Consider the following 57435-nt stretch of genomic DNA (forward strand, 5'->3'; position numbering starts at 1 on the left):
CTTCTTCAACCGCGATTTCGTCGAACGGGTTCATCGACATCTTCACGTTCGCGATGTCGACGCCCGTGTTGTCCGACTTCACGCGGACCTTCACGTTGTAATCGACCACTCTTTTCACTGGCACCAGGATTTTCATGCACACGCTCCAAAGTTACGAATACGACCAGAGGCCATTCTATAGCGAGGCCTCATGACTGCGCGGCCAAGCGGACCCAACCTTCGTGGTTGTCGAGGATACCGCTTCTTGGCGACGCGCCAATGATAGCGAACGGTCGTTCTATTTTAAAAGAGAAAAAACCCGGACGCAAAGCCCGGGTTTTCGATCATCGACTCTAATCTCGCCGGGCGTCCCGTGCTTCGCCTGTTACCAGGCGGCAATGACCGCGCCGCCGAACTTGCCTTCGATGAACTGCTTCACCTCGGCCGAATGGTAGGCCGCGACCAGTTTCGCGACCCACGGCTTGTTCCGGTCCGCCTCGCGGATCGCGAGGATGTTCGCGTACGGCCCGTTCGGGCCCTCGATCGCGATCGCGTCCTGTTTCGGTTTCAACCCCGCTTCCATCGCGTAGTTGGTATTGATCGCAGCCGCGTCGACGTCACCGAGCGAGCGCGGAATCTGCGCCGCATCGAGTTCGACGATCTTCAGCTTGCGCGGATTGTCGACGATATCGAGCGGCGTCGCCTTCAGCCCCGCGTCCGCGCGCAGCTTCAGCAGGCCCTGCTTCTGCAGCAACAGCAGCGCACGGCCGCCATTGGTCGGATCGTTCGGGACCGCGATGCGTGCGCCCGGCTTCAGTTCTGCCAGCGACTTCACGCGCTTCGAATAGATGCCCATCGGAAACGTGACGGTATCCGCAACCTTGACCAGCTTATAGCCGCGATCCTTCACCTGCGCCTGCAGATACGGATCGTGCTGGTAGCTGTTCGCATCGAGGTCGCCCGACGCAAGCGCGGCGTTCGGCTGCACGTAATCGGAGAATTCGACGATGCGGATGTCGAGGCCGCTCTTCGCCGCGACCTTCTTCACCGCTTCCATGATCTGCGCGTGCGGCCCGCCCGTCACGCCCACCTTGATGGTTTCGGCCTGCGCTTGCGCGCCCGCGAACAGCGCGGCCGCGCCCAGTGCTGCCGCGAATTTCAGCATGAAGCGTCGTTGCATCGAGAGTCCCCTGACGGATCAATCTTGTTTTACTTGTGGCTCAGCCGGCGGACGAGCCAGTCGCCGAACGACTGCACGATCTGCACGAACACGATCAGGATCGCGACCACCGTCCACATCACTTCGGGCAGATAGCGCTGGTAACCATAGCGGATCCCGAGATCGCCGAGGCCGCCACCGCCAATCGCGCCCGCCATCGCCGAATAGCCGACCAGCGACACGAACGTGATCGTCAGGCCCGCGACGACGCCCGGCAGCGACTCGGGCAGCAGCACCTTGAAGACGATCTGCGACGTGGTCGCGCCCATCGATTGCGCAGCCTCGATCAGCCCGCGGTCGACTTCGCGCAACGCCGTCTCGACGAGACGCGCGATGAACGGCGCGGCCGCGAGCGTCAGCGGCACGACCGCCGCGGCCGTGCCGATCGACGACCCCGTAACGAGCCGCGTAAACGGAATCACCGCGACCAGCAGGATGATGAACGGCGTCGAGCGGACGGCATTCACGATGCCGCCGAGCACGCGATTCACCGCGAGATTCTGCAGCACGCCCTGGCGGTCGGTCAGGTAGAGCAGCACGCCGAGCGGCAGGCCGACGAGCGCGCCGACCACTCCGGAGATGCCGACCATGATCAGCGTCTCCCAGAACGACTGCACGAACATATCGAACATCTCACTCAACATACGAAAGCTCCTCTACCACCACACCTTGCTCGCGCAGGAACGCGAGCGCCTGCCCGACCTTGCCCGGCTCGCCGCCAGCGAGGACCGCGAGCGAACCGAATGCCTGCCCCTGGATCTCGTCGATCTGGCCATGCAGGATGTTGAAATCGAGTTCGTACCGGCGAATCGTCTCCGACAGGATCGGCTGGTCGACACCCGAGCCCGTGAACGCGAGCCGCAGCAAATGCCCGCTGCCCGTCTTCAGCCGCTCGGCCACGCGCACCTTCAGCGCGGGCGGCAATTCCTGCGCGATCACGTCGCCGATCAGCGCGCGCGTCACTTCGTGATGCGGCTGCAGGAACACGTCGATCACGCGGCCCTCCTCGACCACGCGCCCCGCATCGAGCACCGCGACGCGATCGCACACCTGCTTGATCACTTCCATCTGGTGCGTGATCAGCACGATCGTCAGGCCGAGCTCACGGTTGATGCGCTTCAGCAGGTCGAGGATCGAGCGCGTGGTCTCGGGATCGAGCGCGGACGTCGCTTCGTCCGACAGCAGCACCTTCGGCCGGCTCGCGAGCGCGCGGGCGATGCCGACGCGCTGCTTCTGCCCGCCGCTGATCTGCGACGGATAGCGATCCTTCTGCGCGGACAGCCCGACGAGGTCGAGCAGCGGCAGCACGGCGGCCTCGATCTCGGCACGGCTTGCACCGGCCAGTTCGAGCGGCAGCGCGACGTTGTCGAACACCGTGCGCGACGACAGCAGGTTGAAGTGCTGGAAGATCATGCCGATCTCGCGGCGCGCCTCGCGCAGCGCGCCGGCCGGCAGCAGCGTGAGATCGCGCCCGCCGACGACGACATTGCCTTCGGTCGGCCGCGTGAGCAGGTTGATGGTGCGCACGAGCGTGCTCTTGCCGGCGCCGCTTCGGCCGATGATGCCGAACACCTCACCCTGCGGAATCGTCAGGTTGATGTTGCGCAGCGCCTCGACCCAGCCACCCGGCCCGGGAAATCGCTGCGAAAGATTGCGTAATTCGATCATGTAAACAAAACGGCGGCCCGGCTGGCGAGTTGGCCCGCCAGTCGGCCGCCGATGCATCTGGAATAACCGTCGATTTTACCGCAAACCCCTCATTCCCCTTAATAATCGATTTCGATCTTTTCATAACCGCACGAAATTAGAGGAGCACCGCTGGCGCGCCGCGACGGTGCCGCGACTATGATCCGGAACACACATGCCAACTAACAGGGGACACGCCAGATGACCGCCACCACTACGCCGGCCGCCGCACCCGCCACCGCCGGACCGGCGCCTTCGTCGCCGCCCGCGCCGACCATGGGCCGGCTGCGTACCGCGGACGGGCTCGAACTGGCATCGTACCGGTGGGCCGCCGGCGACGGCTCCACGCCGCCGCGCGCGACGATCGCGCTCGTTCACGGTCTTGCCGAACACGCGGGGCGCTATGCCGCACTCGCCGGCCGGCTGAATGCGGCCGGCATCGACGTGCTCGCGATCGACCTGCGCGGGCACGGCCAGTCACCCGGCAAGCGCGCGTGGGTCGAGCGCTTCGACGGCTACCTGAACGATGCGGATGCGCTGGTCGCCGAAGCGGCGCGCGGCAATTCGCCGCTGTTCCTGATGGGGCACAGCATGGGTGGCGCGGTCGCGGCGCTGTACGCGATCGAACGCGCGCCGACGCGCGGCCACGCGTTGACAGGCCTCGTGCTGTCGAGCCCGGCGCTCGCGCCGGGGCGCGACGTGCCACGCTGGATGCTCGCGGTGAGCCGCGTCATCAGCCGCGTCTGGCCGACCTTCCCCGCCATCAGGATCGATGCAGCACTGCTGTCGCGCGATCCGGCCATCGTCGCGGCCAATCGTGCTGATCCGCTCGTGCATCACGGCGCGGTGCCCGCGCGCACTGGCGCGGAGATTCTCGACGCGATGGCGCGCATCGAAAGCGGCCGCGGCGGGCTGCGCGTTCCGGTGCTCGTCTATCACGGGACCGAGGACAAGCTGACCGAGCCCGACGGCAGCCGGGCGTTCGGCACGCGCGTCGGCTCGCCCGATCGCACGCTGACGCTATACGAAGGCGGCTTTCACGAAACGATGAACGATCTCGAACGCGATCGCGTGATCGACGCGTTGATCGCGTGGATTCACGCACGCGTGCCGGCGCGCTGAGCGCGCCCGGCCCGGCCGGTCAATCGGCAATCAGATCCCGGCCAGTACGCGCAGGTGTGCGACGACGCTGCGCCCGAGCGCGGACAGGTTGTAGCCGCCTTCGAGGCAGCTCACGATGCGGCCCTGCGCATGCCGGCGCGCCACGTCGACGATCTGCGCGGTCAGCCATTCGAAGTCGGCTTCGACGAGGCCGAGGTTGCCGATATCGTCCTCGCGATGCGCATCGAAACCCGCCGACACGAACAGCATCTGCGGCTTGAACGCATCGAGGCGCGGCAGCCAGAACATGTCGACGGCTTCGCGGATCGCCATCCCGTTGCTGCGCGCGGGCATCGGCAGGTTGACCATGTTCGGCGCCTGGTGATCGGCGCCCGTGAACGGGTACAGCGGATGCTGGAAGAAGCTGCACATCAGCACGCGCTCGTCATTCGCGAATGCGGCCTCGGTGCCGTTGCCGTGATGCACGTCGAAATCGATGATCGCCACGCGCTCCAGACCGTGTACGTCGAGCGCGTGCCGCGCGGCGATCGCGACGTTGTTGAAGAAGCAGAAACCCATCGCACGCGCGGGCTCCGCATGGTGGCCAGGCGGGCGCACGCCGCAGAACGCATTCGCATAGCGGCCTTCGATCACCGCGTCGGTCGCCGCGATCGCGGCACCGGCCGCGCGCAGGGCTGCACGCCACGTATCGCGGTTCATCAGCGTATCGGGATCGATCTCGACGTAACCGTCGACCGGCGTCATGCTCCGGATGTAGTCGATGTGCGCCTGCGTATGCACCCGGCCCAACGCGACCTCGCTCGCGAACGGCGCGGTTTCGTGCACGATCAGGTCGTCGATGCGGCTCGCGATCAGTTGGTCCTGGATCGCCGACAGGCGGGCCGGGCATTCCGGATGCCATTCCCCCATCTCGTGCAGCATGCAGTCGGGGTGCGTGTAGAAAGCGGTTGCCATAAGCTGTCATCCGCGGCGCACGGTGCGCCGCAGGTCTCCATCAATGATGTCCATCGTCTGCCGCGAATTCGCCGCTAACTTACCACAACGGGGGCCCGCCACGCCCCGGCGCGCCGGATCCGTCGGGTATACTGCGCCGAACCCAATCGCCTTGTCCGCCCGCTTCGACATGAATTCCAGCAAGCCTGCCGCCCTTCTCTCCGCGCTGTTCCGTACTCGCGTGCCGCTCGTCGCGGCCGCTGTGGTCGCGGCCCTCGGCACCGCGCCTGCCGGCGCGCAGACGCAACCCGCGAAGTCCACGGGCAAGCTCGTCGCGCAGGCCCAGCCGCAGCAGCCGACGCCGCAAGGCCAGACCTTCGAAGAGGAAATTGTTCCGCAGCGTTACGCGAACAACGCGAAGGTCGATGCGTTCATCGACGAGATGGTCAGCCGCAACGGCTTCGACTCCGCCAGCTTGCATGCGCTGTTCTCGCGCATCAGCTATTCGGCGACAGCGGTCAAGCTCGTGAAGCCGGCCCCGTCGCCGACGGTCAAGAACTGGCGCGTCTACCGCTCGCGCTTCATCGAGCCGATCCGCATCAACGCGGGCGTGAAATTCTGGAAGGCGAACCAGGCAACGCTGCAGCGCGCGTCCGAGCAATTCGGCGTGCCGCCCGAGGTGATCGTCGGCATCATCGGCGTCGAGACGATCTACGGCCGCTACATGGGCAATTTCCGCGTGCTCGACGCGCTGACGACGCTCACGTTCGACTATCCGGATACGCCGAATCGCGACAGCCGCCAGGCGACGTTCCGCAAGAACCTCGAGGATTTCCTGGTCTGGACGCGCGACAACCAGCTCGACCCGACCACCGTGCTCGGCTCGTATACAGGCGCGATCGGGATTCCACAGTTCCTGCCGAGCAGCATCCGCGAATACGCGGTGGACTTCGACGGCACGGGCCATGTCGACCTGCGCAGCAGTCCCGTCGATGCGATCGGCAGCGTCGCGAACTACCTGAAGCAGCACGGCTGGGAAACCGACCGCCCGGTGGTCTGGCAGATCACGCCCGACACGGGCAGCCTGGGGATCGCCCAGGCCGCCGCCGACGGCCAGCCCGAACCGCACTGGGCGCTGTCGCAACTGCTGCGCGCGGGCATGACGCTGAACGAGCCGACGGTCAACATCACGACCGAAGGCGGTACCCCCGTGACGGTGGTCGACCTGCCGTCGCCGGGGCGTGCGACCGAGTACATGCTCGGCCTCAAGAATTTCTATGTGCTGACGCGCTACAACCGCAGCTTCTTCTACGCGCTCACCGTGTACCAGCTTGGCGAGGCGGTGAAGGCGCAGATGGAAGCGAGCGGCGCACTTCAGCCGGCCACCGCCGACACCGAATCGCAATAAGCACCAACCGCTCAAAGAAAAAGCGCCGCACTAGCGGCGCTTTTTTTATCGCACGCGCGTTGCGCGCACCTGCCTGCGTTCAGGCAGGAAACACGCCCGTGGACAGGTAGCGGTCGCCGCGATCGCAGATGATGAACACGATCGTCGCATTCTCGACCTGACGCGCGATGCGCATCGCGACTTCACATGCGCCGCCCGACGAAATGCCCGCGAAGATGCCTTCGACCGACGCGAGCCGGCGCGCCATCGTTTCCGCCGCGGCCTGGCTCACGCTCTCGACGCGGTCGACGCGGCTGCGATCGAAGATGGTCGGCATGTACGCTTCCGGCCACTTGCGGATGCCGGGAATGCGCGAACCGTCTTCCGGCTGCGCACCGACGATCTCGATTGCCGGATTCTGTTCCTTCAGATAGTGCGACGTGCCCATGATCGTGCCCGTCGTGCCCATGGCCGACACGAAGTGCGTGATGCGCCCTTCGGTATCGCGCCAGATTTCCGGGCCGGTCGCTTCGTAGTGCGCAATCGGATTGTCGGGGTTCGCGAACTGGTCGAGGATCACGCCCTTGCCTTCGCGCTGCATCTGGTCCGCGAGATCGCGTGCCAGCTCCATCCCGCCCTTCACCGGCGTCAGGATGATTTCGGCGCCGTAGGCAGCCATGCTCTGGCGGCGCTCGACCGACAGGTCCTCCGGCATGATCAGCACCATCTTGTAGCCGCGGATCGCCGCTGCCATCGCAAGTGCGATACCCGTATTGCCGCTCGTCGCCTCGATCAGCGTATCGCCGGGCTTGATGCGCCCGCGCGCCTCGGCCTTGCTGATCATCGACAGTGCCGGACGATCCTTCACGGAACCCGCCGGATTGTTGCCTTCGAGCTTCGCGAGCACCACGTTGTTGCGCGCGCGAATTTCATCGTCCGGCAAGCGGACCAGTTGGACGAGCGGCGTATTGCCGATCGTGTCTTCGATAGTTTTGTAAGCCATGGAGATACCGTGAGTACGAGGCCGATCAATCGATCAATTGTAAACCAGCACCGCTGCTCACGCCGGCAACCCCATTGCGACGATGGAATACGCGTGCCGTGCAACACGCCGCCGCCTACACCGCGCCCACGCAAAAAACCCGCGGCATGCCGCGGGAAGCCGTCGCAATGACGGCGACTGAAGGAGCTCGTTGTCGGTCGCGCGCGTCGCGTTACTTCTGTGCCGTGCGGGCAGGTGGGGCCGCGGGCTTGCCGGGCGGCTTGCCCGGTGCGGGCGGCGTGGCACCCGTGCCGGCCGCACCGACCGTCAGGCCTTCCCGCTGAAGCCGCTCGACGGTATGGCCGCCCATGCCTTTCACGCGCGACGCGAGATCTTCCGCATTCTTGAACGGACCGCGTGCGCCGCGTTCGTCGAGAATCGCCTTCGCCCGTGCCAGGCCGATGCCCTTGATGCCGACGAGCGCATCCTCGTTCGCGGTGTTGACGTCAACGGCCGCCCAGGCCGACGCGATCGTGCCGAGCATTGCCGCTGCGGCCAACCATTTCCTGATCATGTGCTGGATCTCCGATGAAAAACGGCCGGCGGCTGCCGACCGTGAGACCCAGTCTATCGATGCAACGCTTCCGTTTAAACCTGGCCAGATAGCCAACGCACATAGCGGTCGACGCCTTCCTGCACGGTCAGGAACGGCGCGTCGTAACCGGCCGCGCGCAGCTTCGTCTGATCGGCCTGCGTGAAGCACTGGTACTTGCCGCGCAGTGCGTCGGGGAACGACACGTATTCGATCAGCCCTTGCTCGACCTGCTGCGCGAGTGTCAGCGGCGGCTGGTTGTCGAGCGCACGCAGCGTGTTCACGACCGTCGAAGCGATATCGTTGAACGGCTGCGCACGGCCGGTGCCGAGGTTGAAGATGCCCGACTTCTCCGGATGATCGAAGAAGAACAGGTTCACCTTCGTCACGTCCTCGACCGACACGAAGTCGCGCGTCTGCTCGCCCGGTGCATAGCCGTTGTACTCGCCGAACAGCTTCACCTTGCCTTCCGCACGGAACTGGTTGAAGTTGTGGAACGCGACCGACGCCATGCGCCCCTTGTGCGTCTCGCGCGGGCCGTACACGTTGAAATAGCGGAAGCCGGCGATCTGGCTCTTCGCGGTCGGCAGCACGCGACGGATCACCTGGTCGAACAGGAACTTCGAATAGCCGTAGATGTTCAGCGGCGCCTCGACCTCGCGCTCCTCGACGAAGCGCGTCGATCCGCCGTAGGTCGCGGCCGACGACGCGTACAGGAACTGCGTGCCCTGCGCGAGGCAGGCGTCGAGCACCGCGCGGCTGTAGCGGAAGTTGTTGTCCATCATGTAGCGGCCGTCGGTTTCCATCGTGTCCGAACAGGCGCCTTCGTGGAAAATCGCGCGTACCTTGCCGAAATCGCCGCGCGCGAAACGTTCGACGAATTCCGTCTTGTCCAGATAGTCGTCGATTTCGCAATCGACGAGATTCCGGAACTTGTCCGCACGCGTCAGGTTGTCGACTGCGATGATGCGCGTTTCGCCGCGCTCGTTGAGCGCCTTGACGATGTTCGCGCCGATAAAACCGGCTGCGCCGGTGACGATGAGGGTCATGATCGTCCTGCCTGAAAAGTGCGAGCCATGCGTGCGGCGCGCTCGTCGCGCCACCGCATGCGCTCAGTGAAACAGTTCGTCGTAGTCCACCGTGGCCGTGCCGAGCTTGCCGACCACGATGCCTGCCGCGCGATTCGCGAGCACGACGGCGTCGACGAGCGGCACGCCCGCGCCGAGCATCGTCGCGACCGTTGCAATCACGGTATCGCCCGCGCCCGACACGTCGAACACCTCGCGCGCGAGCGCCGGCGCGTGCAGTTCGCCGGTGGCGGAAAACAGCGTCATCCCTTCCTCCGAACGCGTGAGCAGCAGCGCGTCGATGTCGAGTTCCGCGCGCAGCTTCGCGACGCGCGCGCGCAGATCGTCTTCCGACTTCCACTGCCCGACCACTTCGCGCAGTTCAGCGCGATTCGGCGTGATCAGCGACGCGCCGCGATAGCGTGCCCAGTCGTCGCCTTTCGGGTCGACGAGGACGGACTTGCCGGCCGCACGCGCCTTCTCGATCATCGTCGTGACGTGCGTCAGGCCGCCTTTCGCGTAATCCGACATCAGCACGACGTCGTGCTGCGGCAGCAGCGCATCGAAGCGCGCGAGCCCCGCGAGCAGCACCTCGTGCGTCGGCATCGCCTCGAAGTCGACGCGCAGCAGTTGCTGCTGGCGCGCGAGCACGCGCAGCTTGATCGTGGTCGGCAGCGCCGGGTCGCGCTCGAGATGCGGCGTCACGCCGCTGCTGCCGAGCAGCTCGACGATCCGCTCGCCGGGTTCGTCACAACCGACGACGCACAGCAATCCGGCTTGGCCGCCGAGCGTCACGGCGTTGCGTGCGACGTTGGCCGCACCGCCGAGGCGCTCTTCCTGACGCTGCACGTGCACGACCGGCACCGGTGCCTCAGGCGAAATGCGATCGACGTTGCCGAACCAGTAACGGTCGAGCATCACGTCGCCGACGACAAGCACGCGCGAGCGCGCGATCTGCTCGCGCGGCACCGGAACGACTTCGCGGAGAGTATTCATCGTGTGGTCAGCCACGGGTGGACGACTGGGGATCGACATACGGCCGGCCGATCGCGTAGTAGTCGATGCCCAGTTCGGCCATCGCATCCGGCTCATAGAGGTTGCGACCGTCGAAGATCACCGGCGCCTTCAGTTCGGCCTTCAGGCGCGTGAAGTCGGGGCTCCGGAATTCCTTCCACTCGGTCACGATCACGAGCGCGTCCGCGCCCGTCACGGCGATGTCCTGCGTCTCGACGAGATGCAGCCGCGCCAGCGCGTCCGGATCGGTGCCGAAATCGAGCGCAAACACGCGCCGCGCCTCGTCGACCGCGACCGGATCGTACGCACGCACGGTCGCGCCGCGTTCGAGCAGCGCGGCGATCAGGCGACGGCTCGGCGCCTCGCGCATGTCGTCGGTGTTCGGCTTGAACGCCAGGCCCCAGACCGCGAACTCGCGGCCGGTCAGGTCGGCGCCGAAGCGCTGCTCGATCTTGCTGATCAGCACGTCCTTCTGCGCATAGTTGGCCGCCTCGACGGCCTCCAGGATGCGCAGCGGCTGGCCGTTCTCGCCGGCCGTGCGAATCAGCGCCTGGACGTCCTTCGGGAAGCACGAGCCGCCGTAGCCGACGCCGGCGTACAGGAAGTGATAGCCGATGCGCGGATCGGAGCCGATCCCGCGGCGCACGGCCTCGATGTCGGCGCCGACCTTGTCGGCCAGATTCGACATCTCGTTCATGAACGAGATGCGCGTGGCGAGCATCGCGTTCGCCGCATATTTCGCGAATTCGGCCGAACGCACGTCCATGTAGATCGTGCGCTCGTGGTTGCGATTGAACGGCGCGTAAAGCTTCTTCATCTTCTCGCGCGCGATCGTGCCCGTCTCGTCGTCGTCGACGCCGATGATGATCCGGTCCGGACGCATGAAGTCTTCGACCGCGGCGCCTTCCTTCAGGAACTCCGGGTTCGACACGACCGAGAAGCGATGCGCGACGCTGCCTGCCAGACCGCGGGCGGCAAGCGCCTCGTCGACCACGCCGCGCACGCGCTGCGCGGTGCCGACCGGCACTGTCGACTTGTCGACGATCACCTTGAAGCCCGTCATGTGGCGGCCGATGTTGCGTGCGGCTTCGAGCACGTACTGCAGGTCGGCCGAGCCGTCCTCGTCGGGCGGCGTGCCGACGGCGATGAACTGGATCTCGCCGTGCGCGACGCTCGCCTCGATATCGGTCGAGAAGCGCAGGCGCCCCGCCGCGCGGTTGCGCGCGATGATGTCCAGCAGCCCCGGTTCGTGAATCGGCATCCCGCCGTTGTTCAGGATGTCGATCTTGCGCTGATCGACGTCGAGACAGAAGACGTCGTGACCGATCTCCGCGAGACAGGCGCCCGTGACGAGACCGACATAGCCGGTGCCGATGATGGTGATTTTCATAGATGTTCCGGTACTTCCCGGTAATTGACTAACTTGGCCGCCGGGACGAGCCCGGCGACAACCGCAGCGCGTTTCCGCTCGCCGGGATCAGCCCGGCATCGCAGGTTCGACGCGGCGCGGCGCATAGGTTTCCCAGCCGCTGCATCCGGGGCACTGCCAATAGAAGAGCCGTGCCCGGAAACCGCAATTCTGGCACGTATACCGTGGCAGATTCTTCGTGCGCTGCTTGATCAGCGCACGCATCATTTCAAGTTCCTTACGACGCGGTTCGTCGGCCGCGGCGATTTGCGCATCGAGCAGATGCAACATCCCCGACAGGTTCGGAGACTTCTCCATCTGCGTGCGCGCGAGCGTGTGCGCGGCATCCTGGCCGCGCAACCCAGCGATGTGCTGGTACGCGATGTCGAGCAGGTCGTTCGACGGATAGCGGTCGATATACCCCATCAGCAGCTCGGCGCCTTCGGCATGCTTGCCGAGCGCGACGTACGCCTTCATCAGCTTGTCGGCGACGAGCGGCAGATACGCCGGATTCTGCGCCTCGACGCGCTTCCAGTGCTCGATCGCAGCCGCGTGGTTGCCCTCGGCTTCCGCCGCGTCGCCGGACAGCACCGTCGCGCGCACGTTCTGCGGGTTCACGGCCAGCGCCAGGCGCAGCTGTTCGGCGGCCGCTGCCGCGTTCTTTCGCTGCAGCGCGTCCTGCGCGAGTTCGCAGTGGAACTGGGCAATTTCGACGCCAAGCGGCTTGTCGCTCATCGACTCGATGCGCTTCGCCGTATCGATCGACTTGTTCCAGTCCTTCTCGATCTCGTAGATCGTCAGCAGCGCCCGCTGCGCGCCGAGCGCGTAATCGCCGTCGGCGAGCTTGTGAAACGCCTCTTCGGCACGATCGAGCAGCCCGGCCTTCAGGAAATCCTGGCCGAGCTCGTACAGCGCGTGGTCGCGCTCGTTGACCGGCAGGTCCGTGCGGCTCAGCAGGTTCTGGTGCACGCGGATCGCGCGATCGGTCTCGCCGCGGCGGCGAAACAGGTTGCCGAGCGCGAAGTGCAGCTCGACCGTCTCGGGATCGAGCTTGGCGACCTCGATGAACGCATCGATCGCCTTGTCGGGTTGTTCGTTCAACAGAAAATTCAGGCCGCGAAAATACGAGCGCGGCAGGTTGGCACTCTCCGACAGGAGATTCTTCAGGTCATAGCGTGACGCCGCCCAACCGAGCGCGAACGCAACCGGAATCGCGAGCAACCACCAGAAATCCAGATCCATGCGAAATATCGAAGCAGAGACGAAAACCGCGCGATGATCGCGCGGCGTCCGTGTTAAATGACGGGCGGCATCGGCGGCTGGTCGATGACGGCCGGCGTTTCGCGCGCCGCACGCAAATCGCGCTTCAGGCGCCCGTTCTCGAGACGCAGGCGGAAGATCGAAGGCAGCGCGGACAGCAAGCCGGCCAGCAGCCCCACGGCGAAGAACGCCAGGCCGATCAGGATCAGCGGCGCTTGCCATGAATAGCCGGCAACGAAATTCAGCGTCGCGGTTTGCGTATTGGCCAGCGCAAGCACCAGCAGCAGTACGAACACCAATACCCGGATCAGCCAGACGATAAACTTCATGAAGCCCTCTCTTTGTTGAGGTTTGCCGCGGCGCGCGACTCCCCTTCGTCGCACCGAATCGACCCGTATTGTAAAGGATGCGTTTCCGCGGCTGCGCAGATCCTGCGTGCCGCCGTTGCGCGATGATCGCCGGAAATGAAAAAAGCGCCCGCAAGGGGCGCTTTTCTTTTCAGCCTTCGCCGGATAGGTTCCGGGCAAACCGGATGACGCTTAACGCTCGTCGTCCGGATCATCAGCCTTCAGCGGTTCACCGGCGCGGCCGTCGACGCGTTCGCGCAATTCCTTGCCAGGCTTGAAGTGCGGCACGAACTTCTCGGGCACCTGCACTTTCTCCCCTGACTTCGGGTTGCGTCCGACGCGCGCCGGGCGACGGTTGAGGCCAAAGCTGCCGAAACCCCGAATTTCAATGCGATGCCCTTTCGCCAGGGCGTCAGACATCGCATCGAGCATCGTTTTCACCGCGAAATCCGCATCCTTGAGGACAAGTTGCGGAAATCGCGATGCCAGCTGCGCGACCAACTCGGATTTGGTCATACTTCAGCAGACCTCGTGAGGCTTACTGGTTCTGGCCGTCGAGCTTCGCCTTCAGCAGCGCGCCGAGGTTGGTCGTACCGGTCGCAGCAGCGCTGGAGTCCGACTGCAGGCCGCGGATCGCTTCCTGTTGTTCAGCCGAATCCTTCGCCTTGATCGACAGGTTGATGCCGCGCGACTTGCGATCGATGTTGATCACCATCGCGTTGACCTTGTCGCCTTCCTTCAGCACGTTGCGTGCGTCTTCCACGCGATCCTGCGAGATTTCCGACGCGCGCAGGTAGCCTTCGATGTCACCCGTCAGCGTAACGACCGCACCCTTCGCATCGACCGTCTTCACGACGCCGTCGACGATCGAGCCCTTGTCGTTCATTGCAACGTAGTTGCTGAACGGGTCGCCTTCGAGCTGCTTGATGCCGAGCGAGATACGTTCCTTCTCGACGTCGATACCGAGGACGATTGCTTCGACTTCGTCGCCCTTCTTGTACTTGCGAACCGCTTCTTCGCCAGCTTCGCTCCACGACAGGTCCGACAGGTGAACCAGGCCGTCGATGCCGCCCGGCAGACCGATGAACACGCCGAAGTCGGTGATCGACTTGATTGCGCCCGTGATCTTGTCGCCCTTCTTGAAGTTGCGGCTGAAGTCATCCCACGGATTCGGCTTGCACTGCTTCATGCCGAGGCTGATACGACGACGGTCTTCGTCGATCTCGAGGACCATGACTTCGACTTCGTCGCCCAGCTGGACAACCTTCGACGGCGCAACGTTCTTGTTGGTCCAATCCATTTCCGACACGTGGACGAGGCCTTCGATGCCCGATTCCACTTCGACGAATGCGCCGTAGTCGGTGATGTTCGTGACCTTGCCGAACAGGCGCGTGCCCGACGGGTAACGGCGCGAGATGCCTTCCCACGGATCGTCGCCCAGTTGCTTGATGCCCAGCGAGACGCGGTTCTTCTCTTGGTCGAACTTGAGGATCTTCGCGGTGACTTCCTGGCCAACCGACAGGACTTCGCTCGGGTGACGCACACGACGCCATGCGATGTCGGTGATGTGCAGCAGGCCGTCGATGCCGCCGAGGTCGACGAACGCGCCGTAATCGGTGATGTTCTTGACCACGCCGTTGACGATCGCGCCTTCCTTCAGCGTCTCGAGCAGCTTCGCGCGCTCTTCGCCTTGGGTTGCTTCGATCACTGCACGACGCGACAGCACGACGTTGTTACGCTTGCGATCGAGCTTGATCACGCGGAACTCGAGCGTCTTGCCTTCGTACGGGGTCGTGTCCTTGACCGGACGCGTGTCGACCAGCGAACCCGGCAGGAACGCGCGGATGCCGTTGACCATCACGGTCATGCCGCCCTTCACCTTGCCGGTGATCGTGCCGGTGACGAGTTCGTTGTTGTCGAGCGCCTTTTCCAGCGACAGCCACGATGCAAGGCGCTTCGCCTTGTCGCGCGACAGGATCGTGTCGCCGTAGCCGTTTTCGAGTGCGTCGATCGCGACGGACACGAAATCGCCCGACTGCACCTCAACCTCGCCCTGATCGTTCAGGAATTCCTCGATCGGAATGTAAGCCTCGGACTTCAGGCCTGCATTGACGACCACGAAGTTGTGGTCGACGCGCACGACTTCGGCGGAAATCACTTCGCCGGCGCGCATGTCTTGGCGGGTCAGCGACTCTTCGAACAGAGCCGCGAAAGATTCAGTATTCGGGGTAGAGGTTTGCAGGTCGGACATAAAAATCTGATTGTGCATGGATCGCTGTGCCACGCCGGCCGGAATGGCAGGCTGAAAGGGCCAGATCGAGGTCCACACGGGGTTAAGGGTTCGAAACACGCTCCGCAATTACGCACGGAACACCTACCGCTGCCCGCCTTCTCAGGCCGGCTGGCCGAGCGCCCGGTACCACTGCAGCACCTGGTCGACCGCTTCATCGACCGAAAGCGCCGACGTATCGAGCAGCTTGGCATCTGCTGCGGGCTTAAGCGGCGCGGCCGCGCGATTGCTGTCGCGCGCGTCACGTTCACGAAGATCCCGGAGCAAGTCATCTATATTAGCAGAAAAACCTTTTTGCATCAATTGCTTATGCCGTCTGGTCGCGCGCGCCTCGGCGCTGGCCGTCAGGAACACCTTCAGCACGGCGTCCGGGAAGATCACGGTACCCATGTCGCGCCCGTCCGCAACGAGGCCCGGCGTCTTGCGGAACGCGCGCTGGCGCGCGACGAGCGCGGTGCGCACCGGCCCGTGCACGGCGATCGCCGACGCGCGGTTGCCGACCGCTTCGGCGCGGATGTCGTTCGACACATCGACGCCGTCGAGCTGCGCGCAGCCTTCGCGGAACGTGATGTGGAGATCGTCGATCAGCTTCACCAGCGCGTCGATGTCCTCAGCCTCGATGCCATAGCGCACGCTCGCGAGCGCGGCGAGCCGGTACAGCGCGCCGCTGTCGAGCAGGTGGAAGCCAAGATGCGCGGCGACGAGCGCGGCGACGGTGCCCTTGCCGGAAGCAGTCGGGCCGTCGATCGTGATGACGGGAGTCGGGTGAAAGGGTCGGGTCGATTTCATCAGAACAGTGGGGTCAGGCTTTGGCGAGCGCGGCGAAGCGGTCGAAATAGTCGGGGAACGTCTTGCCGACGCACTTCGGATCGTTGATCCGCACGGGCACGCCGCCCAGGCTGACGAGCGAGAAGCACATCGCCATCCGGTGATCGTCGTACGTGTCGATCGCCGCGTTCGGCGTGAGCTTTTCCGGCGGCGTGACGACGAGGTAGTCGGGGCCTTCCTCGACGATCGCGCCGACCTTGCGCAGCTCGGTCGCCATCGCGGCGATGCGGTCGGTTTCCTTCACGCGCCAGCTCGCGATGTTGCGCAGCGTGCTCGTGCCGTTCGCGAACAGCGCCGCGACCGCGATGGTCATCGCCGCATCGGGGATCAGGTTGAAGTCCATGTCGATCGGCTCGAGCTTGCCGTGGTCGTGGCCGATGCCGCGTACGTCGATCCAGTCGTCGCCCATCGTCACGTTCGCGCCCATCTGCATCAGCGCGTTCGCGAAGCCGACATCGCCCTGGATGCTCGCCCGCCCCACGCCTTCGACGCGCAGCGGGCCGCCGCCGAGCGCGCCGGCCGCGAGAAAGTACGACGCGGAAGACGCGTCGCCCTCGACCATGATCCGCCCCGGCGAGCGATAGCGGACGCCGGCCGGCACGACGAAGCGCTGCCAGCCGTCGCGCTCGACGGTCACGCCGAAGCGCTCCATCAGCCGGATCGTGATGTCGATGTACGGCTTCGAGATCAGCTCGCCATCGACCTCGACGACGATCTTGCCGTCCTTCGCCTTCACGAGCGGCAGCGTCATCAGCAACGCCGTGAGGAACTGGCTCGACACGTCGCCGCGCACGCGGATCGGCGCGTCGACGGAAATGCTCGCCGGCTTGATCCGCAGCGGCGGGTAGCCTTCGTTCAGCTCGTAGTCGATCTGCGCGCCGATTTGCCTCAGACCGTCGACGAGGTCGCCGATCGGCCGCTCGTGCATGCGCGGCACGCCGTGCACGCGATAGTCGCCGCCGTTCACCGCGAGCGCGGCGGTCAGCGGCCGCACGGCCGTGCCCGCATTGCCCAGGAACAGGTCGGCCGTCTTCGCGGTGAATGCGCCGCGTGTGCCCATCACGACGCAGGTGTCGCCATCGCGCGCGAGCTTCACGCCGAGCTTGCCGAGTGCGTCGAGCATCACGCGCGTGTCGTCGGAATCGAGCAGGTTGGTGATCGTCGTTTCGCCTTCGGCAAGCGCCGCGAGCAGCAGCACGCGGTTCGAAATGCTTTTCGAGCCGGGCAGGCGCACGGTGCCCGATGCGCTGGAGTACGGGCCGAGATCGAGATAGTCCATGGGAATCGTCCTGTTATTTCTTGACCGGTTCGGCAGCGGGCGTACCGCCACGCTCCTGCCATGCCTTGCGCGCAGCGCGCGAGCGCGTGAACACCGCTTCGAGCGCCGCGCCGTCGCCGGCGTCGATCGCCGCGCGCAGCCGCGTGAGCACGCGCGTGTAGCCATCGAGCTCATCGAGCAGCGCCGCGCGGTTCGCGACGCACACGTCGCGCCACATCTCCGGACTCGACGCCGCGATGCGCGTGAAATCGCGGAAGCCGCCCGCCGCGTACGAGAATTTCAGTTCCGCGTCGGCCTCGCCGAGGATCTGCTCGACGAGCGCGAACGACAGCACGTGCGGCAGATGACTGATCGACGCGAATACGCGATCGTGCTGCTCCGTGCTCATCGTGCGCACGTCGGCGCCCGTTGCACGCCACATCGCATCGATCCGCGCAACGGATTCGGGTGCGTTCTCCGGCAGCGGGCACAGCACGACGTTGCGGCCGACGTACAGATCCGGCAACGCGGCCTCGACGCCGCTCGACTCGCGGCCGGCGATCGGGTGACCCGGCACGAACTGCGCGATCCGCGCGCCGAGCGCTTCGCGCGCGGCCGCAACGACATCGGACTTGGTGCTGCCTGCATCGGTGACGATCGTCGCCGCTTCAAGCCACGGCGCGATGCGCGCGAGCAGCGGGCCCGTCTGCGCGACAGGTGCAGCCAGCAGCACCAGATCGGCACCCGTCAGCGCGTCGCGCAATTGCGCGTCGTCGTCGAGCGCCGCCGCGCGGTCGATCACGCCGAGTGCGAGCGCACGCTCGACCGAAGCACGCGAACGGCCCACGCCGACAACCTCGCCCGCGCCGCCCGGCGCGCGCTCGCGCAGCGCGCGGGCCAGCGATCCGCCGATCAGGCCGACGCCGAAGATGACCAGTTTGTTGAATGCAAAGCCTGACACGACTAGAGCCAAGTTACGCGCGCAGGACGACGCCCCGCACGCGGAATTCCAGATTCCGGGCCACGGGCCCGCACCCGGCGCAACCTGCGCCGGATGCCGCCCGAACCCGCCTTCGGCAGCACCGATCGGCCTGCCCTGCCCGCGTGGCCGCAACGCCTGCGCGAACAGGCCACGGGCCGCCACGCATCAGCGTGCGCGCGGATACGAACCGAGTATCTTCAGGAACGCGGCCTTCTGGCCGAGTTCCGCGAGCGCGGCCGCAACCGACGCATCGTCCCGGTGCCCTTCGATGTCGATGTAGAAGTAGTACTCCCACGTGCCGACGCGCGCCGGACGCGACTCGAAGCGCGTCATCGACACGCCGTGCCGCGCGAGCGGCTCGAGCAGCTTGAACACGGCACCCGGTTCGTTCTTCACCGACACGATCAGCGACGTCTGGTCGTGACCGCTCTGCCCGGCCGGCTGCTTGCCGATGATCACGAAGCGCGTGCGGTTGTGCGGATCGTCCTGGATCAGCGAGAACGCGATCTGCAAGCCGTAGTGTGCGGCCGCGCGGTCGCCCGCGATCGCCGCGACGGTCGGATCGGCCGCCGCGAGACGCGCAGCCTCCGCGTTGCTCGCCACCGCCTGCCGCTCGAGCTGCGGCGCATTCGCCGCGAGCCACTGCTGACATTGCGCAAGCGCCTGCGCGTGTGCGCAGACGCGCTTCACGCCGTCGAGCGTGCCGCTCTGCGTCAACAGGTTGTGATGGATCGGTAGCGCGAGTTCGCCGCTGATCAGCAATTGCGTCTGCAGCAGCAGGTCGAGCGTGCGCGACACGGCGCCTTCGGTCGAATTTTCGACCGGCGCGATACCGAACGCGGACGCGCCGGCCTCGACCGAGCGGAACACCTCGTCGATCGACGGGCACGGCAGCCCTTCGATCGACTGGCCGAAATATTCGAGCATCGCCTGCTCGCTATACGTGCCGACCGGCCCGAGGAACGCGACGTGGATCGTCTGCTCGAGCGCGCGGCTCGCGGCCATGATCTCGCGCCAGATGGCGCTGATATGCTCGCTCGCGAGCGGCCCCGCGCTCATGTCCTGCAGCCGGGCGATCACTTGCAGCTCGCGCTCCGGCCGGAACACCGGCGCGTTGAAATGCTTCTTGACCTCGCCCACCTCCAGCGCCACCGCGGCGCGCTGGTTCAGGAGCGCGATCAGCTGCGCATCGATCGCATCGATGCGATCGCGCAGCGGTTTCAGGCGGGAATTCAGTTCGTCGTCCATGCGTTTTGCCGTGCTGTTTGAACAGCGCCGCCGTCAGGCGCCGCGCTGCTCGAAGTCCTTCATGTACTCGACGAGCGCTTTCACGCCCTCGAGCGGCACCGCGTTGTAGATCGACGCCCGCATGCCGCCGACGGACTTGTGGCCCTTCAGCTGCAGCAGCCCGCGCGCCTTTGCGCCGGCAAGGAAGTCTTCGTTGCGCGTTTCGTCGGCCAGGAAAAACGGCACGTTCATCCGCGAACGTGCTGCCGGCTCGACCTTGTTCAGATAGAAACTGCTCGCATCGATCGTGTCGTAGAGCAGCTTCGCCTTTTCGATATTGCGGGCCTCGATCGCTTCGAGGCCACCCTGCCGCTTCAGCCACTGGAACACCAGGCCCGCGATGTAGATCGCGTAGGTGGGCGGCGTGTTGTACAGCGAGTTGTTCGCTGCGATGGTCTTCCATTCGAACGCGGACGGGCAGATCGACAGCGCACGGTCGAGCAGATCCTCGCGCACGATCACGAGCGTCACGCCGGCCATCCCGATGTTCTTCTGCGCGCCGCCGAACAGCACGCCGTACTTCGCGACGTCCAGCGGACGCGACAGGATGTGCGACGAGACATCCGCGACCAGCGGCACGTCACCGAGATCGGGAATCTCGAACGTCTCGACGCCGTCGATCGTCTCGTTGGTACACAGATGCACGTAGGCCGGATCGTCCGACAGCTGCCATTCGGCGCGCGCGGGCGCACGCGTGAAGCCGTCTTCCGTCTTGCCGGTTGCGGCGAGATGCGGCGTGCCGTATTTCTTCGCTTCGCTGAACGACTTCTGCGACCACGAGCCCGTGACGACGAAGTCGGCCGTCGTGCGCGACCCGAGCAGGTTCATCGGGACGATCGCGTTTTCCGCGATACCGCCGCCCTGCAGGAACAGGATCCGGTGACTGGCCGGCACGCCGAGCAGGTCGCGCAGGTCGGTCAGCGCGGCCTCGTGGATCGACATGAATTCCTTGCCGCGATGGCTCATCTCCATCACGCTCATGCCGCTGCCATGCCAGTCGAGCATTTCGTCGGCCGCTTGCCGCAGCACTTCCTCGGGCATCGCCGCAGGGCCGGCGGAGAAATTAAAGACGCGCATCGTGAAAACCTCGGAGGGACGCGACCGGCTCGCCGCCGGCAGAACGCGCCAGAAAAGAAATGGCCGCTTGCGCTCGCGCGCAAACGGCCATTATCGCACTGTCGTCAGGCTCCCGCCAAACCCGGCCGAACGGCCGGGGGCGTGCCCGGACGGCTTTACTTGCCCGGCTTGACTGCTGCGACTTCCTTGTCAGCCTGCGTGCGCGTTGCCTGGATAGCTTGCGGCATGTACTTCTGCATCAGGCCGTTGACCACGTCGCGACCGACCTGATCCTGAACCTGGATGAACTTGCGGCCCGTCGGGCTCTTGTAGAACGTCGTCAGATCCTTGATCTCCGACGTGCTGTAGTACTTCGCGTAGGCGTCGTACTGAGCCGACATCGCGTCGCTCTGGAACTGTTGCGTGCCGAACACCTTGCCTGCGCCGTCAACCAGCTTCGGCACCGCGTTCTTCTGCAGCGTCGGAACGGCAGCCTGCTTCTGCTTGTCGTTCAGCGTCTTGTTTTCCGACAGCGCGTCCGACAGGATTGCCGGGACGAGTTGCTTGGCCTGCATTTCGGCGCTGTTGCCGATTGCCGACACGAGCTTCGGCGCGTCGATCGCGTCGAGCAGATCCTTGATCGCTGCCTTCTTGTCGGCGTCGATCGGCGCAGCTGCTGCCGGAGCTGCCGGTGCGGAATTCGACAGCGCTTGCGCCATCGCGAACGTCGGCACCAGTGCAGCCAGCAGAACCAGTTGCTTGAATTGCTTTTGCATCATCACTCCCTTTTGGAAATATGAATGGTTGCTCGCCGGCCGCGGCGCTTCGCGCCTGCGGCGGCTAGAGTCTCATCCGTTCTTCAGGCTTCGCCGTCCGACGCCTCGTCGGCTTCGCCCTCGCCCTCTTCGGCCTCCGCGATCTGCTGCAGGCCAGAGAGCTTGGTACCCTCATCGAGACTGATGAGTGTAACACCTTGCGTGGCACGCCCCATCTCGCGAATCTCCGAGACACGGGTGCGAATCAACACGCCGGCCGTCGTGATCAGCATGATCTGATCTTCGGCATCGACGAGCGTTGCAGCCACGACCTTGCCGTTACGCTCGGACGTCTGGATCGCGATCATACCCTTCGTGCCGCGGCCGTGACGCGTGTACTCGGTGATCGGCGTGCGCTTGCCGTAGCCGTTCTCGGTCGCGGTGAGCACCGTCTGCTCCTCGCTGCCGGCAACCAGCAGCGCGATGACCTGCTGCCCGTCCTCGAGCTGCATGCCGCGCACGCCACGCGCCTCGCGCCCCATCGGACGCACGTCGTTCTCGTCGAAGCGCACGGCCTTGCCGGAGTCGGAGAACAGCATCACGTCGTGCGCGCCGTCGGTGATCGACGCACCGATCAGGAAGTCGCCTTCGTCGAGACCGACCGCGATGATGCCCTTCTTCATCGGACGGCTGAATGCCTCGAGCGGCGTCTTCTTCACGGTGCCGAGCGACGTTGCCATGAAGATGAACTTGTCGGCCGAGAATTCCTTGACCGGCAGCACGACGTTGATCTTCTCGCCTTCCTGCAGCGGGAACATGTTGACGATCGGGCGGCCGCGCGAGTTGCGCGAGCCCTGCGGCACTTCATAGACCTTGACCCAGTACACGCGGCCGCGGTTCGAGAAGCACAGGATGTAATCGTGCGTGTTCGCGATGAACAGCGTCTCGATCCAGTCGTCTTCCTTCATCTGCGTCGCCTGCTTGCCGCGACCGCCACGCTTCTGCGCACGGTACTCGGACAGCGGCTGCGACTTCACGTAGCCCGCATGCGACATCGTGACGACCATGTCCTGCGGCGTGATCAGGTCTTCGGTGTTCAGCTCGGTCGCGTTCAGCTCGATCTTCGAGCGGCGCGCGTCGCCGAACTCGGCCTTCACCGAGGTCAGCTCCTCGCCGATCATCGTCGTGATCCGCTCGGGGCGCGCGAGGATGTCCAGCAGGTCGGCGATCTGGGCCATCACTTCGCGGTACTCGCCGATGATCTTGTCCTGCTCGAGGCCGGTCAGGCGCTGCAGACGCATCTGCAGGATTTCCTGGGCCTGCGTGTCGGACAGGCGGTACAGCCCGTCGGCCTGCATGCCGAACGCCGGGTTCAGGCCTTCCGGGCGATACGCGGAGCGGCCGCCGGCCGCCGCGTTCTCGCTCTCGGCACGCGTGAGCATCTCGCGCACGAGCGACGAATCCCACGGCTTCGCCATCAACTCCGCCTTCGCGATCGGCGGCGTCGGCGCGGCCTTGATGATCGCGATGAACTCGTCGATGTTCGCGAGCGCGACCGCGAGACCTTCGAGCACGTGGCCGCGTTCGCGGGCCTTGCGCAGTTCGTAGATCGTGCGGCGCGTCAGCACTTCGCGTCGATGCGACAGGAAGCACTGCAGGATTTCCTTCAGGTTCAGCAGCTTCGGCTGGCCGTCGACGAGCGCGACCATGTTCATGCCGAACGTATCCTGGAGCTGCGTCGCCTTGTACAGGTTGTTCAGCACCACTTCCGGCACCTCACCGCGCTTGAGCTCGATCACGACGCGCATGCCGCTCTTGTCGGACTCGTCGCGGATGTCGGAGATGCCTTCGAGCTTCTTCTCGTTGACGAGCTCGGCGATCCGCTCGAGCAGCGAGCGCTTGTTCACCTGGTACGGCAACTCGTCGACGATGATCGCCATCCGCTGGCCGCGGTCGATCTCCTCGAAGTGCGTGGCAGCACGCATCACGACGCGGCCGCGCCCGGTGCGATAGCCGTCGCGCACGCCGGCGACGCCGTAGATGATGCCGGCCGTCGGGAAATCCGGCGCCGGGATGATCTCGATCAGCTCGTCGATCGTCGCTTCCGGGTTGCCCAGCAGGTGCTGGCACGCGTCGACGACTTCGTTCAGGTTGTGCGGGGGGATGTTGGTCGCCATGCCGACCGCAATACCCGACGAGCCGTTGATCAGCAGGTTCGGGATGCGCGACGGCAGGACCGACGGCTGCATTTCGTTGCCGTCGTAGTTCGGCTCGAAATCGACCGTTTCCTTGTCGATGTCGGCGAGCAGCTCGTGACCGATCTTCGCCATGCGAATTTCGGTGTAACGCATCGCCGCGGCATTGTCGCCGTCGATCGAGCCGAAGTTGCCCTGCCCGTCGATCAGCATGTAGCGCAGCGAGAAGTCCTGCGCCATCCGCACGATCGTGTCGTAGACCGCGGTGTCACCGTGAGGGTGGTACTTACCGATCACGTCACCGACGATACGCGCCGACTTCTTGTACGCGCGGTTCCAGTCGTTGTTCAGTTCGTGCATCGCGAACAACACGCGCCGGTGCACGGGTTTCAGGCCATCGCGGACATCCGGGAGGGCACGTCCGACGATCACGCTCATCGCGTAATCGAGATACGAACGGCGCATTTCCTCTTCTAGGGAGGTGGGCAGGGTCTCTTTGGCGAATTGATCCATGTATCCGTATCGTTTCGGAGCGAAGACGGCGAACGCCTTTCGCGTGGGCGCTGCATGCGCAACGCAACGCGAGATTCTAACATGCGCCCATCAGCCGCCAATTCGCCCCCTCTATATATGAATAGCAAAAATCGCGGCGTCGGCGAATCGGCCGCAATGGCACATCGCAATCGCCCCCGACTCGTCATCACAGACGATTGCCGCGTCACGCGTTCCTCGCGCACGAGTAAACAACTGCATTCATCGGCGCAATTTCGCCGCCACACTCTTGACAATTTCTAAAAGTTACGGCAGGCCAGTGTTGCGCATGCACCACAAAGTTGAAGCGATCTTGGGGTGGGGAGGATTTTTTTTCGTAGGAAGGGAACGATATGGCAAAATGCCAACGCACTGAAAGTTAGACGCTGCTCGAAGTCTACACAGAGGCGGCGCCGCGTTTTTTGTGCCGCACCAATGTTATACTTCGAGCAATGTATGACTTGTCACCGTCAACAGGCTCGCAGTAAACCTGCGGTAATCTCAATTTCGAGAGGAGAAATATGAATAAACTTTCAAAGCTCGCGTTCATTGCAGCTACCGCAGTTATGGCTGCATCCGCTTCGGCACAGTCGGTGCCGGCGTCGCGCCAAGCCGTCAATGACAACTGGGTCAACGGCACGGGCGAATGGGTGTGGATGAACGGTACGAACGAGCTCTGCTGGCGCGATGCGTTCTGGACGCCGGCCACCGCCAACGCGAAGTGCGATGGCGCACTGGTCGCCCAGGCACCGCAGCCGCCGGTCGCTCCGGTCGCTCCGGCTATCACGAGCCAGAAGATCACGTATCAAGCTGACGCACTGTTCGACTTCGACAAGGCAACGCTCAAGCCGCTGGGCAAGCAAAAGCTGGACGAACTGGCTTCGAAGATCGAAGGCATGAACACGGAAGTGGTCGTCGCAACGGGCTACACGGACCGCATCGGTTCGGACAAGTACAACGACCGTCTGTCGCTGCGCCGTGCGCAAGCCGTGAAGTCGTACCTGGTCAGCAAGGGTGTGCCGGCCAACAAGATCTACACGGAAGGCAAGGGCAAGCGCAACCCGGTTACGACTGGCTGCAACCAGAAGAACCGCAAGCAACTCATCGCCTGCCTCGCACCGGATCGCCGCGTGGAAGTGGAAGTGGTTGGTACGCAGCAAGTGCAGAAGACGACCGTTCCGGCAAACTAAGCCGCGGTTTTCGACTGCTTCAAAGCCCCGCTCCGGCGGGGCTTTTTCTTTGACGCCCGTCCAGGCGCTCGCCGCTTCGCCGCTCGTCCGCTTCTTATATACTCGGGGCTGACGAATCGCAGCACCGCCCTCCTTCCGTAGCCCGTTTGCCGACATGACCAACGCCGACCCGCACGAACTCCAGAAATTCAGCGACCTCGCCCATCGGTGGTGGGATCCGAATGCCGAATTCAAGCCGCTGCACGACCTGAACCCGGTCCGGCTCGGCTGGATCGATGCGCATGCGCACCTCGCCGGCAAGCGCGCACTCGACATCGGCTGCGGCGGCGGCATCCTGTCCGAATCGATGGCCGGACTCGGCGCGCAGGTGAAAGGCATCGACCTGTCGACCGAAGCACTCGGCGTCGCCGACCTGCACAGTCTCGAAAGCGGCATCTCGGTCGATTACGAGGCCATCGCGGCCGAAGCGATCGCCGCGCGCGAACCGGGCACCTACGATGTCGTCACGTGCATGGAAATGCTCGAGCACGTGCCGTCGCCCGGCGATATCGTCGCCGCCTGCGCGACGCTCGTGAAGCCGGGTGGCTGGGTGTTCTTCTCGACGCTGAACCGCAACCTGAAGGCATACCTGTTCGCCGTGATCGGCGCGGAGTACATCGCGCAAATGCTGCCGAAGGGCACGCACGACTACGCGCGCTTCATCCGTCCGTCGGAACTGGCCAGCTTCGTGCGGGCAACGGATCTGCACATCGTGGAGATCAAGGGCATCACGTATCACCCGATCGGCAAGCGCTTCGCGCTGTCGAACGACGCCGACATCAACTACCTCGTCGCGTGCCGTCGCGGCGCGTGACCTTCCAACCGGCATGACGACTCCCCTCTCGACCGCGCGGGCACCACTCGACGAACCGCGCCTGCTGCACTGCGATGCCGTGCTGTTCGACCTGGACGGCACGCTCGCCGACACGGCCCCCGATCTCGCGGCCGCCGTCAACAAGATGCAACGCGTGCGCGACCTGCCCGAGACACCGCTCGACGTGCTGCGGCCGCTAGCCTCGGCCGGCGCGCGCGGCCTGCTCGGCGGTGCATTCGGCATCGATCCGCACACGCCCGGTTATGAAGCGATGCGCGACGAGTTCCTGGCCAACTACGCGACGGATCTATGCGTGCACACGACGCTGTTCCCCGGCATCGACGACGTGCTCGACGAACTCGACGCGCGCGGCGTGCGCTGGGGCATCGTCACGAACAAGGCCATGCGGCTCACGGCGCCGCTCGTCGACCTGCTCGGCCTCGCGCGGCGCGCCGCCTGCGTCGTCGGGGGTGACACAACGCCGCACCCGAAGCCGCACCCGGCCCCGTTGCTGCATGCGGCCGACCAGTTGACGCTCGCGCCTGCGCGCATCGTCTACGTCGGCGACGACCTGCGCGACATTCAAGCCGGCAGCGCCGCCGGCATGGCGACGGTCGCGGCGGCGTACGGCTATTGCGGTGATGGCGCGGCGCCGGCCGACTGGCAAGCGCAGCATCTCGTCGACACGACGCTGCAACTGCGCGAACTGCTGCGCGATGTTGGGCTATAATGATTGATCTTATCCGCGGGGGCGACCTGGTTTCGACAGGGGTTGTGAAGCGGCTAGGGCATGTCGAGGACCCGTCACCTCGTTAATCAATGGGAAAATCGTAACTGCAAACGACGATACGTTCGCACTGGCAGCCTAAGGGCCGCCGTCCTCTGCCTAGTTCACTGACGGGCTAGTGTCGCAAGACCGGTAGCAATACCGCCAGAGGTCATTTACGTCAGTTAAGCCCTGTCGGCGTCGCGACGCCAGGGTCGAAAACCTAGCGAATCGCCGTAGTGCAGCGTGTTCGTCCGCGTCGCTGCGGTTAAATCAAATGACTGAACTAAACATGTAGAACTAGTCGTGGAGCGCTTCTGGACGCGGGTTCGATTCCCGCCGCCTCCACCAAATTCCGCGCTCGCCGCACGAACCCCGCATGACGCAAGTCTGCGGGGTTTTTTGTTGCCGGCGAAACGCACTCGCCCTCTCCTTCCGAAAAAGCGCCCAGCCACGGGTGGGCCGGGCGGAATGCCACCGGACTTCCGGCGACAGGAGGTGACGGATAGCCTGCCGTGCCCGCGCGCTCATCGATCGCGCCGGCAGCGGCCCGCCCGGGTGCTGCGGCTCCAGGCGCGACGCGTCGTCGCACCCGGCATTCACGCACACCGGGCAATACGCGGTTTAGCTGCCGCGATACAGCGACTTCATTTCTTCAGCGGTGGCCGGACGCACGCCCATCGCACGCGAACCCGATGCCGATGCGCCCTGTGCCTGTGCGCCGTAACCGCTGGCGTCGGCGCCTTGCGCTTGCGCCAGCGCAGCGCGCTGCTGCTCTGCAACACGCGCCGTGGCAGCCTGGATCGCTTCCGGGTAGTGCGGATCTTCACCGCGAGCGGAGTTGTAACCAGCCTGCTGCAACTGAACCAGTTCGGCACGAACCTGCGCGCGAGTGATCGTCGAACCCGACTGGGCGAACGACACGACCGGGGCAACGAGAGCGGCAGCAACGACAACAGCTTGAACGAGCGATTTCATGATGACCTACCTCCAGATTTGTCTGTGTTCGCGGTGAACACCTTGTTCATCGCTGACAACCCGAAGTTTATGTAGGCGGATGCTTAAGAATAAGGCAGGTTTCTGGAAGACATCCTTCCTGATTTACGGGTTAACCCTAAATCACCCGGCATCGAATCACATGACGATTCGACGGAAAGCAAAAGCCCCGCGAAGCGGCAACGCTTCGCGGGGCTCGGACAAAATCGGAATCGCACGGGACGCCTGCCGCCACCGATCACACAGCCAGATCGGCACGCGCGCGCAACACCCGTCAGTTGAATCGGTGCTGCGGACGCGCCCGTCAGCCAGGTTACCGGCTATCCATCGGGCACTTCAGATTGCAGCCGTTGGGGTCCCCCAGGTCACCCTTGCGGCGCAAGGTCGACTTCTTGCCGCTCTGGTATTTCTGCGACGGCGCGGACGCCGCGAACGGCATCTGCGGATGCTCGTTCAGGCGAAACTGTTCGCTCAGGATACCGCCGGGCACACCGGGCGAATTCTGCGCGAGCGCAAACGGCGAAACAGCGGCCAGCAGCCCCGCGGACAACACTGCCGCGGTGAGGGGAACGGAAAATTTCATGGCGGGATGACGCTTGAACGGCGTACTTGTTGGAACGTTGGTCAAGCGGCAAGCGTAGCGCAAATCCCCTGCTGCTGCATCGCGGTTCGATTGCGTCCGCGTTACCGGGCATTGCCCGCCGGCACGCTCGCGCCGTCGCCGCCGGCCAGCCCCGACGCAATGCTCGCCAGCGTTCCACACGCAGCCGGATCGTAGCCGTCGAGATGCGCGACGCGCTCGACAAAGCGCGCATCGCGCAGCAGCGCCAGCACGCCGGCAAGCGGTCGCGCGTCGAGCCGCGCGCGCTCACATGCGAAGTAATAGTCTTCGTCGACGACCGGGATGAAATCGAGCCCGAAATGATGGGCGGCCGGCTCTACGCCGAAACCGAGATCGGCCATCCCGCTCGCGACGAACGCCGCGATCGCCGAATGCGTGAGCTCGGCCGACGCGTAGCCGTCGATGCGCTCGGGATCGATGCCGATCGCGCGCAGCGCGAGATCCAGCAGCATGCGCGTGCCCGACCCCGGCTGGCGATTGACGAAGCGGATGTCATTGCGCGCGAGATCCGCGAGCCCGCGAACCTGCTTCGGGTTGCCGCGCGGAATGAACAGCCCCTGCTGGCGCCTTGTCAGGTGGATCAGCACGTGGCGCGTATCGTCGAGCCACGGCCGGTAGATCTGCGCGCACTGCGCGCGAAACGCGCCGCGCGGCAGATGGAAGCCGGCCAGGTCGCACTCGCCGCGGGCAAGCGCCTGCACGGCCTCGACGCTCTCGCGATACTTGATGTCGACAGCCGCCTGCACATCGACCAGCGCGGAGACGAGCGTCGCGACCGCGTAGCCGTGCGACGCATGGATACGCACGGCGCCGTCGCGCTGCGCGAGCCGCCGATTCAGGTCGCTCGCCACTTCGGCGGCCAGCGTGCGCAGGTTCCCGTCGAGCCGGCTGCGCGCGAGGCGCTGCGCATCGACGACGGCCCGCCCGAGCGCCGACAGCGTCGAGCCCTTGCCCCGCGCGGTTTCGATCAGTTCCCCGCCGATGCACGCCTCCAGCGCACGCAGCATGCCCCACGCGTGCCGATAAGACAGCCCTTTCGCTTGCGCGGCCTGCGCAATGCTGCCCGTGTCGGCCACGAGTTCGAGCAACGGCGCCACATCCGACAGACTGGCCGCACGGCCTTCCGTGTCGCGTACGGTCAGATACGCGTCGCATTCGATACGAATCAATTATGCACTCCGATTTCCTATTGCGACCGCCAAATCTTCCGCTTATCGTTGGGCGAAATCAATCAGAACGAAGTCGCGATGCGCACTATATGAATCTCGAGCGCATATGAGACTTTGGAGGAGCACAACGGATGTCCCCGAATTCCCAAGCGCCCGACGCGCTCGTCGAGCGCCATGCGTGCGCCGGCCGGTCGCTCGTGGCGATCCTGCACGCGATCCAGGACGACGCGGGTTACGTGCCGCCAGGCTGCGTCGCGCCGCTCGCCCGCGCACTCAACCTGTCGCGCGCGGAAGTGCACGGTGTCCTGACTTACTACCACCACTTCCGCACCGCGCCGCCCGCCCGCGTGACGATCCAGATGTGCCGCGCCGAAGCGTGCCGCAGCATGGGCTGCGAAGCGCTGGCCGCGCATGCGGAAGCCCGCACGGGTTGCCGGTTCGACGCGGTGCACGGCGATGCGGCCGACGCGCATGCGCCCGGTGACGTCGCACTCGAATCGGTCTACTGCCTCGGACTGTGTGCGCAGTCGCCGTCGCTGACGGTCAACGGTGTGCTGCATGCCAAGGTCACGCCGGAGAAATTCGACGCGCTGCTTGCCGACGCGGTCGCCCGCACCCCGGAGGCCGCATGACGACCCGCGTCTATGTCCCGCGCGATTCGTCCGCGCTGGCGCTCGGCGCCGACGCGCTCGCCGCCGCGATCGAGGCGGAAGCCGAACGCCGCGGCATCGCCATCGAACTGGTCCGCAACGGTTCGCGCGGGCTGCTGTGGCTCGAGCCGCTCGTCGAGGTCGGCACGGCCGCTGGCCGCGTCGGCTATGCGAACCTGTCGGCCGCCGACGTCCCGGCCCTGTTCGATGCAAACTGGCTCGAAGGCGGCGCGCATCCGAGCGGCGTCGGCCTCGTCGACGCACTGCCCTATCTCGCGCGCCAGCAACGCCTCACGTTCGCCCGGATCGGCCTGACCGACCCGTTGTCGATCGACGACTACCTGCGATATGAAGGCCTCGCCGGCCTGAAGAACGCGCTCGCGCTCGACGGCGATGCCGCGTGCGAAACATTGATCGAATCGGGGCTGCGCGGCCGCGGCGGTGCAGCGTTCCCCGCAGGCATCAAGTGGCGCACGGTCCGGCAAGCACGCGCCACGCAGAAGTACATCGTCTGCAATGCGGACGAAGGCGATTCGGGCACGTTCTCCGACCGCCTGATCATGGAATGCGATCCGTACTGCCTGATCGAAGGGATGATCATCGCGGGCGTCGCGACCGGCGCGACGGTCGGCTACATCTACGTGCGCAGCGAATACCCGCACGCGATCGCCACGCTCGAAGCCGCGATCGTCCGCGCACGCGAAGCCGGCTGGCTCGGCGAGCACGTGCTCGGCTCCGCGCACGCGTTCGAGCTGCACGTCGCGAAAGGCGCGGGCTCGTACGTGTGCGGCGAGGAAACGGCGCTGCTCGAATCGCTCGAAGGCAAGCGCGGCGTCGTGCGTGCGAAACCGCCGCTGCCCGCGCTCGCCGGCCTGTACGGCCAGCCGACCGTCATCAACAACGTGATCACGCTCGCAACGGCACCCGTGATCTTCGCGCGCGGCGCCGCGTTCTATCGCGACTACGGGATGGGCCGCTCGCGCGGCACGCTGCCGTTCCAGCTCGCCGGCAACATCCGCCACGGCGGCCTCGTCGAACTCGCGTTCGGGGTCACGCTGCGCGAGCTGCTGTTCGATTTCGGCGGCGGCACGGCCAGCGGCCGGCCCGCACGTGCCGCGCAGGTGGGCGGCCCGCTCGGCACCTACCTGCCCGACCACCAGTGGGACGTGCCGCTCGACTACGAAGCGTATACGGCGATTGGCGCGGTGGTCGGCCACGGCGGCATCGTGCTGCACGACGATACGTCGAACCTCGCCGATCTGGCCGAATACGCGATGAAGTTCTGCGCGATCGAGTCGTGCGGCAAGTGCACGCCGTGCCGGATCGGTTCGACGCGCGGCGTCGAGACCATCGCACGCATTCGCCACGGCGATACGTCGGAGCGGCAGGTCACGCTGCTGCGCGACCTGTGCGACACGATGCTGGCCGGTTCGCTGTGCGCCATGGGCGGCATGACACCCTACCCGGTGCTGTCCGCGCTCGACCATTTCCCCGAAGATTTCGGGCTCGCTGCCGGCAAACCTGCCGCGTCGGGTCCGGTCAAGGCTGCGGCCTGACCCAGAAGGAGCCCTGCATGTCCCTCGACACGAACAACGTCCGCCAAGGCGGCTGCGGCTCGGGCCAATGCGCGTGCAAGAGCGCCGCGCAGGCGCGTGCCCTCGATCCGTTCGACGATACCGACTACGGCACGCCGCAACGGCATGCCGATACCGACGTCACGCTCGAAATCGACGGCCAGCCGGTCACGGTGCCGGCCGGCACGTCGGTGATGCGTGCGGCGATCGAAGCCGGCGTCAACGTCCCGAAGCTCTGCGCGACCGATTCGCTCGAACCGTTCGGCTCGTGCCGTCTGTGCCTCGTCGAAATCGAAGGCCGGCGCGGTTATCCGGCGTCGTGCACGACACCTGCCGAAGCCGGCATGAAGGTGCGCACGCAGTCGGACCGGCTGCAGTCGCTGCGTCGCAACGTGATGGAGCTGTACATCTCCGACCACCCGCTCGACTGCCTCACCTGCCCCGCCAACGGCGACTGCGAGCTGCAGGACATGGCCGGTGTGGTCGGGCTGCGCGAGGTGCGTTACGGCTTCGACGGTGCGAATCACCTGCGCGACAAGAAGGACGAATCGAATCCGTACTTCACGTACGACCCGTCGAAGTGCATCGTCTGCAACCGCTGCGTGCGCGCCTGCGAGGAAACGCAGGGCACGTTCGCGCTGACGATCGCCGCACGCGGCTTCGAATCACGCGTCGCGGCCGGCGAAAGCGAATCGTTCATGGCGTCGGAATGCGTGTCGTGTGGCGCGTGCGTCGCCGCCTGCCCGACCGCCACGCTGCAGGAAAAATCCATCGTGCAACTCGGGCAGGCCGAACACTCGGTCGTCACGACCTGCGCATACTGCGGCGTCGGCTGCTCGTTCAAGGCGGAGATGAAGGGCACGCAGGTCGTGCGCATGACGCCGCACAAGAACGGCCTCGCGAACGAAGGTCACGCATGCGTGAAGGGCCGCTTCGCGTGGGGCTATGCGACGCACAAGGACCGCATCACGAAGCCGATGATCCGCGAGAAGATCACCGACCCGTGGCGCGAAGTCAGCTGGGACGAAGCGCTCACCTACGCGGCAACGCAATTCCGCAAGCTGCAGGACAAGTACGGCCGCGATTCCATTGGCGGCATCACGTCGTCGCGTTGCACGAACGAGGAAACCTACCTCGTGCAGAAGCTGGTGCGCGCCGCGTTCGGCAACAACAACGTCGACACCTGCGCACGCGTGTGCCACTCGCCGACGGGCTATGGCCTCAAGACGACACTCGGCGAATCGGCCGGCACGCAGACGTTCGCATCGGTCGGCCAGGCCGACGTGATCGTCGTGATGGGCGCGAACCCGACCGACGGGCACCCGGTGTTCGGCTCTCGGCTGAAGCGGCGCGTGCGTGAAGGCGCGAAGCTGATCGTGATCGACCCGCGCCGCATCGACGTCGTCGACGGCCCGCATGTAAAGGCCACGCACCACCTGCAACTGCGCCCCGGCACCAATGTCGCGATCGTCAACGCGCTCGCCCACGTGATCGTCACCGAAGGGCTCGTCGCCGATGCATTCGTCGCCGAGCGCTGCGACACGCGCGCATTCGAGCAATGGCGCGAGTTCGTCTCGCGAGCCGACAACTCGCCCGAGGCGAGCGCCGACGTGACGGGCGTGCCGGCCGAGCTGGTACGCGAAGCCGCGCGCCTCTATGCGACGGGCGGCAATGCCGCGATCTATTACGGCTTGGGCGTGACCGAACACGCACAGGGCTCGACGACGGTGATGGGCATCGCGAACCTCGCGATGGCGACCGGCAACATCGGCCGCGAAGGCGTCGGCGTCAATCCGCTGCGCGGCCAGAACAACGTGCAGGGCTCGTGCGACATGGGCTCGTTCCCGCACGAACTGCCCGGCTACCGGCACATCGGCGACGAAGTCGTGCGCACGCAGTTCGAAGCGGCGTGGTCGGCGAAGCTGCAACCGGAACCGGGGCTGCGCATCCCGAACATGTTCGACGCGGCGCTCGACGGCAGCTTCAAGGGGCTTTACTGCCAGGGCGAGGACATCGTTCAGTCGGACCCGAATACGCAGCACGTCGCGGCCGCGCTGTCGGCAATGGAATGCATCGTCGTGCAGGACATCTTCCTGAACGAGACCGCGAAATACGCGCACGTGCTGCTGCCCGGCTCGTCGTTCCTCGAGAAGGACGGCACGTTCACGAACGCGGAACGCCGCATCTCGCGCGTGCGCAAGGTGATGCCGCCGCTCGCGGGCTACGCGGACTGGGAAGTCACGCTGATGCTGTCGCGCGCGCTCGGCTACGAGATGGACTATGCGCATCCGTCGGAAATCATGGACGAGATCGCCCGGCTCACGCCGACCTTCTCGGGTGTGTCGTACGCGAAGCTCGACACGCTCGGCAGCATTCAGTGGCCGTGCAACGAGCACGCGCCGGAAGGCACGCCGACGATGCACATCGACGCATTCGTGCGCGGCAAGGGCAAGTTCGTGATCACGCAGTTCATCGCGTCGCCGGAGAAGGTCACGCAGCGCTATCCGCTGATCCTGACGACGGGCCGCATCCTGTCGCAGTACAACGTCGGCGCGCAGACCCGCCGCACCGAGAACGTGCGGTGGCACGAAGAGGATCGCCTCGAGATCCATCCGCACGACGCGCAGGATCGCGGTATCCGCAGCGGCGACTGGGTCGGCATCGAATCGCGTGCGGGGCAGACGGTGCTGCGCGCGCTCGTGACCGAACGCATGCAACCGGGTGTCGTTTATACGACGTTCCACTTCCCGGAATCGGGCGCGAACGTGATCACGACGGACAGCTCGGACTGGGCGACGAACTGCCCCGAGTACAAGGTGACGGCCGTGCAGGTGCTGCCCGTCGCGCAGCCGTCCGACTGGCAGCAAGCGTATGCGCGCTTCAACGCGGAGCAGCTCGACCTGCTCGAGCGCCGCGCCGGCGTGACGACAGGCAAGTGAGGACGCGATGGACAACGGACACCTGATCGACATGGCCAACCAGATCGGCGCATTCTTCGAATCGATGCCCGATCGAGACGAAGCGCTGACCGGCATCGCCGACCATATCCGGCGCTTCTGGGAGCCGCGGATGCGCCGCGCGTTTCTCGCGGCGCTCGACGATCCGTCGAGCGAGGCCGGGCAACGTGCGGCACCGATCGTGCGCGACGCGATCGCCGTGCACCGCGCGTCGCTCGTACCCGCCACGGCGAGCGCCTGACGGCACCGCTACGCGGGCCGCGACAGGCCCGCGAACCAGCTTTCGCAGTGGCGCAGCAGCGCGTTCGCATCGGTCGCCGTGCGCCCGCGCACGGCGACGTAACCATCCGGCCGCAGCAGGTAAAACGACGGCCGCGAGCGGCCGTATTCCTGCGCGAGCCCGGCATCGCCGCCGTCGGCATCGGTGACGCGCCAGACGCGCACCGCATCCGGCATGATCCGCTCGAGCCCCTGCACGAGCGCCTGCGCATCGGTCGGCATCGGCGGCACCGCACCGGTGTCGGCATTCTCCGGCTCTTCCAGCAACAGCAACGTGAAGCTCGTCGGATCGTGCAGGTCGTATAGCCGCGCCGTTCCAGGCGCCTGACCGAGCGGCCCGTCGAGCACCCGCACGTGCGCGTCGGGTGCCCGCTCGCCTGCGCGCGGCCCGCCATCGAGCACGCGCTCGAGCGTCAGCGGACTCTTCCGGTACTGCACGCCGAGCTCGCTGACCGTGCGCCGCACCGCATCGCGCATCGGCCCGAACGACGCCAGCACCGGCACGACGTGATCGCGCAGCAGCTTCATCGCGCCACGCTCGGCTTCGACGATCTGCGTGACGAAACCGGTCTGCCGCAACACGTCGCGCTCGATCGGATGACGCTCCGCGTGATACGTGTCGAGCAGCCGCTCGGGCGTGCCCGCGCCGAGCACGCGCGCGAGCTTCCAGCCAAGATTGAACGCCTCCTGGATGCCGGTGTTCATGCCCTGCGCGCCGGCCGGGCTGTGAACATGCGCGGCGTCGCCCGCGAAGAACACGCGGCCGTGACGCAACCGGTCGACCATCCGGCTGTGCAGATGAAAATACGACGACCACGCGAGATCGCTCGGCGAGATCGACGCGCCGGCACGGGCACGCACGATCGCGTCGCATTCCGCAAGCGACGGGGTCGGCGCATCGGGCGACGCGTCGCCGCCGGGCGGCCGGTCGGCCACGAGCCGGTAACGGCCGCCGCCCATCGGAAACAGGCCGGCGATGCCTTCGGATGTCGTGAACAGATGGATCTCTTCGTCCGGCCAGTCGGGTATCGCCGCGAAATCGGCGAGCAGGAAGGTCTGCTCGAACGCATGCCCGGCGAAGCCCAGGCCGAGCAGATGCCTGACCGTGCTGTGCGCGCCGTCGGCGGCGATCAGGTACGACGGCGCGAACGATTCGTCGCGGCCGTCGGCGCGGCGGATCGACACGTCGAGCGACGCACCGCTCGCATCGCACGCGGTCAGCGTCGCGCCGCGCTCGACCGTCACGCCGAGCCGGGCCAGATGTTCGGCAAGCAGGCGCTCGGTGACGGTCTGGTCGAGAAACAGCAAGTACGGATAGCGCGTTTGCAACGGATCGAAATCGAGCCGCGCGATCACGCGGCCGTCGGCATGCAACTCGGCCGCGTGGGCACGATGACCGAGCGCGAGAAACGGCTCGACCGCGCGATGCTGCTCCAGCAGTTCGAGCGTGCGCGCCTGGATGCCGATCGCGCGCGAATACGGCGCGGGCGCAGCGAGCCGATCGATGATGCGCACCGGCACGCGGGCTCGCGCGAGGCTCATCGCCGCGGCAAGGCCGGTCGGCCCCGCGCCGACGATCAGCACGGGCGGGATATCGGGCAGTGTGTCAGCCATGAGAACCTCGATGACACGCGACCCTGCAAGTCTACGCCGCTCCGCGTGACGGGGCCATATGCCGATCGGCCGACGCGCGGCATCATCGCGCGGTGTGGGAAAATACGCGCTTTCCGCCAGTTTTCGCGTTATGGATTCCGCATTCGACCGGGCGTATGCCGCACACCGCGCGGGCCGCCTCGCCGAGGCCGAGCACGGCTATCGCAACGCGCTCGCCTCCAATCCCGCCGACGCCGACGCGCTGCATCTGTTCGGCGTGCTGCGGCACCAGCAGGGCCAGCACGCCGAGGCGGCCGATCTCGTCGGCCGCGCCGTCGCGCTGCGGCCGGGCGATGCCGCGCTGCAGCTCAATCTCGGCAACGCGCTGAAGGCGCTCGGACGGCTCGACGAAGCAGTCGACCGCTTTCGCAACGCGCTGACGCTCGCGCCCGAATTTCCGCTCGCGCACTACAACCTCGGCAACGCGTATGCGGCGCTGCAGCGCCACGACGACGCGATCGATGCATTCGGCCGCGCGCTGCGGCTCACGCCCGACGATGCATCGATCCACAACAATCTCGGCAACGCGCTGAACGCGCTCGGCCGCCACGACGACGCGCTCGCCGCGTTCCGTCGCGCGCTCGAGCTGCGGCCCGGGCATGCGGGCGCGCACAACAACCTCGCGATGGCGCTGAACGCGATGGGCCGCGCCGACGACGCAATCGCGCACTTCCAGGCCGCGATCGCCGCGCAGCCGCGCTTCGTCGCCGCCCATTTCAATCTCGGCAACACGTTCGATGCGGTCGGCCGGCATGCGGAGGCGGCCGCCGCGTTCGAAGCCGCGCTCGCGCTGCATCCGCCGTTTCCGCTCGCGCTGTTCGGGCTCGCGAACGCACTGAGCGCGCAGGCCCGCCACCGCGACGCGCTGCCCTACTACGAGCGTGCCGTCGGTCTCGACCCGTCGTTCAGCCTGGCCTGGCTGAATCTCGGCAACGCACATCACGCGCTCGGTGCGCACGAGATGGCGCTGCGCGCGTTCGACCAGGCACTGCGCGTCGCCCCCGATCTCACACTGGCACGGCTGCACCGCGCGGTCACGCTGCTGACGCTCGGCGACTTCACGCGCGGCCTGCCCGCCTACGAAGCGCGCCACGACACGCCCGGCGCGACGCCGCTCGGCACGCTGCCGCGCTGGCAAGGCGAGCCGATTGCGTCGCGCACGCTGCTGATCCGCGCGGAACAGGGCTTCGGCGACACGCTGCAGTTCGTCCGCTTCGTGCCGCTCGCCCGCGCACGCTGCGCGCGCGTCGTGCTCGAAGTCCAGCCGGAACTGGTTACGCTGCTGGCGCCGGCCGCGGCGCGCTGGCGCGTGACGCTCGTCGCGCTGGGCGCGCCAAGACCGCCTGCCGCGGATGTCGCGTGCACGCTGATGAGCCTGCCGTTCCTGCTCGGGCTTCAGACGAAGGAGGACATCGTCGCGGGCTCGCGCTACCTCGACGCGCCCGACGGCGCCGGCCGGCGTTTTCGCGGCTCGCTCGGCGGCCAGTCGAAGCGCAAGTTCGGCCTTGCGTGGTCGGGGCGCCGGCAGGCGCAGGAAAACCGTTCGATGCCGTTCGACGCGCTCGCACCGCTGCTCGCGCTGCCGGACATCGACTGGATCGTGCTGCAGCCCGCACTCGACGACGACGAACGCGCGCGCGTCGACGCGCATCCGCGCGTGCATCGGCTCGACGGCCGGCTGAACGACTTTGCCGACACGGCCGCGCTGATCGATCGGCTCGACGGCGTCGTCACGATCGATACGGCGGTCGCGCACCTGGCCGGCGCGCTCGGCAAGCCGCTGTGGGTGATGCTACCGTTCGCGCCCGACTGGCGCTGGTTCACCGGCGACGACTGCCCGTGGTATCCGCAGGCCAGGCTCGCCCGCCAGCCCGCGCCGGGAGAATGGCACGACGTGGCGGCCGCGGTCGCCGGCATGCTGCGCGAAGCCTGAACGCAGACGAACAAAGGGAGCGCGCCGCGCTCCCTTTTTCATTGCATGGTGTGCGGCCGGCGCCGCGCGTCATACCGCTGCCGGTCAGGCCGCCTTGTACTGGTTGCGCGCCTCGGCCGTGCGATACAGCACGAGTGTCGCGATCAGCCCGCAAATCGCGGCAACGCTCAGCCACAGCCCCGGCGCCGCCTTGTTCCCGGTCTGATGAATCAGCAGTGTCGAGATCGCAGGCGTGAAGCCGCCGATCGTCGTCGCCAGGCTGTATGCCAGCGAGAAACCCGCCGTGCGCACGTCGGCCGGCATCACTTCGGTCAGCGCGACGACCATCGCCCCGTTGTACGACGCGTACAGGAACGACAGCCACAGCTCGACCGCGAGCAGCCGCAGGAACGACGGATCGCCGACGAGCCACAGCACGGCCGGGTAGGCCGTCAACAGCGTCAGCACCGTGAACGCGATCAGCACCGGGCGGCGACCGATGCGGTCGGACAACGCACCGGACAGCGGCAGCCATACGAGATTGGAGATCCCCACGCAGACGGTCACGACGAGTGCATCGAGCGACGACAGGTGCAGCACTTCCTTGCCGAACGTCGGCGTATAGGCGGTGATCATGTAGAACGACACCGTCGTCATGATCACCATCCCCATGCCCGCCACCACGATGCCCCAGTTGTCGAGCATCGAACGCATGATCTCGCCCATCGTCGGACGATGACGCTTCGCGAGGAACTCGTCGGTCTCCTTCAGCGAACGACGGATCAGGAACAGGAACGGCACGATCAGGCAGCCGATCAGGAACGGAATGCGCCAGCCCCACGCGGTCATCTCCTCGGCCGGCAGTGCGCGGTTCAGCAGCACGCCGACGAGCGCGGCGAACACGACGGCCACCTGCTGGCTGCCCGACTGCCACGACGTATAGAACCCCTTGTGCCCCTTCGTCGCGATCTCCGACAGGTAGACCGACACGCCGCCGAGTTCGACGCCGGCCGAGAAGCCCTGCAGCAGCCGGCCGAGCAGCACGAGCACCGGCGCGAGCACGCCGATCGTCGCATAGCCGGGTATCGCGGCCACCGCGAGCGTGCCGATCGCCATCAGCCCGAGCGTCAGGATCAGCCCCTTGCGGCGGCCGTGATGGTCGATGTACGCGCCGAGCACGATCGCGCCGACCGGCCGCATCAGGAAGCCCGCGCCGAACACCGACAGCGACAGCATCAGCGACGCAAATGCGTTGCCACTCGGGAAGTAGGTTTTCGCGATGGCCGACGCGTAATAGCCGTAGACCATGAAGTCGTACATTTCCAGGAAGTTGCCGCTGACGACCCGGAACACGGTGCGGAATTTCGATTCCTGCGCGATGGCGTGTGACGCTGTGGACATGTTTTTCTCGCTCAGCTCGGATGGCGCGAATCCGCGCCGCATGGATCCGACGACGCACGCGGCGCCGGGCCGGCGCGCACGGGCATCGCTGCCCGCCAGCGGCGCACCGCGCAACGACGCGCGCACCGGCATGGTTCGCGCATCATGCCACGCCAACCCGACATTTGCCTTGTGTCGCCCCTGCCGGTGCGGTCGCGGCGCTCTCCTCGTACGAGTCGTCCCGAAACGGCAGCAAAAATCAGATTGATCTGATCGACCGGCCTTCGCCGGCTGACGACAATGTCTCGATTTGCGACGACATATCCGCGCCGCACCGGCACGGTTGCCCGTGTCGCATGGCGCACCGCCCTCATGACCCCATCGCCCCTCGTCCCCGTTGCAGGCGCACTCGCCCGCCCCCGCGTCGCTCCGCTCGATCACGTGCCGTCGCTCGGCCGCGACTGGACCTTTCGCGGCGCGCCCGGTGCGCGGCCCGGCAAGCACTGCCTCGCGACACTGACGACGTCCTGCATCGACGTGGACCGGCCGCACCGCGCGTGCCACTGGAAGCCGCTGTCCATCACGGCGTCGGCACCGACGCGTGCCGGGTCGCCGGTTGCACTGCCTGCCGCCGCGGCCCCGTGCTCCCGCCGTATCGCCGGCGGCTTTCGCGACCGGCGTGCGAAGTACGCGATCTGCTGGAGTATCGGCGCGCTCGGCATCATCGGCTGGCTGATTGCCGCATATGAACCGATTGCAGGGTTCGGGCCTGCCTACGCGATTCACGCGGCAGGTGACGTACCGGATCACGCTACGTCGTCGTCCGGGGCCGTGCGGGTCGCTGCGGTTCAGCCGCGTACGTCGACGAGCGCGCCTCCGCAGCGCAAGATGGCCGCGCCTGTCGCGACAACGGCCGAGCCACTGCCGGCCACGCACCAGGTCGCGCGTCCTCCGGCATCGCTTCGTCCAAAGGCAACATCCGGCGTGCCGCCGACCGCCACTGCCACTGCCGCATCGCCTCGTTCGAGCGGCAAGCGCATGGCGGCGGCGCCGGTCCCAACACCAACCCTGACGCGGATGGCCACGCGGCCGCCGATCCGCGGCAGCACGGTCGACACCCGCACCCGCGATCGGCTCGCCGCATTGCCGCGTGCAACCGGCGACATGCGCGACACGCTCGATGATCCGCTCACGCTGATCGCGATGGCGAGCGCGCTGCGCGCTACCGAGCCTGTCCGCGCCACGCGCGCGCCCGCCACCGGTGTGGACTGGACGGCGCAGCTGTCCCACCGCCGCCTGACCGATACGCCGGACGCATTCGCGCGCTGACGGCCCGGCCATAAAAAAACCCGGCGAAGCCTGCTTCGCCGGGTTTTGCTCGTCTCTGCGTCCGTCTGACGACTCGTTACTTGTGCGCGGGCAGCCCCGTCTCGGTCTGCTTCTCGAGCTGTCGCACCTGCTCCTGCAGATCGCGCAGCTGCACCTGTGCAGCCCGCTTCTCGACCTGCAGCGCCTGCGCCTGCTCCTGCGCCGAGCGCTGCCGCTGCGCGACTTCAGCCTGCTGGCTGCGCGCAACGCTCAAGTCGGCCTGCAACTGCTGCGCACGATTCGCCTGCAGCGCGATCACGCGCTCGAGAAACGCCTTCTGCGCCTCCAGCTCGGTGCGGCGGATCTCGATATCGGCGAGTTGTACGGTCTGCTGAACGAAGTTCGCGTACACCATCTCCGCGCGGCTCTTCTCCTGCGACCGGATTACGCGCCACAAATGCTTGTCCTGGAACAGCGCGACGTAGTACGTCATCTCGCGCGGGTCGAACATCAGGCTCGCACCGTAGCTGCCGTTGTACGTCGTGCGCATCTCGACGATCCGGCCGTCGTGCAGCATCTGCGTCAGCTCGGCGACGTTGCCTTGTGCGGAGGCATCCGGCGCCGCCGTGGCGGATGCCGCCGTGTCGCCGCGCAGGCTCGTGACCGCCGGACGCGTTCCGGCGGCGGGCGCCGTCGCGTCGGCGGACCAGGCCGCGCCCGCTTGCGCGCAGGCAGCCAGCGCGACGATCCACGTGGCGCATCGTGCAGGGGAAAAATTTCGGAAAGCCAACGTCAAACTCCGGCGAACGAATCGGAACTCGCGATTATCGTTCAAAACGAAACGGCCGCATCTCGAATTTGTCGGGATGCGGCCGGCCTTCGTGCGACGCGAAGCTTGCGGCTTGCTATAGGCGGGTTTCGCGCGCCGCGCGCAGGAATGCATCGAGCAGCGGCGTGCAGTCGAGCAGCTCCGACCCGCCGGCCCGATGGAACTCGGGGTGCCACTGCACGCCGACGACGAACGGCGAACGGCGATGGCGAATGCCTTCGATGATCCCGTCGCCGGCCGACACTGCCTCGATGTTCAGATCGCGACCGAGATCGCGGATCGCCTGATGGTGGATCGAGTTGACGATCGCTTCGCTGCGCCCCGGGAACATGCTCGCAAGCGTCGACGAATCCGGGAAGCGGATCGCGTGACGATGCTGGTCGTAATGCTCGCTCACGTGCGCATTCGCGGTCGGCACGTCGGTGGCGATGTCCTGGTACAGCGAACCGCCGAACGCGACGTTGATCAGCTGGCAGCCGCGGCACACGCCGAGCACGGGTTTGCCGGACTCGACGAACTCGTGCAGCAGCTCGAGCTCGTACATGTCGCGCACGCGATCGCCCGGCCATTCGGGGCGGGCGTCGGACGCGGCATAGGTTTGCGGCGATACGTCTGCGCCGCCCTGCAGCAGCAGGCCGTCGAGATGCTTCGCGTAGTCGCGCAGGCGGATGTTGCTCGGATGAATCATGCCCTGATGGCCGACGGTCGGAATCATGAACACGAGCACGTCGCGCGACATGACCCAGTGCGCGATCGATTCCTCGAGGTACTGGAGCGTCTTGCCTCTCAGCCCCTTCGCACCCGGTTCCGGATGGAAGATCCGCGCCGACACGCCGATGCGCAGCGTGCGCTGCGTGATGCGCTGGCCGGCACGGTCGAACAGCCGGCGCGCGCGCGCGGCCACGATCCGGCCGAATACCGACCACGGCGTGTCGCTCTGCTTCAGATAGGCCGGCGGCGCATTCTGCGCGCTCGCGGGCGGCGGGCGCGGCGTGTCGAAATCAGGCTGCGCGCCGAAACCGGGTGGCGGCGTGCCGGCCTTCGGCGGCGCGGCGGCAGCAGCCGCACCATCGATGGCGGCGCTGGTCGCCCCGGGCGCGCCCGGCTCGGATGCAGCCGTAACCGGTGACGCGCCGTCGGCAGCGACGTTCTGCGCGGCGGCCTGGGTGGCCGGCGCATCGGGCGCTTTCGCCGGATCGGTACGGGGTGAATCGGAAGAAACGGAGGAGGTGCCGGGCAGACCGGCCGGGGAAGGCGTGTTTTCGCTCATGACGATGGTCTGGTACGTCGCTCACGCGTATGGATAAACGAAGATTCATTATGCTTCAGCGCACGATCGAGCGGCAAACCTGCAACATCCTGTCGATATTGTTGCAAGTCGACGGCAAACTGCGTCGGGGAGCGTTCCCGCCCGCGCGCCGGCCAGGCGGATGCGGCATCGCCGGTACTGGACATCAGTGATATATCACAATAATATCCACGCATCGTCCACGCTTCCCGACCGCCAGCGCCATGATCGCGCCCCGTCCGGCCGCCGCGCCGCACCCCGCATGAATGTCCTCGCCGACGTCACCCACGAGCACCCGGCCGCACCGACGGCCAGCCTCGCCGACCGCGCATATGCGCTGATCCAGCACGACATCATCACGATGCGCCTGAAGCCCGGCGCCGCCCTCAACGAAGCCGACCTCGTCGCCCGCACCGGCATCGGCCGCACGCCGGTGCACCAGGCCGTGCATCGGCTCGTGCTCGAAGGGCTGCTGTCCGTGATGCCGCGCAAGGGATTGATGGTGCAGCCGCTGTCGCTCGACGACATCGTCGCGGTGATCGACGTGCGGCGCATCAACGAAGCACACTGCGCGGAACTCGCCGCGCGCCACGCAACGCCTGACGATCTCGCGCGCCTGGCCGCGCTGCTCGACGACGGGCAGGCCTGCGTCGACACGCACGACGTCGAAGGCATGATGGAACTCGACCGCGCATTCCACCAGGCGATCGCCGCGGCCGCGCGCAATGCGGTCCTCGCCGACATCCTGCGCGGGCTGCACGAGCGCTCGCTGCGCTTCTGGTTCGTCACGCTGTCCGAACCTCACCATCTCGCCGACGTCCAGCACGAGCATCGCGAACTGTTCGATCGGCTGTCCGCGCGCGACGCCGCCGGTGCACGCGCGGCCGTTGAAAGTCATATCGATTCGTTCCGCTCCACGCTTCTTCAACATCTTCGCCCCTGAGCCGCCCATGACCACTTTCACGCCCTTCCCTCCGCTCGCCCAGCTCGCCGCCGACCTCGCCGCCGGCCGGACCACGAGCCGCGCACTCGTCGACACCGCGCTCGACCGGATCGCCGATCCGTCGGGCCAGGGCGCGGTCGTCTTCACCGAAGTCGATGCCGACAACGCGCGCGCGGCCGCCGACGCGCACGACCGACTGCGCGCCGCGGGCACCGTGCTGTCGCCGCTCGCGGGCATCCCGGTGTCGGTCAAGGACCTGTTCGACGTCGCGGGTCAGGTGACGCGCGCCGGTTCGCGCGTGCTCGACGGCGCGCCGGCCGCGCGCACCGACGCGGTCGCGGTCGCGCGGCTCAAGCGCGCGGGCGCGGTGCTGGTCGGTCGCACCAACATGAGCGAGTTCGCGTTCTCGGGGCTCGGGCTGAATCCGCACTTCGGCCATCCGCGCTCGCCGTACCACCGCGACGTGCCGGCCGACGCGCGCATTTCCGGCGGTTCGTCGTCCGGCGCGGCCGCGTCCGTCGCCGACGGGATGGCCGCCGTCGCGCTCGGCACCGACACGGGCGGCTCGATCCGCATTCCGGCCGCGCTGTGCGGGCTGACCGGCTTCAAGCCGACCGCGAGCCGGATCCCGACGCAAGGCGGCGTGCCGCTGTCGACGACGCTCGACTCGTTCGGCCCGATCGGCCTGACGGTCGCCTGCTGTGCGCTCGTCGACCGGATGCTCGCGGGCCTCGAACCGCACGTGCCGGCCGCCCGGCCGCTCGAAGGCGTGCGGCTCGGCGTGCTGACGAACTACGTGACGGACGGCGTCGATGCCGACGTCGCGGCCGCGCTCGACGCCGCGCTCAAGCATCTCGAAGCCGCCGGCGCGATCGTCACGGAAGTGCGCTTCCCCGCGCTCGACCGGCTGCCGGACGTCAATCGCTTCGGCTTCTCGCCGATCGAGGCCTACGCGTGGCATCGCCCGCTGCTCGCCAAGCACCGCGACCAGTACGACCCGCGCGTGCTCACGCGGATCCTGAAGGGCGAACCCGCGAGCGCGGCCGACTATCTCGACCTGCTCGCCGCGCGCACGGCGATGCTCGACGAAGCGGCCCACACGGTCTGGTCGCGCTTCGACGCGCTCGTCGCGCCGACAGTGCCGGTCGTGCCGCCGCGCATCGCCGAACTCGAAGCGGACGACGATGCCTTCACGCGCACCAACGCGCTGATCCTGCGCAATCCGAGCGCGTTCAACTTCCTCGACGCGTGCGCGTTGTCGCTGCCCTGCCATCCGCGCGACGCGGCGCCGGTCGGGCTGATGCTCGCGGCCGCACCGCACCGCGACGACGCGCTGCTCGCGATCGGCCAGGCAGTCGAGGCCGTGCTGAACACGATCCGCTGAGCGCCGCCAGCCGGGCGCCGACGGGCAGGACGCGCGGTGCGGCAGGTTGCCGCACGCGCGCTGTCAGTTTCGTACCAGACCGTTCGCGCTAAAATCGCGCGATTGTTTTCCGGACCGACCACGAGGAACCCCGCCGACATGAACGACTACACGCTCGCCATCCGCCGCGAACGCCGCCTGCTGATGCTGCTCGGATGGGTGTGCATCGCCCTGCTGGCCGGTGCGCTCTACCTGCAGTACGTGAAGAACGAAGATCCGTGCCCGCTGTGCATCATCCAGCGCTACTTCTTCTGCGCGATCGGAATCTTCGCGTTCCTGGCCGCCGGGATCCGCAACTGGCGCGGCGTCTGGGTGCTCGAGCTGCTGATCGCGATCGCCGCGGCGGGCGGCGTCGGCACGGCCGCCCGGCATCTGTCGATCCAGATGAATCCGGGCTTCAGCTGCGGCTTCGACACGCTGCAGCCGATCGTCGACAGCCTGCCGCCCGCGCAGTGGTTCCCCGGCATGTTCAAGGTCGCCGGGCTGTGCGAGACGGTCTACCCGCCGATCTTCGGCATCCTGCTGCCCGGCTGGGCGCTGATCGCCTTCGCCGTGATCCTGGTCGCGGTCGCCGCGAGCCTCTGGCGCCATCGCCGCAAGCTCGTGGCCTGACCGGCCGGTTTCGCACCGGCCTGCGCGCGGCCCGTTCGCTCGGCCGCACACTACCGCCGGCCGGTGACCGCCCGGCTCCGGAGCGCCGCCGGCCCAGCCCGGCGAGCCGCATCCGGCCCGTCAAGCGTAAACACCTACCCCGCCGCCGCCCGGGTCTCCGGGCGAACGCGCATCGCGCGAGCTCCGCGCCCAGCCCCGCCACGCCTGCGTTTCGGCCCGATGTGCGCGCATTGGCGCCCCGATCCCGCGCGGCGGGCCTATGATCGACATGATCGCCTCCTGATAGCCCGGATCACCGCCTGGCGATGTTCCCGTCGCCTCGCGGTGTTATCTTCGTGACTGGATGGCGATCTACGTGCGCGAGGCCAGGCGGTCTCACCACCCCTGCGTAACGCGCGCCCGATCCGCAATGTCGACTGGATTCATCATGACAACGCAAACCATCCGCATCCGTCACCCTCATGGCGTCCGCGCATCCGGCGGTGCCGTCCGCGCGCGCCGTTCGCGCGCTGCCGCCGCACTGCATCGGCCGTGCGGCCGGCCCGCCTCGCTCCCGTCCGTCATCGTTGCCGCCACGCCCGCCAGCCCGCGCCGCGTGTCGTGCCGCGTCGTCCCGAACGGAGCGTGCTGATGGAAGCCTGGCTCGGCGATCTGCAGCAACTGCTCGCGCATGGCGAAGCGGCCGTGCTCGTGACGGTCGCGCATACCGACGGCTCCGCGCCGCGCGAAGCCGGCACCAAGATGCTCGTCACGCGCGACACGGCCCGCCATACGATCGGCGGCGGTCATCTGGAATGGAAGGCGATCGAGATCGCGCGGCATCTGCTGAAGGATGGCGCGCACGTGCCGCACGCGCGCCGGCTCGAACGGCTCGCGCTTGGCCCGAGCCTCGGCCAGTGCTGCGGCGGCGCCGTGGTGCTCGCGTTCGAGCGGCTCGATGTGGGCGATCTCGGCTGGATCATGTCGCTCGCGAAGCGTGTCGCGGCCGGCGCCGCGACCGTGCGTAGCGTATCATTCGGCCCCTCGCCGGGCGCGCCGCTGTTGAGCGAGCCCGAATCGGAAGCCGCGCGTGCCGACTGCCTGCTGTGGGAAACCGGCGGCGTGTCGCTGATGACCGAAACGATCGCGCCGTATGCGTTCCCCGTCGTGCTGTTCGGCGCCGGGCACATCGGCACCGCGCTCGTGAAGGTGCTGGCGACGCTGCCGTGCCACGTGCGCTGGATAGACGGGCCCGATGCGGTGTTCCCGCCGGCTGACGCGCTCGCCGGCATCGGCAACCTCGCGATCGAGGCGGCCGCTGCCCCGGCCGACGCGGTCGACGCCGCACCGCCGCAGTCGTACTTCGTCGTGATGACGCACGACCACGCACTCGATTTCGTGCTGGCCGAGCGCATCCTGCGGCGCGGCGACTATGCGTACTTCGGGATGACCGGCTCGCACGCGAAACGCATGCAGTTCGACCATCGCCTCGCCGCGATCGGTATCGACCCGGCCCAGGTCGCGCGGATGCGCTGCCCGATCGGTGTCGAAGGCATCATCGACAAGGCGCCCGAAGTGATCGCGATCTCGGTGGCTGCGCAATTGCTGCAGGCCGTCGAGGCAAACGCGAATGCAAACGCGTCCACGCAGGCTTCCCCTACCTACTGACCGACCAAGAACGACGCCATGACCCCGACATTCAAGGACAAGATTGCCCGCGCGCCGAAAGCGGAGCTGCACATCCATATCGAAGGCTCGCTCGAGCCCGAACTGATTTTCGCACTCGCGCAGCGCAACGGCGTGAAGCTCGCGTACGACTCGATCGACGCGCTGCGCGCCGCGTACGCATTCACCGACCTGCAGTCGTTCCTCGACATCTATTACGCCGGCGCGAGCGTGCTGCTGACCGAGCAGGACTTCTACGACATGACGGCCGCGTACTGCGAACGCGCGCTCGCCGACAACGTCGTCCACACCGAGCTGTTCTTCGATCCGCAGACGCACACCGAGCGCGGCGTGCCGATCGAGACGGTGGTCGCGGGCATCGAGCGTGCACTCGCCGATGCCGAGCAACGCGGGCTGTCGAGCAAGCTGATCCTGTGCTTCCTGCGCCACCTGTCCGAAGAGGACGCGCTCGCGACGTTCGAATCCGCGCTGCCGCTGTTCGAGCGCTATCGCCATCGCCTGATCGGCGTCGGCCTCGACTCGTCCGAGCTCGGCCATCCGCCGACGAAGTTCGCACGCGTGTTCGAGAAGGCGCGCGCGCTCGGGCTGAAGCTCGTCGCGCACGCAGGCGAGGAAGGCCCACCCGCCTACATCTACGAAGCGCTCGACGTGCTGAAGGTCGACCGGATCGACCACGGCGTGCGCAGCATCGAGGACGCGGCGCTTGTCGAGCGCCTCGCGAAATCGCGCACGGCGCTCACCGTCTGCCCGCTGTCGAATCTCAAGCTGTGCGTGTTCGACGACATGGCGAAGCACACGCTGAAGGCGCTGCTCGATCGCGGCGTCGCGGTGACGATCAACTCCGACGATCCGGCCTATTTCGGCGGTTACGTCAATGAAAACTACTTCGCGACGGCCGAAGGGCTGCAACTCACGGATGCCGAAGTCCATGCGGTGATCCGCAACGGCTTCGAGGCGTCGTTCATCGAACCGGCGCAGCGCGACGCGCTGTACGCGCGCCTCGACGCGTACTGGCAGGCCGCGTGACGGCCGGCATCGAGGAACGCTGACAGATGAAACACGGCAACGGCATCCGCTTCGCGACCACCGGCCCGGCCTTGCGCCGGGACGAGCGCGTGCGTGAGCGCGCGGCGACGGCGCTGTGCGTCGTCGCTCGCGCGTGCCTGCCGTCGCGATTCGCCGTTTCGCTAGCGGCCACGTCGGTCGTGAGCGCAACGGCTGCGAGGCCCGCCGGCAACCACTCGCTGGCGGCTTCGGCCGCCACGTTCGCCCGCGCAATCGTATCCGGTCGTGCGGCACGGAGCGTGCCGCACCGCCCGCCAGGCGCCGCCTTGCCGTCGTGCGGCGTCGCCCGTTTTCTTCTGTTCGCCTTACCTTGATGCAGGACCATTCGTCATGACGCAAACCGCTTTCCGTTCCCAGCTGCTGACCTTCAACGGCGACCCGGCGCAATCGAGCCAGGCCGCGAACTACGAGACCGACGGCCTCCTGATCGTCGACGACGGCAAGGTCGTCGCGGCCGGCCCGTACGCGCAGCTCGCCGCGACGCTCGCGCGCGACGCGATCGTCCATGACCTGCGCGACAAGCTGATCGTGCCCGGCTTCATCGACACGCACATCCACTATCCGCAGACCGACATGATCGCGTCGCCGGCGCCGGGCCTGCTGCCGTGGCTGGACAAGTACACGTTCCCGACCGAGCGCCAGTTCGGCGATCCCGAGCATGCACGCGAAGTCGCCGACTTCTTCGTCGACGAACTGCTCGCGTGCGGCACGACGAGCGCGCTCGTCTACTGCACGGTGCACAAGCAGTCGGCCGATGCGCTGTTCGCGGCAAGCGATGCGCGCGACCTGCGGATGATCGCGGGCAAGGTGCTGATGGACCGCAACTGCCCCGAATTCCTGCGCGATACCGCGCAATCGGGTTATGACGACAGTGCCGAGCTGATCGACCGCTGGCACGGCAAGGGCCGCCAGATGTACGCGCTCACGCCGCGCTTCGCGCCGACGTCGACCGAGGCGCAGCTCGAGGCGTGCAGCGAACTCGCGCGCCGCCATCCGGACGTGTTCGTGCAGAGCCACGTCGCGGAAAACGTCGACGAGGTGAAATGGGTGGCCGAGCTGTTCCCCGGCCATCGCAGCTATCTCGACATCTACGACCGCTACGGGCTGCTGCGTCCGCGCGCGGTATACGGCCACTGCATCCACCTCGACGACGAGGACCGCCGCCGGATGGCCGAGACGTGCACCGTCGTCGCGCACTGCCCGACGTCGAACTTCTTCCTCGGCAGCGGGCTGTTCGATTTCGACAAGGCCGGCGAATACGACGTGCCCGTCACGCTCGCGACCGACGTCGGCGGCGGCACGTCGTTCTCGATGCTGCAGACGATGAACGAGGCGCACAAGGTCGCGCGGCTGTCGGGCCACCACCTGAGCGCGACGCGGATGTTCTGGCTCGCAACGGCCGGCGCCGCGCAGGCACTCGACCTCGCCGATACGGTCGGCACGCTCGCACCGCGCACCGAGGCCGACTTCGTCGTGCTCGATCCGCAGGCCACGCCGCTGCTCGCGCGCCGCACGAAACGCGCGGATTCGCTCGAGGAACTGCTGTTCGCGTTCGCGCTGCTCGGCGACGACCGCGCGGTGTACCGCACCTACGCGGCCGGCCAACTCGTCCACGAGCGCGGCGCGGCACGCCGCCCCGCCGCGTAACGACCTGCCGGGGTTCGCCCCGGCACGCGCGGGCCTCCACCGCGGCGCGTGCCGGGCCGCCGAGACGGCCGTACGCCGATCCCGCCCCGACTCCGGGCACAGCGCCCGCCAACCGCTTTCCCGCGCGCAACGCGCCGTGCTAGAATTCGCCGCTCATTGGGGAGTAGCCGCTCCGCTCGATGTCCCGCGCTCCCGGCGCGCATCGTGACGGAGGCGTCCGTCAACAGACTTGGCCGTACGGCCATGGCGGACGCAGCCACCTAGGCCTGGCGAGACCGATGGTTCACAGCGCGCCGCATCAGGGCCCGGCGCGCGGTGGATCGTCGCTCGCACGCACAACATCGGCCCGTGGAACCCCATACGTGTCCCAAGCCTTCCTGATCTCCACCGGCGCCGTCGCCCTCGCTGAAATCGGCGACAAGACCCAACTGCTTTCCCTCGTACTGGCCGCGCGCTATCGCAAGCCGGTGCCGATCATTCTCGGCGTGCTCGTCGCGACGCTCGTGAACCACGGTTTCGCCGGCGCGCTCGGCGAGTGGCTCGGCGTGCTCGTCACACCGTCGATCATGCGCTGGGCGCTCGCGTTCTCGTTCATCGCGATGGGGTTGTGGATCCTCGTGCCGGACAAGCTCGATGCCGACGAAGCCAATGCCAACCGCTCGCGGCTCGGCGTGTTCGGTGCGACCCTCGTCGCATTCTTCCTCGCGGAAATGGGCGACAAGACGCAGATCGCGACCGTCGCGCTGGCCGCGCGCTTCCAGGACTACCTCGGTGTCGTGGCCGGCACGACGTTCGGGATGATGCTCGCGAACGTGCCCGCGATCCTGCTCGGCGACCGCTTCGCGCACCGCCTGCCGACGAAGCTCGTGCATGCGATCGCGGCCGTGCTGTTCGTCGTGCTCGGCGCGCTGGCGCTGCTGGGTATCGGGGTCTGACGGAAGGGCATGGCCGGCGCGGCCGGACGGCCGCGCCGAGAGGGATCCCGCGTTACTTCGCGGCAGCGGCACCCGACGCGGGCGCGGCCGGCACCACGCGTTCGTTGGCCGCCGGCGCCGCCGGGCCGCCGCGCTTGTCGACCGGCAGCCGGACCGAGCGAACCGCGCCGTTGGACAGCGGGAAATCGGCGAGCGCACTGCGCGCGAGGAACGGCATCGCGTACAGCAGCGTGCCGTTGTCGCCGGTCGTGCGCGCGGACACGTTGTACACCTCCTTGCCCGTCGCGCGCTCGGTGATGCGGATGCCGAGCGTGTAGTCGAACACCTGGTACGTCTGCGCGACGTAGCCGGCCGGCATCGGCCCCCAGGGACCCCACGGGCCCCACGGCCCGCGCCGCCAGTACGGCCCGGGCGCGAACCACGGATCGTAATAGACCGGCTGCGGCACCGTCACGAGATCGCTGCCGACCGTATAGGTCAGCCCGACGAGATACCGCGCCTGCGCCTGCGGCACCTGCCGGAACGCATACGTCGACAGCTCGTTTGCGACGATCGGCTCGTAGGTCGACTGCTCGATGCTGTTCTTCTGCGCCTCGGTGCGCGTGAACGCATAGGTGCGTGTCGCGTCGCTGCCGCTCCAGTCGGAGAAGGCCGTGACCTGGGTCGTCACGTAGCTGGTGCAGCCGGTCAGCAGCGCCACGCACAGCACCGCCGCCCAGCCCGCACCGCGTTGAATCCATTCGCGTTTCATGTTGATCCTCTTCGATCCGTCACCCGTTCGTCGCACCGCGCGAACCGTAACGGGATGCCGATAATACGCGGACTCCCGGAACCGGTAAAAAGTTCGCCCGGCACGCGGCCGCCAGCCTTTGTACAATGGCCCGGTTCGCCCGGCCCGTGCCACGGGCCCGTCCCCCACTCCACCGATCTCGACGACCATGTCCGACAACGCCTCCTCCACCGTGATCCGCCGCGCCGACTACACGCCGCCGGCCTTCCTCATCGATTCCGTCGCGCTCGAATTCGATCTCGCGCCGGCCCGTACGATCGTCAGGAATACGATGCGCGTGCGCCGCAATCCGGACGCCGCGCCCGCGCCGCACCTGGAGCTGATGGGCGAAGCGCTCGAATTCCTCGGCGCCTGGCTGGATGGCGCGCCGCATGGCGCCGTGCGTGCGCACGAACACGGGCTGACGGTCGAGAACGTCCCCGAAGCGTTCGAGCTGACGCTCGAAAGCGCATGCGCACCCGACCAGAATACGACGCTGTCGGGCCTCTATGTGTCGAGCGGCAACTTCTTCACGCAGTGCGAAGCCGAAGGTTTCCGCCGGATCACCTACTTCCTCGACCGTCCGGACGTGATGGCGTCGTATACGGTGACGCTGCGCGCCGACAAGGCCGCGTACCCGGTACTGCTGTCGAACGGCAACCTCGTGGATTCCGGCGACCTGCCCGACGGCCGCCACTTCGCGAAATGGGAAGACCCGTTCCGCAAGCCGAGCTACCTGTTCGCGCTGGTCGCGGGCAAGCTCGTCGCGATCGAGGAAACGATCACGACCGGCTCGGGCAAGGAAAAGCTGCTGCAGGTGTGGGTCGAGCCCGCCGATCTCGACAAGACGCGTCATGCGATGGACTCGCTGATCCACTCGATCCGCTGGGACGAGCAGCGCTTCGGCCTCGAGCTCGATCTCGACCGCTTCATGATCGTCGCGGTCGGCGACTTCAACATGGGCGCGATGGAGAACAAGGGGCTCAACATCTTCAACACGAAGTACGTGCTGGCGAACCCCGAGACCGCGACCGATACCGACTTCGCGAACATCGAATCGGTGGTCGGCCACGAGTACTTCCACAACTGGACCGGCAACCGCGTGACCTGCCGCGACTGGTTCCAGCTGAGCCTGAAGGAAGGCCTGACGGTGTTCCGCGACCAGGAATTCTCGGCCGACATGGCCGCGGGCGACGACCTCGAATCGGCGGCCCGCGCGGTCAAGCGCATCGAGGACGTGCGCGTGCTGCGCCAGCTGCAGTTCGCCGAGGACGCGGGCCCGATGGCGCATCCGGTGCGCCCGGAAAGCTACGTCGAGATCAACAACTTCTACACGATGACCGTTTACGAGAAAGGCTCGGAAGTCGTGCGGATGTACCAGACGCTGTTCGGCCGCGACGGCTTCCGCAAGGGGATGGACCTGTACTTCAAGCGCCACGACGGGCACGCCGTGACCTGCGACGATTTCCGTCACGCCATGGCCGACGCGAACGGGCGCGACCTCGCGCAGTTCGAGCGCTGGTACAGCCAGGCGGGCACCCCGCGCGTGTCGGTGCGCACCGCGTACGACGCGGCCGCGCGCCGCTACACGGTGACGCTCGCGCAGGGCTACGGCGACGGGTCGCCGGCCGCGCGCGAAACGCAGCAAGGGCCGCTGCTGATCCCGTTCGCGATCGGCCTGATCGGCCGCGACGGCCGCGACCTGCCGCTGCGTCTCGACGGCGAAACCGCCGCCGCAGGCACGACGCGCGTGCTCGACTTCACCGACACCGAGCAGGCCTTCACGTTCGTCGACGTGCCGGAACAACCGCTGCCGTCGCTGCTGCGCAATTTCTCGTCGCCGGTGATCGTCGAGTACGACTACAGCGACGACGACCTCGCGTTCCTGCTCGCGCACGACAGCGATCCGTTCAACCGCTGGGAAGCCGGCCAGCGCCTCGCGACCCGCGCGCTGCTGACGCTCGCCGCGCGTGCGGCCGCGAACGAGCCGCTCACGCTCGGCGAGAACTTCGTTGCCGCATTCCGCCGCGTGCTGACCGACGCGACGCTGTCGCCGGCATTCCGTGAACTCGCGCTGACGCTGCCGTCGGAAACCTACCTCGCCGACCAGATGGCGGAAGCCGATCCGGCCGCCGTGCATCGCGCACGCCAGTTCGTGCGCCGCCAGCTCGCCACCGCGCTGCGCGCGGAGTGGCTCGCCGCCTACGAGCAGCACCAGACGCCCGGCGCCTACGAACCGACGCCGGAGGCCTCCGGCCGCCGCGCGCTGAAGAACCTCGCGCTCGCGTATCTCGCCGAACTCGAGGATCCGGCCGATGCGGTGCGCCTCGCGACCGCGCAATACGATGCGGCGAACAACATGACCGATCGCGCGGCAGCGCTCGGCGCGCTGCTGTCCGCCGCGGCCGCCGGCGCGACCGAACCGGCCGAACACGCGCTCGACGATTTCTATCGTCGCTTCGAGAAGGAAGCGCTCGTGATCGACAAGTGGTTCGCGATGCAGGCGGTGCAACGCGGCACGCCCGCGCAGCCGACGCTCGCGAAGGTCCGCAAGCTGCTCGCGCACCCGGCGTTCAACCTGAAGAATCCGAACCGCGCCCGCTCGCTGATCTTCAGCTTCTGCGCGGCCAACCCCGCGCAATTCCACGCGGCCGACGGCTCGGGTTACGCGTTCTGGGCCGAACAGGTGCTCGCGCTCGACGCGATCAACCCGCAGGTCGCGGCACGCCTCGCCCGCTCGCTCGAACTGTGGCGCCGCTTCACGCCGGCCCTGCGCGACCGGATGCGCGAAGCGCTCGAGCAAGTCGCCGCCGGCGCGAAATCGCGTGACGTGCGCGAGATCGTCGAGAAGGCGCTCGCGTAACGCCATCGCCCGCGTCGCGCCTGCGCGATACAGCCGGTGCCGCCCGTCGCGGCACCGGCTTTTTTATGGTGTGAAGACCGCTCGAACCGCACGCAATCGCGAGGGCCGACCGCGCCGCCCGCCGTTGGCGTCAAGCGCGTCCCGCCGGTTTCCAACCCCGGGAAACCGGGCCGGGACGGCCGCCCGGTCATGTAACCGGACGAAAAAAGCCGGTGGCACGGGAGGCGCGGCGGGTAAAATTGCGGCTATTCAAGGATTCTTTTGGCCTTCTGGAGTCTGTCATGTCCATTGCCCGCCGCACCACACTGTCGAAGTTCCTGATCGAACAGCAACGTGAGACCAACAACCTCCCCGCCGACCTGCGCCTGCTGATCGAAGTCGTCGCACGCGCGTGCAAGGCGATCAGCTACAACGTGTCGAAGGGCGCGCTCGGCGAAGCGCTCGGCACCGCCGGCAGCGAGAACGTCCAGGGCGAAGTGCAGAAGAAGCTCGACATCCTGTCGAACGAAATCCTGCTCGACGCGAACGAATGGGGCGGCAACCTCGCCGCGATGGCATCGGAAGAAATGGAAACGTTCTTCCCGATCCCGGCGAACTACCCGCGCGGCGAATACCTGCTCGTGTTCGATCCGCTCGACGGCTCGTCGAACATCGACGTGAACGTGTCGATCGGCACGATCTTCTCGGTGCTGCGCTGCCCGGACGGCAAGCAGGCCACCGAGGAATCGTTCCTGCAGCCCGGCACGGAGCAGGTCGCGGCCGGTTACGCGGTGTACGGCCCGCAGACGGTGTTCGTGCTGACGACTGGCAACGGCGTGAACTGCTTCACGCTCGACCGCGAAGTCGGCTCGTGGGTGCTCACGCAGAGCAACATGCAGATTCCCGAAGAGACGCGCGAATACGCGATCAACGCATCGAATGCGCGCCACTGGTACGACCCGGTCAAGCGCTACGTCGACGAACTGAACGCCGGCAAGGACGGCCCGCGTGGCGACAACTTCAACATGCGCTGGATCGCATCGATGGTGGCCGACGTGCACCGGATCCTGAACCGCGGCGGCATCTTCATGTACCCGGCCGACAAGCGCACGCCCGATCGTCCGGGCAAGCTGCGCCTGATGTACGAAGCGAACCCGATGTCGTTCATCGTCGAACAGGCGGGCGGCGCCGCGACGACGGGCACGCAGCGCATCATGGAAGTGCAGCCGACGGGCCTGCATCAGCGCGTCCCGGTGTTCCTCGGTTCGAAGAACGAAGTCGAGCGCGTGACGGGCTACCATCAGGAAAAGCAATAAATTTGCACTGCAGCACTAGACAGTGTCGCGCGACGTACGTAGAATCGCGGCTCTCGATGTGACCCCAACGGGTCGCATCGCAGTGAAACGAAGCGGGAAGTTTGCCGAATCGATGAGTTTCGCGAAACAGCAGCAGCAAGCTGAAAAAATTTCGCAAAACCTATTGCCAAGGTCTCAGATTTCACCTTATAATTTCGTTTCTCTGATGCCGGTGTAGCTCAGTTGGTAGAGCAGCGCATTCGTAATGCGAAGGTCGTAGGTTCGACTCCTATCTCCGGCACCAAGTTATAAAGGGCTGACAAGCAATGCTTGTCAGCCCTTTTCTCATTCAAGCGCCCAATCGTGCGCTGCCCTTCTTCCCCCGCGTCCGCTTCGCTTGCGGGCATCACCCGACTCCCGCGCCGCCCGCCGCCGATTACAATCGCCGGACCTCTCCGCCCTTTCCGAGCATCATGCGCACCTGGCGTCTCGAGCGACCGAACCTCACCGGGCAACTGGACGTGTCACGTGCGACGCGCCTTGTCGCCGCGATCGGCGGCAACGAGCCCAACGCATTCGCAGCCGAAGTGCTGAAGCTGTTCGACGATGCGCTGTCGGTCACGCAATGCACGATC

At 66.7% G+C, this 57435-nt stretch carries 50 protein-coding genes, 1 tRNA gene, 1 other RNA gene, 1 pseudogene and 1 riboswitch (1 of these 54 only partly in view); of the genes and pseudogenes, 24 read left to right on the forward strand and 29 right to left on the reverse strand.

Annotated features, from left to right (window positions below):
* From QZM35_RS33025 to QZM35_RS33040, 4 genes and pseudogenes are all read right to left on the reverse strand, one after another.
* Positions 1-136, reverse strand: a pseudogene (locus QZM35_RS33025) (electron transfer flavoprotein subunit beta/FixA family protein); the annotation flags it as partial.
* Positions 137-364: 228 nt separating this feature from the next.
* Complete coding sequence (locus tag QZM35_RS33030; protein WP_089424811.1) at positions 365-1159, reverse strand: MetQ/NlpA family ABC transporter substrate-binding protein; 795 nt, start codon at positions 1157-1159, stop codon at positions 365-367.
* A gap of 29 nt (positions 1160-1188) precedes the next feature.
* Complete coding sequence (locus tag QZM35_RS33035) at positions 1189-1842, reverse strand: methionine ABC transporter permease (protein WP_011351347.1); 654 nt, start codon at positions 1840-1842, stop codon at positions 1189-1191.
* On the reverse strand, positions 1832-2866 hold the full coding sequence (locus QZM35_RS33040) for a methionine ABC transporter ATP-binding protein (RefSeq protein ID WP_089430771.1): 1035 nt from the start codon (positions 2864-2866) through the stop codon (positions 1832-1834). The genes QZM35_RS33035 and QZM35_RS33040 overlap by 11 nt, the downstream gene beginning before the upstream one ends.
* A 219-nt stretch (positions 2867-3085) precedes the next feature.
* On the opposite strand from QZM35_RS33040, the gene QZM35_RS33045 reads away from it, so the two are divergent.
* The gene (locus QZM35_RS33045) at positions 3086-4006 is read left to right on the forward strand and encodes an alpha/beta hydrolase (RefSeq protein ID WP_174976139.1); all 921 of its coding nucleotides are present in this window, start codon (positions 3086-3088) and stop codon (positions 4004-4006) included.
* A 30-nt stretch (positions 4007-4036) separates the two neighbouring features.
* Here the strand turns inward: QZM35_RS33045 and QZM35_RS33050 are convergent, their stop codons facing one another.
* Positions 4037-4960, reverse strand: coding sequence for a histone deacetylase family protein (locus QZM35_RS33050; protein ID WP_089430769.1), 924 nt, complete (start codon positions 4958-4960; stop codon positions 4037-4039).
* Between the two features lie 43 nt (positions 4961-5003).
* On the opposite strand from QZM35_RS33050, the gene mltB reads away from it, so the two are divergent.
* Entirely contained in the window at positions 5004-6347 is a 1344-nt protein-coding gene (gene mltB / locus QZM35_RS33055) for a lytic murein transglycosylase B (protein ID WP_089424807.1), read from the forward strand.
* Between the two features lie 79 nt (positions 6348-6426).
* Here mltB and cysM read toward each other — a convergent pair whose 3' ends face one another.
* From cysM to gyrA, 16 genes are all read right to left on the reverse strand, one after another.
* On the reverse strand, positions 6427-7329 hold the full coding sequence (gene cysM / locus QZM35_RS33060; protein ID WP_089424806.1) for a cysteine synthase CysM: 903 nt from the start codon (positions 7327-7329) through the stop codon (positions 6427-6429).
* A 211-nt stretch (positions 7330-7540) separates the two neighbouring features.
* Positions 7541-7882 (reverse strand): helix-hairpin-helix domain-containing protein, encoded by a 342-nt coding sequence (locus tag QZM35_RS33065; protein ID WP_089430767.1) that lies wholly within the window; start codon positions 7880-7882, stop codon positions 7541-7543.
* Positions 7883-7956: 74 nt separating this feature from the next.
* Positions 7957-8949: an ADP-glyceromanno-heptose 6-epimerase gene (rfaD, locus tag QZM35_RS33070; RefSeq protein ID WP_301777536.1), complete on the reverse strand. Its 993-nt coding sequence runs from the start codon at positions 8947-8949 to the stop codon at positions 7957-7959.
* A gap of 63 nt (positions 8950-9012) precedes the next feature.
* On the reverse strand, positions 9013-9963 hold the full coding sequence (rfaE1, locus tag QZM35_RS33075) for a D-glycero-beta-D-manno-heptose-7-phosphate kinase (protein WP_089424804.1): 951 nt from the start codon (positions 9961-9963) through the stop codon (positions 9013-9015).
* A 7-nt stretch (positions 9964-9970) separates the two neighbouring features.
* Entirely contained in the window at positions 9971-11371 is a 1401-nt protein-coding gene (locus QZM35_RS33080) for a UDP-glucose/GDP-mannose dehydrogenase family protein (RefSeq protein ID WP_174976137.1), read from the reverse strand.
* An 87-nt stretch (positions 11372-11458) separates the two neighbouring features.
* Positions 11459-12631 (reverse strand): lipopolysaccharide assembly protein LapB, encoded by a 1173-nt coding sequence (gene lapB, locus QZM35_RS33085; protein WP_089424802.1) that lies wholly within the window; start codon positions 12629-12631, stop codon positions 11459-11461.
* Between the two features lie 53 nt (positions 12632-12684).
* A complete protein-coding gene (locus tag QZM35_RS33090) occupies positions 12685-12978 on the reverse strand; it encodes a lipopolysaccharide assembly protein LapA domain-containing protein (RefSeq protein ID WP_021157458.1) in 294 nt (97 codons plus the stop codon).
* A gap of 210 nt (positions 12979-13188) precedes the next feature.
* Positions 13189-13512 (reverse strand): integration host factor subunit beta, encoded by a 324-nt coding sequence (locus QZM35_RS33095; RefSeq protein ID WP_006486894.1) that lies wholly within the window; start codon positions 13510-13512, stop codon positions 13189-13191.
* Between the two features lie 22 nt (positions 13513-13534).
* Positions 13535-15265, reverse strand: a complete 1731-nt coding sequence (gene rpsA, locus QZM35_RS33100; RefSeq protein ID WP_011694214.1) for a 30S ribosomal protein S1 — start codon at positions 15263-15265, stop codon at positions 13535-13537.
* Positions 15266-15388: 123 nt separating this feature from the next.
* Positions 15389-16075 carry a (d)CMP kinase gene (gene cmk / locus QZM35_RS33105; protein ID WP_039343267.1) on the reverse strand — a complete coding sequence of 229 codons (687 nt, stop codon included), beginning with the start codon at positions 16073-16075 and terminating at the stop codon, positions 15389-15391.
* A 13-nt stretch (positions 16076-16088) separates the two neighbouring features.
* On the reverse strand, positions 16089-17393 hold the full coding sequence (gene aroA, locus QZM35_RS33110) for a 3-phosphoshikimate 1-carboxyvinyltransferase (protein WP_089455808.1): 1305 nt from the start codon (positions 17391-17393) through the stop codon (positions 16089-16091).
* Positions 17394-17406: 13 nt separating this feature from the next.
* Complete coding sequence (locus QZM35_RS33115; RefSeq protein WP_089424800.1) at positions 17407-18333, reverse strand: prephenate dehydrogenase/arogenate dehydrogenase family protein; 927 nt, start codon at positions 18331-18333, stop codon at positions 17407-17409.
* 186 nt (positions 18334-18519) lie between these two features.
* A complete protein-coding gene (pheA, locus tag QZM35_RS33120) occupies positions 18520-19602 on the reverse strand; it encodes a prephenate dehydratase (RefSeq protein ID WP_069247429.1) in 1083 nt (360 codons plus the stop codon).
* A 33-nt stretch (positions 19603-19635) separates the two neighbouring features.
* Positions 19636-20718 carry a 3-phosphoserine/phosphohydroxythreonine transaminase gene (gene serC, locus QZM35_RS33125; protein ID WP_089424799.1) on the reverse strand — a complete coding sequence of 361 codons (1083 nt, stop codon included), beginning with the start codon at positions 20716-20718 and terminating at the stop codon, positions 19636-19638.
* Positions 20719-20873: 155 nt separating this feature from the next.
* A complete protein-coding gene (locus QZM35_RS33130; protein WP_006486966.1) occupies positions 20874-21473 on the reverse strand; it encodes a DUF2059 domain-containing protein in 600 nt (199 codons plus the stop codon).
* An 83-nt stretch (positions 21474-21556) separates the two neighbouring features.
* Positions 21557-24160, reverse strand: coding sequence for a DNA gyrase subunit A (gene gyrA, locus QZM35_RS33135; protein ID WP_089424798.1), 2604 nt, complete (start codon positions 24158-24160; stop codon positions 21557-21559).
* Between the two features lie 539 nt (positions 24161-24699).
* Between gyrA and ompA the strand changes: the two genes are divergently transcribed.
* The 4 genes from ompA to ssrA all read left to right on the forward strand — a co-directional run bounded on the left by ompA (position 24700) and on the right by ssrA (position 27338).
* On the forward strand, positions 24700-25368 hold the full coding sequence (ompA, locus tag QZM35_RS33140) for an outer membrane protein OmpA (RefSeq protein ID WP_006476579.1): 669 nt from the start codon (positions 24700-24702) through the stop codon (positions 25366-25368).
* A 154-nt stretch (positions 25369-25522) separates the two neighbouring features.
* Positions 25523-26221, forward strand: coding sequence for a bifunctional 2-polyprenyl-6-hydroxyphenol methylase/3-demethylubiquinol 3-O-methyltransferase UbiG (ubiG, locus tag QZM35_RS33145; RefSeq protein WP_089424797.1), 699 nt, complete (start codon positions 25523-25525; stop codon positions 26219-26221).
* A gap of 13 nt (positions 26222-26234) precedes the next feature.
* Positions 26235-26951 carry a phosphoglycolate phosphatase gene (gene gph, locus QZM35_RS33150; protein WP_089424796.1) on the forward strand — a complete coding sequence of 239 codons (717 nt, stop codon included), beginning with the start codon at positions 26235-26237 and terminating at the stop codon, positions 26949-26951.
* Between the two features lie 17 nt (positions 26952-26968).
* Positions 26969-27338: a transfer-messenger RNA gene (gene ssrA / locus QZM35_RS33155) on the forward strand.
* Between the two features lie 273 nt (positions 27339-27611).
* Here the strand turns inward: ssrA and QZM35_RS33160 are convergent.
* The 3 genes from QZM35_RS33160 to QZM35_RS33170 form a co-directional block, all read right to left on the reverse strand.
* Complete coding sequence (locus QZM35_RS33160) at positions 27612-27965, reverse strand: DUF4148 domain-containing protein (protein WP_069247423.1); 354 nt, start codon at positions 27963-27965, stop codon at positions 27612-27614.
* Positions 27966-28296: 331 nt separating this feature from the next.
* Positions 28297-28566: a hypothetical protein gene (locus QZM35_RS33165; RefSeq protein ID WP_089424777.1), complete on the reverse strand. Its 270-nt coding sequence runs from the start codon at positions 28564-28566 to the stop codon at positions 28297-28299.
* Between the two features lie 101 nt (positions 28567-28667).
* Positions 28668-29774 carry a substrate-binding domain-containing protein gene (locus tag QZM35_RS33170; protein WP_301777537.1) on the reverse strand — a complete coding sequence of 369 codons (1107 nt, stop codon included), beginning with the start codon at positions 29772-29774 and terminating at the stop codon, positions 28668-28670.
* Between the two features lie 131 nt (positions 29775-29905).
* On the opposite strand from QZM35_RS33170, the gene QZM35_RS33175 reads away from it, so the two are divergent.
* From QZM35_RS33175 to QZM35_RS33190, 4 genes are read left to right on the forward strand one after another with little or no spacing between them, the layout of a single operon-like run.
* Complete coding sequence (locus tag QZM35_RS33175; protein WP_301777538.1) at positions 29906-30406, forward strand: NAD(P)H-dependent oxidoreductase subunit E; 501 nt, start codon at positions 29906-29908, stop codon at positions 30404-30406.
* Positions 30403-31980 carry an NADH-quinone oxidoreductase subunit NuoF gene (locus QZM35_RS33180; protein ID WP_301777539.1) on the forward strand — a complete coding sequence of 526 codons (1578 nt, stop codon included), beginning with the start codon at positions 30403-30405 and terminating at the stop codon, positions 31978-31980. Before QZM35_RS33175 ends, QZM35_RS33180 begins: the two co-directional genes overlap by 4 nt.
* A 17-nt stretch (positions 31981-31997) precedes the next feature.
* On the forward strand, positions 31998-34937 hold the full coding sequence (gene fdhF, locus QZM35_RS33185) for a formate dehydrogenase subunit alpha (protein ID WP_301777540.1): 2940 nt from the start codon (positions 31998-32000) through the stop codon (positions 34935-34937).
* 7 nt (positions 34938-34944) lie between these two features.
* Positions 34945-35196, forward strand: a complete 252-nt coding sequence (locus QZM35_RS33190) for a formate dehydrogenase subunit delta (RefSeq protein ID WP_089424772.1) — start codon at positions 34945-34947, stop codon at positions 35194-35196.
* Between the two features lie 8 nt (positions 35197-35204).
* Here QZM35_RS33190 and QZM35_RS33195 read toward each other — a convergent pair whose 3' ends face one another.
* Positions 35205-36848, reverse strand: a complete 1644-nt coding sequence (locus QZM35_RS33195; protein WP_301777541.1) for an FAD-dependent monooxygenase — start codon at positions 36846-36848, stop codon at positions 35205-35207.
* A 58-nt stretch (positions 36849-36906) separates the two neighbouring features.
* Here QZM35_RS33195 and QZM35_RS33200 point away from each other — a divergent pair, with 58 nt between their 5' ends.
* A complete protein-coding gene (locus tag QZM35_RS33200) occupies positions 36907-38820 on the forward strand; it encodes a tetratricopeptide repeat protein (RefSeq protein ID WP_301777542.1) in 1914 nt (637 codons plus the stop codon).
* An 84-nt stretch (positions 38821-38904) separates the two neighbouring features.
* On the opposite strand, the gene QZM35_RS33205 is transcribed toward QZM35_RS33200, so the two are convergent.
* Positions 38905-40200 carry an MFS transporter gene (locus tag QZM35_RS33205; protein ID WP_089425864.1) on the reverse strand — a complete coding sequence of 432 codons (1296 nt, stop codon included), beginning with the start codon at positions 40198-40200 and terminating at the stop codon, positions 38905-38907.
* 351 nt (positions 40201-40551) lie between these two features.
* Between QZM35_RS33205 and QZM35_RS33210 the strand changes: the two genes are divergently transcribed.
* Positions 40552-41508 (forward strand): hypothetical protein, encoded by a 957-nt coding sequence (locus QZM35_RS33210; RefSeq protein WP_301777543.1) that lies wholly within the window; start codon positions 40552-40554, stop codon positions 41506-41508.
* 76 nt (positions 41509-41584) lie between these two features.
* Here the strand turns inward: QZM35_RS33210 and QZM35_RS33215 are convergent, their stop codons facing one another.
* Both QZM35_RS33215 and QZM35_RS33220 read right to left on the reverse strand, forming a co-directional pair.
* Positions 41585-42277 carry a DUF2968 domain-containing protein gene (locus tag QZM35_RS33215; RefSeq protein WP_174976125.1) on the reverse strand — a complete coding sequence of 231 codons (693 nt, stop codon included), beginning with the start codon at positions 42275-42277 and terminating at the stop codon, positions 41585-41587.
* A gap of 115 nt (positions 42278-42392) precedes the next feature.
* Complete coding sequence (locus QZM35_RS33220) at positions 42393-43586, reverse strand: gamma-glutamyl-gamma-aminobutyrate hydrolase family protein (protein ID WP_301777544.1); 1194 nt, start codon at positions 43584-43586, stop codon at positions 42393-42395.
* Between the two features lie 280 nt (positions 43587-43866).
* On the opposite strand from QZM35_RS33220, the gene QZM35_RS33225 reads away from it, so the two are divergent.
* The 8 genes from QZM35_RS33225 to QZM35_RS33260 all read left to right on the forward strand — a co-directional run bounded on the left by QZM35_RS33225 (position 43867) and on the right by QZM35_RS33260 (position 51894).
* Positions 43867-44547, forward strand: a complete 681-nt coding sequence (locus tag QZM35_RS33225) for a GntR family transcriptional regulator (protein ID WP_089424767.1) — start codon at positions 43867-43869, stop codon at positions 44545-44547.
* 7 nt (positions 44548-44554) lie between these two features.
* Complete coding sequence (locus tag QZM35_RS33230) at positions 44555-45931, forward strand: amidase (RefSeq protein WP_301777545.1); 1377 nt, start codon at positions 44555-44557, stop codon at positions 45929-45931.
* A gap of 138 nt (positions 45932-46069) precedes the next feature.
* Complete coding sequence (locus QZM35_RS33235; RefSeq protein WP_089424765.1) at positions 46070-46582, forward strand: disulfide bond formation protein B; 513 nt, start codon at positions 46070-46072, stop codon at positions 46580-46582.
* 630 nt (positions 46583-47212) lie between these two features.
* Positions 47213-48229 (forward strand): xanthine dehydrogenase accessory protein XdhC, encoded by a 1017-nt coding sequence (gene xdhC, locus QZM35_RS33240; protein ID WP_089424763.1) that lies wholly within the window; start codon positions 47213-47215, stop codon positions 48227-48229.
* Positions 48230-48247: 18 nt separating this feature from the next.
* Entirely contained in the window at positions 48248-49273 is a 1026-nt protein-coding gene (locus QZM35_RS33245; RefSeq protein ID WP_089430754.1) for an adenosine deaminase, read from the forward strand.
* Positions 49274-49299: 26 nt separating this feature from the next.
* A complete protein-coding gene (locus QZM35_RS33250; RefSeq protein WP_301777546.1) occupies positions 49300-49626 on the forward strand; it encodes a hypothetical protein in 327 nt (108 codons plus the stop codon).
* Positions 49627-49642: 16 nt separating this feature from the next.
* Positions 49643-50959: a guanine deaminase gene (gene guaD / locus QZM35_RS33255; protein WP_301777547.1), complete on the forward strand. Its 1317-nt coding sequence runs from the start codon at positions 49643-49645 to the stop codon at positions 50957-50959.
* A gap of 146 nt (positions 50960-51105) precedes the next feature.
* Positions 51106-51243, forward strand: a riboswitch (yybP-ykoY riboswitch).
* A gap of 78 nt (positions 51244-51321) precedes the next feature.
* Entirely contained in the window at positions 51322-51894 is a 573-nt protein-coding gene (locus QZM35_RS33260) for a TMEM165/GDT1 family protein (protein WP_089494301.1), read from the forward strand.
* 52 nt (positions 51895-51946) lie between these two features.
* Here the strand turns inward: QZM35_RS33260 and QZM35_RS33265 are convergent, their stop codons facing one another.
* Positions 51947-52645 (reverse strand): DUF4136 domain-containing protein, encoded by a 699-nt coding sequence (locus QZM35_RS33265; RefSeq protein WP_301777548.1) that lies wholly within the window; start codon positions 52643-52645, stop codon positions 51947-51949.
* A gap of 187 nt (positions 52646-52832) precedes the next feature.
* On the opposite strand from QZM35_RS33265, the gene pepN reads away from it, so the two are divergent.
* From pepN to QZM35_RS33285, 4 genes are all read left to right on the forward strand, one after another.
* On the forward strand, positions 52833-55526 hold the full coding sequence (pepN, locus tag QZM35_RS33270) for an aminopeptidase N (protein WP_089430752.1): 2694 nt from the start codon (positions 52833-52835) through the stop codon (positions 55524-55526).
* Positions 55527-55807: 281 nt separating this feature from the next.
* On the forward strand, positions 55808-56821 hold the full coding sequence (locus QZM35_RS33275) for a class 1 fructose-bisphosphatase (protein ID WP_069247404.1): 1014 nt from the start codon (positions 55808-55810) through the stop codon (positions 56819-56821).
* A 207-nt stretch (positions 56822-57028) separates the two neighbouring features.
* Positions 57029-57104 (forward strand) — tRNA-Thr (locus QZM35_RS33280).
* A gap of 169 nt (positions 57105-57273) precedes the next feature.
* On the forward strand, positions 57274-57435 hold the 5' portion of the coding sequence (locus QZM35_RS33285; RefSeq protein ID WP_301777549.1) for a LuxR C-terminal-related transcriptional regulator. The gene runs 648 nt beyond the window's last position; only the first 162 of its 810 coding nucleotides appear in the window; the start codon lies at positions 57274-57276; its stop codon lies beyond the right edge, outside the window.

Origin of the sequence: Burkholderia sp. AU45274 (assembly GCF_030482505.1) — a bacterium.
Classification (GTDB): domain Bacteria; phylum Pseudomonadota; class Gammaproteobacteria; order Burkholderiales; family Burkholderiaceae; genus Burkholderia.

Bases quoted from the DNA above. Each gene is read 5' to 3' on its own strand.
- QZM35_RS33030 (WP_089424811.1), bottom strand. From the start codon at position 1,159: ATGCAACGACGCTTCATGCTGAAATTCGCGGCAGCACTGGGCGCGGCC.
- QZM35_RS33035 (WP_011351347.1), bottom strand. From the start codon at position 1,842: ATGTTGAGTGAGATGTTCGATATGTTCGTGCAGTCGTTCTGGGAGACG.
- QZM35_RS33040 (WP_089430771.1), bottom strand. From the start codon at position 2,866: ATGATCGAATTACGCAATCTTTCGCAGCGATTTCCCGGGCCGGGTGGC.
- QZM35_RS33045 (WP_174976139.1), top strand. From the start codon at position 3,086: ATGACCGCCACCACTACGCCGGCCGCCGCACCCGCCACCGCCGGACCG.
- QZM35_RS33050 (WP_089430769.1), bottom strand. From the start codon at position 4,960: ATGGCAACCGCTTTCTACACGCACCCCGACTGCATGCTGCACGAGATG.
- mltB (WP_089424807.1), top strand. From the start codon at position 5,004: ATGATGTCCATCGTCTGCCGCGAATTCGCCGCTAACTTACCACAACGG.
- cysM (WP_089424806.1), bottom strand. From the start codon at position 7,329: ATGGCTTACAAAACTATCGAAGACACGATCGGCAATACGCCGCTCGTC.
- QZM35_RS33065 (WP_089430767.1), bottom strand. From the start codon at position 7,882: ATGATCAGGAAATGGTTGGCCGCAGCGGCAATGCTCGGCACGATCGCG.
- rfaD (WP_301777536.1), bottom strand. From the start codon at position 8,949: ATGACCCTCATCGTCACCGGCGCAGCCGGTTTTATCGGCGCGAACATC.
- rfaE1 (WP_089424804.1), bottom strand. From the start codon at position 9,963: ATGAATACTCTCCGCGAAGTCGTTCCGGTGCCGCGCGAGCAGATCGCG.
- QZM35_RS33080 (WP_174976137.1), bottom strand. From the start codon at position 11,371: ATGAAAATCACCATCATCGGCACCGGCTATGTCGGTCTCGTCACGGGC.
- lapB (WP_089424802.1), bottom strand. From the start codon at position 12,631: ATGGATCTGGATTTCTGGTGGTTGCTCGCGATTCCGGTTGCGTTCGCG.
- QZM35_RS33090 (WP_021157458.1), bottom strand. From the start codon at position 12,978: ATGAAGTTTATCGTCTGGCTGATCCGGGTATTGGTGTTCGTACTGCTG.
- QZM35_RS33095 (WP_006486894.1), bottom strand. From the start codon at position 13,512: ATGACCAAATCCGAGTTGGTCGCGCAGCTGGCATCGCGATTTCCGCAA.
- rpsA (WP_011694214.1), bottom strand. From the start codon at position 15,265: ATGCACAATCAGATTTTTATGTCCGACCTGCAAACCTCTACCCCGAAT.
- cmk (WP_039343267.1), bottom strand. From the start codon at position 16,075: ATGAAATCGACCCGACCCTTTCACCCGACTCCCGTCATCACGATCGAC.
- aroA (WP_089455808.1), bottom strand. From the start codon at position 17,393: ATGGACTATCTCGATCTCGGCCCGTACTCCAGCGCATCGGGCACCGTG.
- pheA (WP_069247429.1), bottom strand. From the start codon at position 19,602: ATGGACGACGAACTGAATTCCCGCCTGAAACCGCTGCGCGATCGCATC.
- serC (WP_089424799.1), bottom strand. From the start codon at position 20,718: ATGCGCGTCTTTAATTTCTCCGCCGGCCCTGCGGCGATGCCCGAGGAA.
- QZM35_RS33130 (WP_006486966.1), bottom strand. From the start codon at position 21,473: ATGCAAAAGCAATTCAAGCAACTGGTTCTGCTGGCTGCACTGGTGCCG.
- gyrA (WP_089424798.1), bottom strand. From the start codon at position 24,160: ATGGATCAATTCGCCAAAGAGACCCTGCCCACCTCCCTAGAAGAGGAA.
- ompA (WP_006476579.1), top strand. From the start codon at position 24,700: ATGAATAAACTTTCAAAGCTCGCGTTCATTGCAGCTACCGCAGTTATG.
- ubiG (WP_089424797.1), top strand. From the start codon at position 25,523: ATGACCAACGCCGACCCGCACGAACTCCAGAAATTCAGCGACCTCGCC.
- gph (WP_089424796.1), top strand. From the start codon at position 26,235: ATGACGACTCCCCTCTCGACCGCGCGGGCACCACTCGACGAACCGCGC.
- QZM35_RS33160 (WP_069247423.1), bottom strand. From the start codon at position 27,965: ATGAAATCGCTCGTTCAAGCTGTTGTCGTTGCTGCCGCTCTCGTTGCC.
- QZM35_RS33165 (WP_089424777.1), bottom strand. From the start codon at position 28,566: ATGAAATTTTCCGTTCCCCTCACCGCGGCAGTGTTGTCCGCGGGGCTG.
- QZM35_RS33175 (WP_301777538.1), top strand. From the start codon at position 29,906: ATGTCCCCGAATTCCCAAGCGCCCGACGCGCTCGTCGAGCGCCATGCG.
- QZM35_RS33180 (WP_301777539.1), top strand. From the start codon at position 30,403: ATGACGACCCGCGTCTATGTCCCGCGCGATTCGTCCGCGCTGGCGCTC.
- fdhF (WP_301777540.1), top strand. From the start codon at position 31,998: ATGTCCCTCGACACGAACAACGTCCGCCAAGGCGGCTGCGGCTCGGGC.
- QZM35_RS33190 (WP_089424772.1), top strand. From the start codon at position 34,945: ATGGACAACGGACACCTGATCGACATGGCCAACCAGATCGGCGCATTC.
- QZM35_RS33195 (WP_301777541.1), bottom strand. From the start codon at position 36,848: ATGGCTGACACACTGCCCGATATCCCGCCCGTGCTGATCGTCGGCGCG.
- QZM35_RS33200 (WP_301777542.1), top strand. From the start codon at position 36,907: ATGCCGATCGGCCGACGCGCGGCATCATCGCGCGGTGTGGGAAAATAC.
- QZM35_RS33205 (WP_089425864.1), bottom strand. From the start codon at position 40,200: ATGTCCACAGCGTCACACGCCATCGCGCAGGAATCGAAATTCCGCACC.
- QZM35_RS33210 (WP_301777543.1), top strand. From the start codon at position 40,552: ATGACCCCATCGCCCCTCGTCCCCGTTGCAGGCGCACTCGCCCGCCCC.
- QZM35_RS33220 (WP_301777544.1), bottom strand. From the start codon at position 43,586: ATGAGCGAAAACACGCCTTCCCCGGCCGGTCTGCCCGGCACCTCCTCC.
- QZM35_RS33225 (WP_089424767.1), top strand. From the start codon at position 43,867: ATGAATGTCCTCGCCGACGTCACCCACGAGCACCCGGCCGCACCGACG.
- QZM35_RS33230 (WP_301777545.1), top strand. From the start codon at position 44,555: ATGACCACTTTCACGCCCTTCCCTCCGCTCGCCCAGCTCGCCGCCGAC.
- QZM35_RS33235 (WP_089424765.1), top strand. From the start codon at position 46,070: ATGAACGACTACACGCTCGCCATCCGCCGCGAACGCCGCCTGCTGATG.
- xdhC (WP_089424763.1), top strand. From the start codon at position 47,213: ATGGAAGCCTGGCTCGGCGATCTGCAGCAACTGCTCGCGCATGGCGAA.
- QZM35_RS33245 (WP_089430754.1), top strand. From the start codon at position 48,248: ATGACCCCGACATTCAAGGACAAGATTGCCCGCGCGCCGAAAGCGGAG.
- QZM35_RS33250 (WP_301777546.1), top strand. From the start codon at position 49,300: ATGAAACACGGCAACGGCATCCGCTTCGCGACCACCGGCCCGGCCTTG.
- guaD (WP_301777547.1), top strand. From the start codon at position 49,643: ATGACGCAAACCGCTTTCCGTTCCCAGCTGCTGACCTTCAACGGCGAC.
- QZM35_RS33265 (WP_301777548.1), bottom strand. From the start codon at position 52,645: ATGAAACGCGAATGGATTCAACGCGGTGCGGGCTGGGCGGCGGTGCTG.
- pepN (WP_089430752.1), top strand. From the start codon at position 52,833: ATGTCCGACAACGCCTCCTCCACCGTGATCCGCCGCGCCGACTACACG.
- QZM35_RS33275 (WP_069247404.1), top strand. From the start codon at position 55,808: ATGTCCATTGCCCGCCGCACCACACTGTCGAAGTTCCTGATCGAACAG.